Origin of the sequence: Ornithinimicrobium murale (genome assembly GCF_003352835.1) — a bacterium.
Taxonomy (GTDB): Bacteria; Actinomycetota; Actinomycetes; order Actinomycetales; family Dermatophilaceae; genus Ornithinicoccus; species Ornithinicoccus muralis.
Window position 1 is genome coordinate 57672 of sequence record NZ_QLVD01000015.1, and the last position, 55785, is coordinate 113456.

Consider the following 55785-nt stretch of genomic DNA (forward strand, 5'->3'; position numbering starts at 1 on the left):
TCGGTTGGTACGACAACGAGTGGGGCTACTCCAGCCGCCTGGTGGACCTGACCGCGCTGGTCGGCAGCAAGCTCTGAGCCGCGCTATGAAGACGATCGCCGACCTCGGCGACCTCTCCGGTCGCCGGGTCCTGGTCCGCAGCGACCTCAACGTCCCGCTCGACGACGACGGCACCATCACCGATGACGGCCGGGTCCGGGCCTCCGTGCCGACCATTCAGGACCTGGCCGCCCAGGGGGCCCGCGTGATCGTGTGTGCGCACCTGGGCCGCCCCAAGGGCGAGCCGGACGAGAAGTTCTCCCTGCGCCCCGTCGCGAGGCGGCTCGAGGACCTGCTGGGACGGCCGGTCGCCTTCGCCACTGACACGGTGGGGGAGTCGGCGCGAGCCGGCGTGGAGGCCCTTGCCAACGGTCAGGTGCTGCTGCTGGAGAACCTGCGCTTCAACCCGGGGGAGACCGGCAAGACCGCTGCGGACCGTCGTGAGTTCGCCGAGCAACTGGCCACCCTGGCGGACGTCTTCGTCAGCGACGGGTTCGGGGTCGTCCACCGGGAGCAGGCGAGTGTCTACGACATCGCCAAACTCCTGCCGTCCGCGGCCGGTGGACTGGTGCAGGCCGAGGTCGAGGTCCTCAGTCGCCTGACCGAGGACCCGGAGCGGCCGTATGCCGTGGTGCTGGGTGGCGCGAAGGTCTCCGACAAGTTGGGGGTCATCGACAACCTGCTCGGCAAGGCAGACCGGTTGCTGATCGGTGGCGGGATGGTCTTCACCTTCCTCAAGGCCCAGGGCCATGAGGTCGGCTCGAGCCTGCTGGAGGAGGACCAGGTCGAGGTCGTCCGCGGCTACCTGAGGACCGCGGAGGAGACCGGGGTGGAGATCGTGCTGCCGACCGACATCGTCGCGGCCACCGAGTTCTCCGCGGACGCTGAGCACGACGTCGTCCCGTCCGACGAGATTCCCGCCGACCGGATGGGCCTGGACATCGGGCCGGATGCCGCGCGCCTGTTCGCGACCAAGCTGGCCGACGCCAGAACGGTCTTCTGGAACGGCCCGATGGGCGCCTTTGAGATGGAGCCCTACGCCGCAGGCACCCAGGCGGTGGCCCGGGCGCTGGTCGACAGCACCGCCAACCACGACGCCCTGACGGTGGTCGGCGGGGGAGACAGTGCGGCGGCGGTGCGCCAGTTCGGGCACTCCGACGACGAGTTCGGGCACATTTCCACCGGGGGCGGTGCGTCTCTGGAGTTCCTCGAGGGTGCCACGCTGCCCGGACTGCAGGTCCTGCAGGACTAGGAGGAGGACGGATGGCCACGCGCACCCCCCTGATGGCGGGCAACTGGAAGATGAACCTGGATCACCTCCAGGCCACCCACTTGGTGCAGAAGCTCGACTGGAGCCTGCGGGATGCCAAGCACGACTTCGCTGCGGTCGAGGTGGTCGTCCTGCCGCCGTTCACCGACCTGCGCTCGGTGCAGACCCTCGTGCAGGGTGACCGGCTCGAGCTGGGTTACGGCGCCCAGGACCTCTCGCCGCACGACTCCGGCGCCTACACCGGTGACATCTCGGGGGCCTTCCTGGCAAAGCTGGGCTGCAGCTATGTCGCCGTTGGGCACAGCGAGCGGCGCCAGCTGCACGGTGAGACCGACGAGGTCGTGGCCGCCAAGACGCGGGCGGCGATCAAGCACGAGCTCGTCCCGATCGTCTGCGTCGGCGAGCCGCTCGACGTCCGCCAGGCCGGTGAGCACGTCCCATACGTGCTGGCCCAGGTGGACGCCGCCCTCGACGGGCTCGAGGCGGCCACGGTGAAGGACCTGGTCATCGCCTACGAGCCGGTGTGGGCCATCGGCACCGGTGAGGTGGCGACCCCTGCCGACGCCCAGGAGGTGTGTGCCGCGATCCGCACCCGGCTGGCAGAGCTCACCACGGGCGACACGGCCGACGCGGTGCGCATCCTCTACGGCGGCTCGGTCAAGCCCGGCAACGTGGCCTCGATCATGGCGCAGGAGGACGTCGACGGCGCGCTCGTCGGCGGAGCCTCGATCAGCGTCGAGGACTTTGCCAGCATCTGCCGCTACCAGCAGCACGTCGGGGGCTGACCCGCGCCCCTGGTGGGTTACCCTGTTACCTGCTCTAGAACCCGGGCCCCGTGGCCCGACCCGACGTGAGGTGTTCGCCAGTGGACTTGGTCCGGATCTTCCTTGATGTGCTGCTCGTCCTGAGCAGTGCGTTCCTGGTGCTGCTGATCCTGATGCACAAGGGCCGCGGTGGCGGTCTCTCCGACATGTTCGGTGGAGGCATGTCCAGCAGCCTGGGAGGGTCCACCGTCGCCGAGCGCAACCTCACCCGCATCACCATCGCGGTCTCAGTCATCTGGGCGGCGGCCATCGTGGGCATCGGGCTGCTCATCCGCTTCGGCTGACCAGCCCACGCCGGAGGCCGCTGCCAGGGTCAGCCGCCCGCCCGTGGCACTACGGGGTGGCGGCGGACCGGTCGGCACGTCGGGCCCGACGCGGCCCACCCCCTGATGACCTGCAGCGTCACCACGGGTTACATTGCTTCCTCAGGTTCCGTGCAGAGCAGCAGGAGGTCCACAGTGGTCGGTGCGAGTTCGATCAGGGGCAGCCGGGTCGGTTCCGGTCCAATGGGCGAGGCAGAGCGGGGTGAGGCCGCGCCGCGCATCGAGCTGTCCTACTGGTGCAGCCGGGGACACGAGACCCGCCCGTCCTTCGCTGCCGAGGGTGTCGAGGAGGCGCCGGAGTTCTGGGACTGCCCACGGTGCGGTCTCCCGGCCGGCCAGGACAAGGACAATCCGCCCGAGGCGCCCAAGAACGAGCCCTACAAGACGCATCTGGCCTACGTGAAGGAGCGTCGGTCCGACAAGGCGGGCGCCGAGCTCCTCGACGAGGCACTCACCTCGCTGCGTGAGCGTCGCGGCACCACCGACCGGTAGGTCGTCAGCACACGCCCGCGCAGTCGATCAACTGCCGGCCGCAGCGTCATCGAGCCACCACACCGTCTCGCGGGTGCCCCGCACCCACGAGGCGGGAAGGTGCGGGTCGTCGGTCGCGGCGCGAGCCGCCGTGACGGCTTCCGCCTTGTCCGCACCGGCGACGACGAGCCACACCCGGTCCGCACCGTTGATCACCGGCACCGTCAGGGACAGCCGCAGTGGCGGCGGCTTGGGGGAGTCGGTGACCGGCACGGTGCTCCGGTCCGTCACCGTGAGCTCGTCACGGTCGGGGAAGAGCGAGGCCACGTGGGCGTCAGGTCCCACCCCGAGCAGCACGATGTCGAAGCGGGGTGCGATCTCGCCCTCGACCGCGTGCGTGGCCAGGTCACTCGCCCAGGTTGCGGCAGCCTCAGGCAACTGCTTCCCGGTGCTGCCTGCCGGTGCGGAGTGGATGTTCTCCGCCGGGACCGGGAGTGACTCCAGACCGGCCTCACGCGCCTGTTGGTCATTGCGGTCCTCGTGCCCGGTCGGGACGAAACGCTCGTCGCCCCACCAGAGGTGGACCTTCGCCCAGGTGGTCTTGGGCAGGCGACGTCGGGACAGTGCCTTGACGGTGCGCGCGCCCATGGACCCACCGGTGAGCACGAGATGGGCGACTCCCCGGAGAGCCACGGCGTCCTTGATGACGGTGGCGATGTCCGCAGCGACGTCGGCGGCGAGTGCCTCCGGGTCAGCGGCGCGACGCACCTCGCCGGTGGCGACCTCGGCGAGCTCCTCCTGGACACGCTCCTGGAGCTGCTCCTGAGGTGGAGCAGACTCCTGGGGCGCCCGGTCGCGCAGCGCACGGGAGGACATGGCCGGCGCAGAGCTAGGCCTGACCTCTGCCGGGCCGTCCGGCACGTGTCCCGCCCGGGCGGCACGCGCCGCACCCTTGCCTCGGCGGGTGACACGCGGCAGCCCTTCGGTCAGGGCGGCGGCGTAGATCTCGTCCGGATCCAGTCGTCGCAGCTCGGCCGCCAGACACTCAGCGGCTGACGGAATGCTGAGCGGAACCTCCCGCACCGGGCGGCCGGGCTGACTCAGCGTCGACAGGCCCTCTCGGGCACGCACCAGGTCAATGGGGCCGTCCTCCCGGTCCATCCGGATGCTGACGATGCCGCTGCCGGCGGAGCTGTTGACGCGTTGCACGGGGACCTCGAGGGCGTGGGCCAGCCAGCCTGCGATGAGGTCGGCGCTGGGCTCGCCGGGCTCTGCGACGACGGAAGCGGACTGCACCGGGACGTGCGGAGCCTCATCCAGTGCCGCCGCCAGCAGCCCGCGCCAGCGGGTGATGCGGGTCCAGGACAGGTCCGTGTCCCCGGCCGCATAGGTCCGTGCCCGCCGCTTGAGCTGGGTCGACGGTTTGCTGCACGCGCCAGCGTCGGTGATGCGCCGTCGGGCGATCCCACCGAGGGGACTGGTGGCCACGTCGGTCGGCGGCTCCCCGGGCCACCACGCGACGATGGGTGAGTCGGGCAGGAGGAGCGGTGTCACCACGGAGGCGCCGTGGTCGGCCATCTCCCCGTAGAGGCGCAGCACCACGATCTCACTCGCGCCAGCATCACCACCGACGCGGATCTGCGCGTCCAGCCGACTGGCGCCACGACGGTTGGCGCGCACGATCGCCAGGATGCGCGCTGGATGCTGGCGGGTGGCGTCATTGGCCACCTCGAGCGCCGCGTCGGCTCCCTCCTCGTCGGTGATCAGCAGCAGCGTGAGCACCCGCCCCATGGCCATCGCCCCCACCGCGTGCCGCAGCGCGACCAGACGCTTGCTGATCTCGGTCGTGGTCGTGCTGGGCAGGTCGTCGATCACGGCAGTCTCCACTCGCGCCCGTCACGGCGCATCAGGTCGTCGGCGGACTGGGGGCCCCACGTGCCGGCGGGGTAGGTGCCCGGCACCACCTGGTGCTCATCCCAGTAGTCGATGACCGGGTCGAGGATCTTCCAGGACAGCTCGACCTCCTCGTGCCGGGGGAACAGCGGGGGGTCGCCGAGCAGCACGTCCAGGATCAGGCGCTCGTAGGCCTCCGGGCTGGACTCGGTGAAGGACGCGCCGTAGCCGAAGTCCATCGTCACGTCCCGCACCTCCATCTGGCTGCCGGGCACCTTGGAGCCGAAGCGCATCGTGATGCCCTCATCCGGCTGGATCCGGATGACGATGGCGTTCTGCCCCAGCTCCTCGGTCGCGGTGGTGCTGAACGGCAGGTGTGGCGCGCGCTTGAACATCACCGCGATCTCGGTGACCCGCTTGCCGAGCCGCTTGCCCGCCCGCAGGTAGAAGGGCACACCGGCCCAGCGTCGGGTGTCCACCTCCAGCTTGAGCGCGGCATAGGTCTCGGTGCGGGAGTCAGCGGCGACCCCGTCCTCCTGGAGATAACCCTGGGTGAGCTCGCTGCCCTGCCAGCCCTCGGCATACTGCCCCCGAGAGGTGGAGGTGCTCAGGTCCTGGGGGAGACGGGCCGAGGCCAGCACCTTGAGCTTCTCGGTGCGCACGGCGCGGGCCGTGAAGTCGATCGGCTCCTCCATGGCCGTGAGGGCCAGCAGCTGCAGCAGGTGGTTCTGGATGACGTCCTTGGCTGCCCCGACCGTGTCGTAGTAGCCGGCCCGTCCCCCGATGCCGATGTCCTCGGCCATCGTGATCTGGACGTGGTCGACGTAGTTGCTGTTCCAGATCGGTTCGAACATCTGGTTGGCGAAGCGCAGCGCCAGCAGGTTCTGCACGGTCTCCTTGCCCAGATAGTGGTCGATCCGGAAGACCGAGTCGGGAGGGAAGACGTCCTCCACGATCTTGTTGAGCTCCTGCGCGCTGGCCAGATCGTGCCCGAACGGCTTCTCGATGACCACCCGCCGCCAGCTGCCCGGGATCGGGTCGCTCAGCCCGGAGGCCCGAAGGTGCTCACAGACCGTGGCGAAGTAGGTCGGGGGGATCGACAGATAGAAGGCGTGGTTGCCTCCGGTCCCGCGCTCCTCGTCCAGCTCACGCACCGTGTTGGCCAGCACGTCGTAGGCGTCCGCGTCGTCAAAGTTGCCGGGAACGAACCGGAACCCCTCGGCCAGGCTGCGCCACACGTCCTCCCGGAAGGGGGTGCGGGCATGCGCCCGGACCGCGTCGTGGACCACCTTGCCGAAGTCCTGGTGGGCCCAGTCGCGACGGGCGAAACCGACCAGGGAGAAGCCGGCGGGAAGCAGGCCCCGGTTGGCCAGGTCATAGATGGCCGGCATCAGCTTCTTGCGGGCCAGGTCCCCTGTGACGCCGAACATGACCATGCTGCACGGCCCCGCGATGCGCGGGAGCCGTTTGTCGTCCGGGTGGCGCAGCGGGTTGCGGCCAGCCGAGATCTCGACCGGGCTCACCGCTGACCCAGCACCTCTCGCAACTGGGTCAGGCCGTCGGTCTGGTCGGTCAGGTGCAGCCGCAGCACCGGCCGGCCGGCGTCGGCGAGCACCTGGGCGTCACCGGCCGCCTGGGCCTTGATGAAGGTGCCCAGCGTGAAGTCCTTGCCGGGGACCGGCACGTCCTCGAAGGGCTCCCCGGTGACCTGGAGGTAGACCCCGACGGCCGGACCGCCCTTGTGGAACTGCCCGGTGGAGTGCAGGAAGCGCGGTCCCCAGCCGAAGGTGACCGGGCGTCCCGTGTGCTGCTCCAGTGCTCCCCGGACCGACTCCAGGTCCACGTGGGCCAGTCGGTCGAGGTAGACCATGACGGCGAGGTAGCCGCGCTCGGGGTCGAGCTCGGCGAGGAGTGCCTCGACCGCCGCCGGCAGGGAGTCCTCGGCACCGGCCAGGTCCAGGGCCGTCCCAGCGGTGCGGAGCTCCACCGCCCCGTCCGTGCCCAGTGCGGGCTCGGCGGTGTCCGAGGGGGTCTCCATCAGGGAACGGGCAGCGTCCTTGGCGCTCTCCACATCGGGTTGGTCGAACGGGTTGATGCCGAGCAGCCGCCCGGCGACCGCTGTGGCGACCTCCCACAGCAGCAGCTGGGCACCCAGCGTCCCGGACACGTTGATCTGGGCGGGGACCGTGTCGGTCGGGTCGGCCTCGTCATCGTCCTCAGCGGTGAGCGCCACCACCGTGGCGTCCGCAGCCGTGGCGACCGCCTCGGCGGCGCCGTCGGTCCCGACCACCACCGGCAGCAGGCCCGTGCCCTCCTTGCCGGTGCTCTCCGCGATGAGCTGCTCGGCCCAGTCGGCGAACCCCACGATCTGGGTGCCCCGGTCGGTCAGGATGAGCTTGTCTCGCAACGGGTCGGTGCCCCCGAGCGCCGCCCCGAGCCGCAGGCCCGGGTTGGCGGCGTCGTCCTCGGCCAGCAGGTCGGCGACCTCCTCGGCCTCGTCCAGCAGAGCGCCGACATCGACCCCGGCCAGACCCGAGGGAACCAGGCCGAAAGCGGTCAGCGCCGAGTAGCGCCCACCGACATCGGGATCGGCGTTGATCACGCGATAACCATCGGCCCGAGCCTGTGTGTCCATCGCGCTGCCCGGGTCGGTGACGATGACCACCCGCTCGGTCGGGTCGATCCCGGCGTCCTGGAAGGCCTGGATGAAGATGCGCCGCTGGGAGTCGGTCTCGACCGTCGACCCGGACTTGGAGGAGACCACCACGGCGGTCCCTGCGAGGTCCTCCTCCACGCACGCACGGACCATGTCGGGGTCGGAGGAGTCGACCACCACGAGCTCCACGCCTGCGGTGGCGCAGATCACCTCCGGCGCGAGGGAGGAGCCTCCCATCCCGCACAGCGCAATGCGGTGCACACCCCGCTCGGTGAGCTGCTCGCGCAGGGCGGCGATCTCACCGATGAGGGGCCGGGAGGTGCGGTGCAGGCCGGTCCAGGCCAGGCGGATCGCCGACTCGGCCTCGGCAGCCGGGCCCCACAGGGTCGGGTCCTGCGCGAACAGGCGCGAGGCCACCCGGTCCTCGACCAGGGTGGGCAGGTGGGTCTCGACGGCGTCGGCCGCGGCTCCGAGGGCCTCGACGGACAGCGAGCTCACTTGCCCTCTCCACCCAGACGGTCGAGCTCGCCCTGGACGGAGGCCAGCAGGTCGTTCCACGACTTCACGAACTTGTCGACGCCCTCGGTCTCCAGCGTCTCGACCACCTGCGCATAGCTGACCCCCACGGTCTCGAGACGGTCCAGGACCTCCTGCGCCTCGGCATACGTCCCGGTGATCGTGTCCCCCGTGACGTTGCCGTGGTCTGCCGCGGCCTCCATGGTGGCGTGCGGCATGGTGTTGACGGTGTTGGCCGCCACCAGGCCATCGACATACATGGTGTCGGAGTAGTCCGGGTTCTTGACGCCGGTCGAGGCCCACAACGGCCGCTGGGCGTTGGCACCGTCGTCCGCGAGGTTCTGCCAGCGTGGGGTGCTGAAGACCTCCTCATAGGCCTGGTAGGCGAGTCGGGCGTTGGCCAGACCGGCCTGTCCGCGCAGGGCATGAGCCTCCTCGGTGCCGATGGCGTCCAGCTGCTGGTCAACCTCGCTGTCCACGCGGGAGACGAAGAAGGAGGCGACCGAATGGATCTGGGACAGGTCGTGCCCCGCCTCACGCGCCTGCTCCAGACCGGTGAGGAAGGCGTTCATCACCCCGCGGTAGCGGTCCAGGGAGAAGATCAGGGTCACGTTGACACTGATGCCCTGCGCAAGGACCTGGCTGATGGCCGGCAGACCCTCCAGGGTGGCCGGGATCTTGATCAGCAGGTTGGGCCGGTCAACCGCCTTCCAGAGTTTCTGGGCCATCTCGACGGTGCCATCGGTGTTGTCCTCCAGACGCGGGTCGACCTCGATGGAGACGCGCCCGTCGACCCCGTCGGTGGCCTCGTAGACCGGCCGCAGGACGTCACAGGCGCTGCGGACGTCCTCGGTGGTCAGCTCGAAGACCGCGGCATCGACGTCGGCGCCGGCTGCCACCAGCTCCTTGACCTGGTCGGTGTAGGCCTCTCCGTCGGAGAGGGCGTTGGCGAAGATGGTCGGGTTGGTGGTCACGCCGACCACGTGCCGGGTGTCGATGAGCTCCTGGAGCTCACCCTCGGTGATCATCGCGCGGTTGAGGTCGTCCAGCCAGATCGAGACACCGGCGTCGGACAGGGCTGCGAGAGGGGTGGCGTCAGACATGTGATCACTTCTCCTGGGTCGATGAGGGGACATCGCCGATGGTGCGCTGGCCCTCGGCGGGCTCGGACGGGGTGTTGTGGGTCGGCGGCTCGTTGCCCGCGGCCGCAGCGATGGACTCCTGGGCCGCTGCGGCCACGGCCTCCGCCGTGATGCCGAACTCCCGGTAGAGGGTCTCGTAGTCGGCGGAGGCACCGAAGTGTTCCAGGCTGACGCTGCGGCCGGCGTCGCCGACCAGCTCGCGCCATCCCTGGGCGACGCCGGCCTCCACGCTGACACGGGCCCGCACCGTGGGCGGCAGCACCTCGTCGCGGTAGGCCTGGTCCTGGCCGTCGAACCACTCCCGGCACGGCATGGACACCACCCGGGCACGCACGCCCTGCTCGGCCAGCTGGTCGCGGGCCTGCACCGCCAGCTGCACCTCGGAGCCGGTGCCGATCAGGATCACGTCGGGCTCGCCGCCGTCGGCGTCGGCCATCACATAGCCGCCCTTGGCCGTCAGGTCCGCCGAGGCGAACTCTGTGCGGTCGAAGGTCGGGACGTTCTGTCGGGTCAGTGCCAGCGCCATCGGGTGGTCGGTGACCTGCAGTGCGGTCCGCCAGGCGACCGCCGTCTCGTTGGCGTCGGCCGGGCGGATCACGTCCAGACCGGGGATGGCCCGCAGGGCGGCAAGGTGCTCGACCGGCTGGTGCGTGGGACCGTCCTCGCCCAGACCGATGGAGTCGTGCGTCCAGACATAGACCACCGGCAGCTGCTGGATCGAGGCCAGGCGCACCGCGGGGCGCATGTAGTCGGAGAAGACCAGGAAGGTGCCGCCATAGGGCCGGGTCAGTCCCTCCAGCGCGATGCCGGACAGGATCATGCCCATGCCGTTCTCGCGGATGCCGAAGTGCAGGGTGCGACCGTAGTCGTTGCCCGCGAACATGTCGGTGGACTTGGCCGCCGGCACGAAGCTCGGCTCGCCCTTCATCGTGGTGTTGTTGGAGCCGGCCAGATCCGCGGAGCCACCCCACAGCTCCGGCATGAGCGGGGCGAGGGCGTTGAGCACCTCACCGGAGGCTGCGCGGGTCGCCTTGCCCTTGGGGTCGGCCTCAAAGACGGGGAAGGCGTCGGCGAAGCCCTCGGGAGTGTCCTGGGCGACCAGACGGTCCAGGAGCGCGGCCCGGTCGGTGTTGGCCTCCCGCCAGGCGTTGTATGCCGTGTCCCACTCCGCGTGCGCGTCCCGTCCGCGGTCGATCACCTTGCGGGTGTGTCCCAGGACCTCCTGGTCATCGGGGAAGGTCACCTCCGGGTCGAAGCCCAGCAGCTTCTTGGTCGCCGCCACCTCGTCGTCGCCCAGCGCCGAGCCGTGGGAGGCGCCGGTGTCCCGTTTGGTCGGAGCCGGCCAGGCGATGATCGTGCGCAGCAGCACCAGGGTCGGCTTGTCGGAGGTCTTGCTGCGCTCCAGCGCGGCGTAGAGCGCGTCGACGTCCTCGACGTACTCCTCGCCCGCGCGCCAGTCGATGGTCTCGGTGTTCCAGCCGTAGGCCTCATAGCGCTTGGCGACGTCCTCCGAGAACGAGATGTCGGTGTCGTCCTCGATGGAGATGTAGTTCTGGTCGTAGATCAGCGTGAGGTTGCCGAGCTCCTGATGACCGGCGAAGGAGGAGGCCTCGGACGCCACGCCCTCCATGATGTCGCCGTCGGAGGCAACCACCCAGATGTGGTGGTCGAAGGGGGAGGTGCCGGGGGCGGCGTCCGGGTCGAGCAGTCCCCGCTGCCGGCGCTGGGCCGCGGCCATCCCCACGGCCGTGGCCAGGCCCGACCCGAGCGGGCCGGTGGTCAGCTCGACACCGGTGGTGTGGTGCACCTCGGGGTGGCCGGGGGTGAGGCTGCCCCAGGTGCGCAACGCCTCGATGTCGCTCAGCTCGAGGCCGTAGCCGTTCAGGTAGAGCTGGATGTACTGCGTCAGGCTGGAGTGGCCGCACGACAGGACGAACCGGTCCCGACCGAGCCAGTCCGGGTCGCTCGGGTCGTGCTTCATGACGTTCTGATAGAGCAGGTAGGCCAGGGGCGCCAGGCTCATCGCCGTGCCGGGATGACCATTCCCTCTCCGCTGCACGGCATCGGCTGCCAGCACCCGTGCCGTGTCGACAGCCCGCACATCGAGAGCGGTCCAGCCGACCTCGCTGGCCACGGGAGCCTTCAGGCTCGTGTCCCGGGTGGGGGTGTCCTGGGTGGTGTCGGTCACGGGGGCACTCCTGAGGTCTCGTCGGGCGGTGCGGGAGAGCACCATCACGAGTCGACCTTAGTCGCGTCCTTGCCAACACGCACGGCCCACCCCGGGTGTCCACGAGCCCGGGTGTGAGAGGCACCACCACCCGGCGATCCAGTGCCCGCCCGGGCAGCCTCGACCGCTACGATGAGGGCTGGAACGGACCTCACCCACTGGTGTGTCCGCATACGCTCGCGACAGTGACAAGGACGACGTGACCACTCTCGACCGCTCGACAGGGACAACGCCTGCTGTGGACCGCGGGTGGCGCCAAGTGGTCCTGGACTACATCGCGCTGACCAAGCCGCGCATCATCGAGCTGCTGCTGGTGACCACCTTCCCGGTGATGTTCCTCGCCGAGCGCGGCATACCCGCGCTGTGGCTGGTGCTCGCCACGCTGATCGGCGGCACCCTGGCCGCGGCATCGGCCAACACGCTGAACTGCTACCTGGACCGGGACATCGACGCACAGATGCACCGGACCGAGAAGCGTCCCCTGGTGACCGGGGTGATCACGCCTCGGGCCGCGCTGATCTTCGGTGTGGTGCTCGGCATCATCGCCACGCTCTGGCTGGGGCTCTTCGTCAACTGGCTGTCGGCGTGGCTGGGGCTGGGGGCGATCGCCCTCTACATCGGCTTCTACACGATCCTGCTCAAGCGCCGCACCAGCCAGAACATCGTCTGGGGAGGCGTGGCCGGGTGCATGCCTGTGCTGATCGGCTGGTCGGCCGTCACCAACAGCCTCGCCTGGCCCGCCCTCGTGCTGTTCATGGTGATCTTCTTCTGGACGCCGCCGCACTACTGGCCGCTGTCGATGCGGTTCAAGGAGGACTACGCGGCGGCCGGCGTGCCGATGCTGCCCGTGGTCGCCCAGGACCTGGCGGTCGCGCGCAAGGTCGTCATCTACTCGTGGGCCACGGTCCTGACCTCGCTGGCGCTGATCCCGGTGGCGCCGATGGGTTGGATCTACACCGGCGTCGCACTGCTGTCCGGAGCCATCTTCCTCGTCGAGGCACACCGCCTGCAGACCAGGGCGCGTGCGGGGGAGACCGGCAACAAGCTGGGTGCCATGCGGCTGTTCCACTTCTCGATCAGCTATCTGACGCTGCTGTTCATCGGGGTGGCGGTCGACCCTCTCGTGTTCCTCGCCCTCCCCGCATTCTGAGACCGGTCCCGCACGCGCCTCGATCACCTCGAGACGACGGCCGTGCGGGCGGCGCCCTGTCGGGTGCTAGCTGCGCAGGGCCGCGTCGTCCTCGCCCAGGGGCTCCGCTGTCGCGCTGACCAGCGGACGTTCCCAGAGGGTGAGCAACCCACCCGTGACACCGATCGTGAGCGCGGCCGCTCCGAGCATGTGCACCAGCACCAGCGCCTCCGGCAGTCCCGTGAGGTACTGCGTGTAGCCGACGACCCCCTGCGCCAGGGAGATGAGCATGACCGCGCCCCACCACCCACGGGACCGGGCCGCTCCCGACAGCAGGCTCGTCGCGACGACCATGGCGACCACGAGCCCGACGAAGAGCATCACGGCGTCGGCGTGCAGCCACGAGATCGTTCGTGGGTCGAACCCGAACCGGGCCGGTTCATCCGCGTCACCAGAGTGAGGGCCGGAGCCGGTCACGACGGTCCCGAGCACCAGCACCACAACCAGGACGACACCGGTGGCCAGTCCCAGCTGACGCACGATGCGCGGGACAAGGGCGACGGCGGGGGTGTCAGGTTCCCGTTCTCGCAGGAGCAGGGCCGTGCTGAGAGCGATCAGGGTCATCGACACCAGGAAGTGCGCCATCACTGTGGTCGGGTGCAGTCCGGTGAGGACGGTGACCCCGCCCAGGACGCCCTGACCGATCGTGATGCCGAGGATGCCGAGGGCCAGGCCCAGCATCGGCCTCCGGTCACGAGCCCAGCGCCATACGGCCCAGACGGCGAGCAGGGCGACGGCACCAACCACCATGCTGAGCAGCCGGTTGCCGAACTCGATGAACGGATGGAAGGTCAACGCATCATGGACCACCGGGGTGAAAGACCCCTCCTCGCACCGCGGCCAGGTCGGGCAGCCCAGGCCGCTGCCGGTCAGGCGCACGAGCCCGCCGGTGACGACGATGAGCACCTGCAGGACCAGGTTGGTGAGCAGGATGCGGCGAAGCCAGGGGGAGGTCACGGGCACTGCCTCATCGTATGCCGCTCCCGTCACCGCTCCTGAGCCGCCCGCCCGGGGCAGGTGGCTGGCTGGCTCAGTCCGACCAGCGCAGGTAGCGGGCGGCCAGGGCCGAGGCGAGGATGCCCCACACCAGCAGGACCATGATCTCCAGGGCCGGGAAGCCGCCTGAGACGAGCGCGATCCGCATGCCGTCGCCCAGGGCCGCCGACGGCAACAGCCCGACGATCGTGTCCCACGGCGCCGGGTAGCGGTCGGCCGAGATGAGCACCCCACCCAGCGCGGCAAGCAGCACCCACAGCAGGTTGGCCAGGGCCAGCACCCCCTCGGCACGCAGCGTGCCACCGATCAGCACGGCGAGGGAGGCGAAGGCCAGGACGCCGGCGCCGGCCACCAGCAGCGCAGCGGGGATCCCGGCCGGAGCAGGGCTCCACCCGAGGAACGCGGCGATGATCCCGAGCACGAGCACCTGCACGGCGAGGACCGCACACACCGACAGGGCCTTGGCCAGCAGCAGACCGCCACGCCCCAGGGGCGTGGTGCCGAGCAGCCGCAGCACCCCGTAGCGGCGCTCGAAACCAAGCAGGATCGCCTGCCCCGTGAAGGCCGTGGAGATGACCGCCAGTGCGAGCACGCCCGCCGTTGCGACATCAATCCGCTCACCCTCGCCCAGGGACGGCGCGTCCGTCACGGCCAGCCCGATGAGTGCCATCAGCGGCAGCACGATGCTGACGATCAGCTGCTCGCCGTGACTCAGCAGCCCACGCGCCTCGAAGCCGGCCTGCGCCAGGACCCGGCGCACTGCGGGGGCAGATCGGGAGGTCTGTGTCGATCCGTCGCTCTGGACAGGTCTGGTCATGCGCTCTCCCTCCCGTCGGTGAGAGCGAAGTATGCCGACTCCAGGCTCTCCCCGCCCGCCACCTCTGCGGGCGTCCCCTCGGCGACGGTGCGGCCCCGGGCCATGATCACCAGGTGGTCCGCCAGTCGCTCGGCCTCCTCGAAGGAGTGGGTGGTGACCACGACGGTGGCGCCCTCCCTGGCGGTGCGGGCGATGAGCCCCCAGACCGTGCGGCGCACGTGAGGGTCGAGGCCGGCGGTGGGCTCATCCAGGAAGAGCACGTCGGGGCGTCCGACAAGGGCGGCGGCGAGGGCGACGCGCTGTCGCTGTCCACCGGAGAGGCGACGCACCGTGGTGCCCGCGAAGTCGTCAATCTCCAGTTCGCGCACCAGGGTGCTCACGTCAGCCGGTGCAGCGTAGAAGCGGGCGAGGTGTCGCAGCAGCGTCACCGGTCGGACGGACTGGGGGAGCCCGCCGTCCTGCAGCATCACGCCCACCCGCGCGCGGTGGTCAGGGCCGGCGCGCCACGGGTCGGCCCCCAGCACCTCCACCGTGCCGCTGTCGGCGTGCTGCAGACCCTCGGCGATCTCCACGGTGGTCGTCTTGCCCGCTCCGTTCGGCCCGAGCAGGCAGGTGACCTGACCAGGTCGGGCGGTCCACTCAACACCGTCGAGGGCACGGACCCGCCCGAAGGCGCGAGTCAACTGGTGGACGCGGATCACGACGGGAGAGCCTATGCGACGTGGCTGGGGCCGATGACCGGCGGTCCGAACCTCCCCAAGAATGGGTGGAGGGTGGTCCGAACCTCCCCAAGAATGGGTGGGGAATGAGGTTAGGGGGTCCTTCGTTGGACTTGGTGTGGATATAGGTCACACTGGCATGGTGTTTATGGCTGACGGCACCGCGGAGTCCCGGACCCGGGACCGTGTCCGTCGTGCCATCGGCGAGCGCGGCCCCATCTCGGCCCGTGACCTCGCCGGCATCCTGGGCCTGACGCCCGCGGCCGTGCGCCGTCACCTGGATGCCCTCGAGGAAGCCGACCTGATCGCGGAGCACGAGGCCGCACCGGGTCGCCGCGGCCGCGGCCGGCCAGCGCGCAGCTTCGTGCTGACCGAGCACGGCCAGGCGCAGATGTCCAACACCTACGACGATGTGGCCACCGCCGCCCTGAAGTTCCTGGCCGAGCACTCTGGTGACTCGGCCGTCGAGGAGTTCGCCGAGGAGCAGATCCACGAGTTGGAGCGGCGCCTGCGGACTGCCGTGGATGCCGCCGGGGACGACCTGGTCGCCCGCATCGAGGCACTCTCGGACGCCCTGTCCGCTGAGGGTTTTGCCGCCACGACACGCCCGGTCGGGCAGGGCACCGGAGTGGCCGGGATCCAGTTATGCCAAGGTCATTGCCCGGTGCGCAACGTGGCCACTGAGTTCCGTCAGTTCTGTGACGCCGAGACCGAGGCCTTCTCGCGGCTCCTCGGCGTCCACGTGCAGCGCCTGGCCACCCTGGCCGGCGGCGAGCACGTCTGCACCACCTATATCCCCACCGCGGCCCTGACCGAGGGTCCGGTTGTCGTCGAGTCCCCTGAAGGAAGGTCTACGCGATGAGCACCAACATCGAAGAGCTCAACCCAGGTCTGAAAGACCTAGGCACCTACGAGTACGGCTGGGCGGACAGTGATGCGGCTGGCTCGTCCGCCAAGCGTGGACTGAACGAGGACGTCGTCCGCGACATCTCCGAGCGCAAGAGCGAGCCGGCCTGGATGCTCGAGCAGCGGGTCAAGGCCCTGAAGCTGTTCGACAAGAAGCCCATGCCGACGTGGGGCAGCGACCTCACCGACATCGACTTCCAGAACATCAAGTACTTCGTCCGCTCCACCGAGAAGCAGGCGACCACCTGGGACGAGCTGCCGGACGACATCAAGAACACCTACGACCGCCTGGGGATCCCGGAGGCCGAGAAGCAGCGGCTCATCGCTGGTGTCGCCGCCCAGTACGAGTCCGAGGTGGTCTACCACCAGATCCGTGAGGACCTGGAGGAGAAGGGCGTCCTGTTCCTGGACACCGACACCGCGCTGCGCGAGCACGAGGACCTGTTCCGCGAGTACTTCGGTTCGGTCATCCCCTCCGGTGACAACAAGTTCGCCGCGCTCAACACCTCGGTCTGGTCCGGCGGCTCCTTCGTCTACGTCCCCCCGGGCGTGCACGTCGACATCCCGCTGCAGGCCTACTTCCGGATCAACACCGAGAACATGGGCCAGTTCGAGCGGACCCTGATCATCGCCGACGAGGGCTCCTCGGTGCACTACGTCGAGGGCTGCACCGCTCCGATCTACCAGACCGACAGCCTGCACAGCGCCGTCGTGGAGATCATCGTGAAGAAGAACGCCCGCGTGCGTTACACGACGATCCAGAACTGGTCGAACAACGTCTACAACCTGGTCACCAAGCGCGCCACCTGCGCCGAGGGTGCCACCATGGAGTGGATCGACGGCAACATCGGCTCCAAGGTCACCATGAAGTACCCGGCCGTCTTCCTGCTCGGTGAGCACTCCAAGGGCGAGACCCTGTCGGTGGCCTTCGCCGGCGAGGGGCAGCACCAGGATGCCGGCTCCAAGATGGTGCACGCTGCGCCGAACACCTCCTCGACCATCGTCTCCAAGTCGGTGGCCCGCGGTGGTGGCCGCACGTCCTACCGCGGCCTGGTCCAGGTGCTCGAGGGCGCCAAGAACAGCCGGTCCAGCGTCGTCTGCGACGCCCTGCTGGTCGACCAGATCTCCCGCTCGGACACCTACCCCTACAACGACATCCGCGAGGACGACGTGCAGATGGCCCACGAGGCCACGGTCTCGAAGGTCTCGGAGGACCAGCTGTTCTACCTGATGTCCCGGGGTATGAGCGAGACCGAGGCCATGGCGATGATCGTCCGCGGCTTCGTCGAGCCCATCGCGCGCGAGCTCCCGATGGAGTACGCCCTCGAACTCAACCGCCTTATCGAGCTTCAGATGGAAGGAGCCGTCGGCTGATGACCCTGCTCACCGACAAGCCCAGAGACCACGTCGACCCGCAGAGCACCGTCGGGGCGGCACCGGAGGAGTCCCGGGCCGCGCGACTCACCTCCTTCGAGGTCAGCGACTTCCCGGTGCCCAACGGGCGCGAGGAGGAGTGGCGCTTCACCCCGGTCGACCGGTTGGGCGGGGTCTTCGCCGACGAGGGTGACGACGACCGTGAGGGCGACTACGCCGCCGACTACGACGTCTCCGGCGTGATGGACGTCATCGCGCAGACGGCACTGGCCCCCGGCCAGGCTCCCCGCGGCACCGTCCTGGTGCCCGGCGACCGCGGCGCGGTCGTGGCCTCCAAGCACACCACCGAGGCCCTCCACCTCAAGCTCGAGGCGGAGAAGGAATATGCCGAGCCGCTCCGGGTCAACGTCCACGGCAACGGAGCGGGACGCCTGTCCAGCGCCCACTACGTGGTGGAGGCCGGGCACCACAGCAAGGCCTTGCTGATCCTGGACCACACCGGCTCGGCGGACCACCGGGGCAACCTGGAGGTCATCGTCGGCGACGGCGCCGAACTGACCGTCGTGTCGCTGCAGCGCTGGGACGACGACGCGGTCCACCTGGGCCAGCATGATGCCCAGGTCGGTCGCGACGCGACCTACAAGCACATCGCGGTCAGCCTCGGCGGCTCGATCGTGCGGGTCAACGCCAATGTGAACTACCAGGGCCCGGGTGGCGACGCCACCCTGCTCGGGGTCTACTTCGCCGACGCCGGTCAGCACCTGGAGCACCGCTCCTTCGTGGACCACAACGAGCCCCACACCAACTCCCTGGTCACCTACAAGGGTGCGCTGCAGGGCGATGGTGCGCACACGGTCTGGGTCGGCGACGTGCTGATCCGCAAGGAGGCCGAGGGCATCGACACCTACGAGCTCAACCGCAACCTGGTGCTGACCGACGGCGCACGCGCGGACTCGGTCCCCAACCTGGAGATCGAGACCGGAGAGATCGCCGGGGCCGGCCACGCCAGCTCCACCGGTCGGTTCGATGACGAGCAGCTCTTCTACCTGATGTCCCGCGGGATCGACGAGACCAACGCCCGCCGACTGGTGGTGCGCGGCTTCTTCGCCGACATCATCGCCAAGATCGGCGTGCCCGAGGTCGTCGACACCCTGATGGCGGCCATCGAGGAGGAGCTCGCGGCCGACATGGGAGCGAGTGCATGACCGACCCCGTCCAGACCCAGCACGCGGGACAGCAGTCCTTCGTGAAGGTCTGCACGCTGGCCGACCTGCCCGAGGTGGGCGCGGTCCAGGCCAACTTTGACGGACGCCTGGTCGCGATCGCCCGAGACTCCGGCGGCGAGGTGCACGCCTTCGACGACACGTGCACCCACGCCAACGTCTCCCTCTCCGAGGGAGACCTGGATGACGGCACCATCGAGTGCTGGCTGCACGGCTCGCGCTTCGACATGACCACCGGGGAGCCCACCGGTCTCCCGGCAACCCAGCCCATCGCCATACACACCGTGAAGATCGAGGGCGAGGACGTCCTCGTCGCCCTCACGTCCTGAAGACTTCGCAAGGAGAAGTTATGACCACTCTTGAGATCCGCGACCTGCACGTCAGCGTCGAGACCGACACCGGCGCCAAGGAGATCCTCCGTGGCGTCGACCTGACCATCAACTCGGGCGAGACCCACGCCATCATGGGGCCCAACGGCTCCGGCAAGTCGACCCTGGCCTACGCGATCGCCGGCCACCCGAAGTACACCGTCACCGGCGGCACCATCACCCTGGACGGCGAGGACGTCCTGGAGATGGCGGTCGACGAGCGCGCCAAGGCCGGCCTGTTCCTGGCCATGCAGTACCCCGTCGAGGTCCCCGGCGTCACCGTGTCCAACTTCCTGCGCACGGCCAAGACCTCCATCGACGGCGAGGCCCCCAAGCTGCGCACCTGGGTCAAGGACATGAAGGGCGCCATGGAGGCGCTGCGCATGGACAGCCACTTCGCCGAGCGCAACGTCAACGAGGGCTTCTCCGGCGGTGAGAAGAAGCGGCACGAGATCCTGCAGATGGAGCTGCTCCAGCCGCAGATCGCGGTGCTCGACGAGACCGACTCCGGCCTGGACGTCGACGCGCTCAAGGTGGTCGCCGAGGGCGTCAACCGGGTCAAGGAGAACACCGGTCTGGGCGTCATGCTGATCACGCACTACACGCGGATCCTGCGCTACATCCAGCCCGACCACGTGCACGTCTTCGTCGCCGGCAAGGTCGCCGAGTCCGGTGGCCCCGAGCTGGCCAACCGCCTCGAGGACGAGGGCTACGACCGTTACGTGCAGGCTGCCGCAGTCTGATGACCGCTTTCACGGAGGATGAGCTGGCCCGGATCCGGGCGGACTTCCCCGTGCTCTCCCGCACGGTGCGCGACGGGCGTCCCCTGGTCTATCTGGACAGCGGCGCGACCGCGCAGAAGCCCTGGTGCGTCCTGGAGGCCGAGCAGGAGTACTACTCGACACGCAACGCCGCGGTGCACCGTGGCGCGCACCAGCTCGCCGAGGAGGCCACCGAGGCCTTCGAGGGAGCGCGCGCCACGGTGGCCCGGTTCATCGGCGCCGGGCCCGACGAGGTGGTGTTCACCAAGAACGGCACCGAGGCGATCAACCTGGTCGCCTACGCGATGAGCAACGCCGGCGCACCGGGCGCCATCGACGGTGCCGACCCAGCGGTGGCCGAGCGGCTGCAGCTCGGCCCGGGCGACGAGATCGTGGTCACCGAGATGGAGCACCACGCCAACCTTGTGCCCTGGCAGGAGCTGGCTCGGCGCACGGGGGCGACCCTGCGCTGGATCGGGGTCACCGACGACGGGCGGCTCGAGGACCCGGCGACCGTGGTGGGGGAGCGGACCAAGGTCCTCGCCTTCACGCAGGTCTCCAACGTGCTCGGCACGCTCAACGACGTCGCCCCGCTCGTGGCCGCGGCCCGTGCCGTGGGCGCGCTGACCCTGGTGGACGCCTGCCAGTCCGTGCCGCACCTGCCGGTCGACGTGACCGCGCTCGGGGTGGACTTCCTGGCGTTCACCGGTCACAAGGTCATCGGGCCCTCGGGCATCGGCGTGTTGTGGGGCCGTCCGGAGCTGCTGGCCGCGATGCCGCCGTTCATCACCGGCGGCTCGATGATCGAGCTGGTCCACATGGAGCGCTCGACCTACGCACCACCGCCCCAGCGCTTCGAGGCGGGTGTGCCGATGGCCGCGCAGGCCGTCGGCCTGCAGAGTGCCATCGACTACCTCACCGAGCTCGGGATGGACCGGGTCCACCAGCACGACACCCAGCTGTCGGCATACTGCCTGGAGCAGTTGGCCGAGCGACCCTGGGTGCGGGTGATCGGCCCGACCGACCCGGCCCACAGGGTCGGTGCCGTCTCCTTCACGGTCGAGGGGATCCACCCGCACGACGTCGGTCAGGTCCTGGACGACCGGGGCATCGCGGTGCGGACGGGTCACCACTGCGCGTGGCCGCTGCACCGGCGGTTGGGCCTTCCGGCCACCACCCGGGCGAGTTTCTCGGTCTACACCACCCGAGCCGACATCGATGCCTTTGTCACGGCGCTGGACACCGTGCCCGGCGTCTTCGGACTGAGTGCCTGAGGAGGGACGATGGACCTGTATGGCGAGCTGATCCTGGATCACTCCAAGCATCCCCAGCACGTCGGGCTGCGCGAGCCGTTCGGCGCCGAGGTGCACCACATCAACCCGACCTGCGGCGACGAGGTGACCCTGCGCGTGCAGGTCACCGATGGCGTGGTCACCGACGTCTCCTACGACGCGCAGGGCTGCTCGATCTCCATCGCGAGCACCTCGGTGCTGGCGGAGGAGACGATCGGACACCCGGTGGACGAGGCGCTGGAGACCTTCCTGGCGATGCGTGGGATGCTGACCAGCAAGGGCGAGGACGCCGGAGATCCCGAGAAGATCGGCGACGGCGTGGCCTTCGCCGGGGTGTCCCGCTACCCGGCCCGGGTGAAGTGCGCGCTGCTGGGCTGGACCGCGTTCACCGACGCACTGGCGCGCAGCGGTGAGGACATCTCCGTGGTGTCCTCGACCGCTGCCAGCCGCACGTGAGACCCTGAGACCACCAACGAGGAGGACCCGATGAGCACGACCACCACACCACCCAACGTCGCGGACGTCGAGGAGGCCCTGCACGACGTCGTCGACCCTGAGCTGGGCATCAACGTCGTCGACCTGGGCCTGGTCTACGGCCTCACCGTGGACGCCCAGTCCCATGTGGTCATCGACATGACCCTGACCAGCGCCGCCTGCCCGCTCACCGACGTGATCGAGGAGCAGATCAGCAGCGTCCTGGAGGGCCTGGTCGCCAGCCACCGCATCAACTGGGTCTGGATGCCGCCGTGGGGCCCGGACAAGATCACCCCCGAGGGCCGCGAGCAGTTGCGCGCCCTCGGCTTCAACGTCTGAGCCGGTGAGCGCCGGCCCGGGGCGGGTGGTCGAGGTCGACCCCGCACGCCTGGACCGGTGGATCGAGGGCTTCACGCAGCGGCACGGTGTGCCGGAGCGTTCCGTGGGGGACGACCCGGAGACCGTGCCGTTCGTGCTCACTGCGCCCGACGGTGCAGTGGCCCAGGTGCTGAGCTGGGCACCCGGGGCGGTCGACCTGCCGGCCCGGCTCGGTCTGGTCCTGCTGCGCAGGGGTGGGTATGCCGTGGGGCTGGCCGACGGGGACCGGCTCACCGACCACTACTGCGGGACCCGCTATGTGCAGTCCCGGACGGCCGCCGGTGGCTGGTCCCAGCAACGATACGCCCGCCGCCGCGGCAACCAGGCCGACGCGCTCGTGGAGCGGGTGGTCGAGCAGGCCGCCGACCGGCTGCTGACACCCCAAGGTCCGCTGGTGGACGCCCTCGTGGTGGGCGGCGACAAGGCCCTGGTGCGCCAGGTGCTCGAGGCGCCGCTGCTGGCACCACTCACCGACCTGCCCCGCCGCGAGTTCTACAACGTGCCCGACCCGCGGCTGAAGGTCCTGCACGACACCCTGCTCCGGGGTCGGGCCACCCGCATCCGGATCGCGGAGCCACTCTGAACCGTGGCCGGTACGACAACGGGCTGCCCACCCTCCGTGGGGTGGACAGCCCGTTGGGCACCAGCTCAGCTGGTCAGGCGGTGGCGAGGGTCGTCTCCGCCTCCTCCCGCCAGGCCTGTCCCGCCCGGGGCGCGTTGTAGGCATCCTTGTCGAGGATGCCCTCGCGGGCCGCGACGATCGTGGGCACCAGAGCCTGTCCGGCGACGTTGGTGGCAGTGCGCCCCATGTCCAGGATCGGGTCGATCGCCAGCAGCAGGCCGACACCCTCCAGCGGCAGACCGATGGTGGACAGCGTGAGGGTGAGCATGACCATCGCCCCGGTCACGCCAGCGGTGGCCGCGGAGCCGATGACCGAGACGAACGCGATGAGCAGGTAGTCGGTGATCCCCAGGTTCACTCCGAAGAACTGGGCGACGAAGATCGCGGAAATCGCCGGATAGACCGCGGCGCAGCCGTCCATCTTGGTGGTGGCGCCCAGCGGCACGGCGAAGGAACTGTAGGCCCGCGGCACCCCGAGGTTCTTCTCCGTGACCGCCTGCGTGACCGGCAGCGTGCCGATCGAGGAGCGGGAGACGAAAGCGAGCTGGATCGCCGGCCAGGCGCCGGTGAAGAACTGCTTGACCGACAGGTTGTGCGCCCGCAGGATCACGGGGTAGAGCACGGTCAGCACAAGGGCGAGACCCACGTAGATGGCCACGGCATACCAGCCCAGGGACCCCAGGGCGTCCCAGCCGTAGGTGGCCACGGCCTTGCCGAGCAGTCCGACGGTGGCCAGGGGCGCGAGCAGGATGACCCACCACAGCACCTTCTGGACCACTGCCAGCGCCGATCGGGTGATGTCCAGGAAGGGTTCGGCCGCCTGGCCGACCTTGAGGGCGGCGATGCCGAAGGCGATCGCTACGATCAGGATCTGGAGCACGTTGAAGGACAGGCCGACGCTGCCGTCGTCCCCGGCCGAGCCCTGCAGGCCGAGCATGTTGGCGGGGATCAGTCCGGTCAGGAAGTCTAGCCAGGAGCCGCTCGAGCCCGGCGCCATGGCGTCCGCGCCGGTCACCGAGGTGCCCCGAGCCGGGTTGATGACCAGGCCGACGGCCATGCCGATGGCGACCGAGGCCAGGGCTGTCACGGCAAACCAGAACAGGGTCTGCCAGGCAAGCCGGGCAGCGCCCGTCACCTCGCGCAGGTTGGCGATCGAGCTGACGATGGCCAGGAAGACCAAGGGCGGCACGATGGCACGCAGCAGGGTGACGAAGGCCGAGCCGATGATGGTGAGCGTCTCGGTGAGCCAGTTGGGGTCATCGGCGCCGCCGCCCAGCTGTCGGGCGAGCAGTCCGAGGACGACGCCGAGGACGAGGCCAATCAGGACTTGGGTGCCGAAGGTGATGCGGCGCAGGCGAGTGAGCATGGGGCAGTGAGCCTTTCGGGCAGGGTGCACCCCGGTGGGGTGCATGGAGGAAAGACCCTCGGGAGTCGTGCTCGACCGAGAGTCAGGGGCCGCGTGGTGCGGCGGGAGGTGCAACCTCGTGGAAAGGTCGTCCTCAGGAGCGAGAGAGACGACAACGGCACGTGGTGTGGCGCAACAGATCGACGTCAAGGCGTCGAGTCAGTCCCCACACGTTGTGTCGCACGATCATCGAACCTCCGTGGCGGCCACCCCTATTCCCGACTGCCCCATCCATTCTGTGATGTGGCTCATAATGACGGCCGCTGCGGCACGAAGCCGAAACGGCCTGTCATCAGCCCAGGTCCCCGCTGAAGGTGTTGCACTGGTTGGGGTCACCGGACTCATAGCCGGTCATGAACCACTTCTGGCGCTGCTCGGAGGAGCCATGGGTCCAGTTCTCCGGGGTGACCCGCCCTTGCATCTGCTCCTGGATGCGGTCGTCCCCGACCGCCTCCGCCGCAGAGAGGGCCGAGTCGATCTGACCCTGGGTGACCGGCTCCAGGATCGCCTGGTCCTCCTGTCCCAGGCGCGTGCCGTCCGCGTGGGCCACCCAGACACCCGCGTAGCAGTCGGCCTGCAGCTCCACGCGGACGGCTCCTGACTCCGGGCCCTGCGGGTCCTGCTGGGCCCGGCCGAGGACGCCGTTGAGGTTCTGGACGTGGTGACCGTACTCGTGCCCGACGACATACATCTGGGAGAGGGAGCCGCCGTCGCCGCCCAGCTGCTCCAACTGGTCGAAGAAGCTGACGTCGATATAGACCTGCTGGTCCAGCGGGCAGTAGAACGGCCCGACCTGGCTGTTGGCGGTTCCGCACCCGGTCTCGACCACGCCGGAGAAGATCACGGTCTGGGCCGGCTGGTAGTCCGACCAGGCGCTGGTCCAGAAGGCCTGGACGCTGTTCACGGTGCCGATCACCAGGCAGTCCCGGTGCTCGTTGGCGTCCGCGCCGGTCTGGCAGTGGGAGAAGTCGTCGGAGACACCCTCACCTCCGGCGGTCACCTCGTTGCCGCTGAAGTTCCAGCTCTGACCGCCTGCGGCGCCGCCGCCAGCGCCGCCCAGACCACCGCCGAAGATCAGGTAGAGCACGAGCAGGATGATGCCGCCGACCCCTCCGCCGGCCACCATGCCGCCGCCGCCCCGGCGACCGCCTCCGCCACCGCCGCTACGGACCTGGCTGGTGTCGAGCCGGGCGTTCTCCTTGAAGGTCATGCTCTCTCCGCTCTATCTCATTCGCGGGACGGTGCGCCGCGATCGTAGACTAGCCACCGCACGCCCACTTAGCACCTCTTGCGCAAGCATGCCGTCCCCAAGGAGTCCTGTTCGTGATCACTGTCTCGGGCGTCGAGTTGCGTGCGGGCTCCCGGCTCCTGATGGACGAGGTCGCCTTCCAGGTCGCTCCCGGGGACCGGGTCGGTCTGGTCGGGCGCAACGGCGCTGGCAAGACCACCCTGACCAAGGTGCTGGCCGGCGAGGCCGAGCCCGCTGCCGGAGCCGTGACCCGCCGCGGCGATGTGGGGTACCTTCCCCAGGACCCCCGCACCGGGGACCTGCACGTGCTGGGGCGCGACCGCATCCTGGCCGCTCGCGGCCTGGACACCGTGATCCGGGACCTGCGGACGGCCGAGGAGGGCATGGCCAGCGACGACGCCGCGGTGCAGGAGCGGGCCATGGGCCGCTATACCCGCCTCGACGCCGAGTTCACCGCGCGCGGCGGCTACGCCGCCGAGTCCGAGGCCGCGTCCATTGCCACCAGCCTGGGACTACCGACACGGGTGCTCGACCAGCCGCTGGCCACGCTCTCCGGCGGTCAGCGCCGCCGCATCGAACTGGCCCGGATCCTGTTCAGCGGGGCATCGACCCTGCTGCTGGACGAACCGACCAACCACCTCGACGCCGACTCGATCGTGTGGCTGCGGGACTACCTGAAGAACTACCCAGGTGGACTCCTGGTGATCTCCCACGACGTCGAACTCATCGAGCAGGTCGTCAACCGGGTCTTCCACCTGGACGCCAACCGCGGTGAGATCGACGAGTACAACATGGGCTGGAAGACCTATCTGCAGCAGCGGGAGACCGACGAGCGTCGCCGCAAGCGGGAGCGGGCCAACGCCGAGAAGAAGGCCGCGGTCCTGATGGCCCAGGCAGACAAGATGCGGGCCAAGGCCACCAAGGCGGTCGCGGCACAGAACATGGCACGCCGCGCACAGAAGCTGCTGGCCGGGCTCGACGCGGAGCGGGCCACCGACAAGGTCGCCAAGCTGCGCTTCCCCAGCCCGGCACCGTGCGGCAAGACACCGTTGTCGGCCACCGGTCTGTCCCGATCCTACGGGTCCCTGGAGATCTTCACCGACGTGGACCTCAACATCGACCGCGGGTCCCGGGTGGTCGTGCTCGGTCTCAACGGCGCGGGCAAGACGACCCTGCTGCGGCTGCTCGCCGGGCTCGACGAGCCGGACACCGGCCAGGTGGAGCCGGGCCACGGCCTGAAGCTCGGCTACTACGCCCAGGAGCACGAGACGCTCGATGTGTCCCGGTCGGTCCTGGAGAACATGCGCACCTCCGCCCCCGACCTGGACGACACCGAGACGCGCAAGGTGCTGGGGTCCTTCCTGTTCAGCGGTGACGACGTGGACAAACCGGCCGGCGTGCTCTCCGGTGGTGAGAAGACCCGGCTGGCCCTGGCCATGCTCGTGGTCTCCGCCGCCAACGTGCTGCTCCTGGACGAGCCCACCAACAACCTGGACCCCGCCTCCCGTGAGGAGGTCCTCGCGGCGCTGCGCACCTATGAGGGCGCGGTCGTCCTGGTCAGCCACGACGAGGGCGCGGTGGCGGCCCTGGAGCCGGAGCGGGTGCTGCTGCTGCCCGACGGGGTGGAGGACCTGTGGAACCAGGACTACCAGGACCTCATCTCCCTGGCATGAGCGTGACCTGAGATGAGCATGGGCATGGGGAACGGCCCCGGCGCCACGATGCGCGGCTTCACCCGGGACCGCTCGGTCCGCGACCGACGACTGCAGGAAGGCACGGGACGGCGCGTCCTGGGCTACGGTCGCCCGTTCCGTTCCGATATCACCCTGTTCCTGATCCTGACCATCATCGTCGCGGCCCTCGGGGTGGCCACGCCGCTCCTGCTCGGCCGGATCATCGATCACGGCGTCATTCCCCAGGACCGCGGCGTGGTGATCACCCTCGGGTTGGTTGTCGCGGGTCTGGCCGTCGTCGAGGCGGGGCTCACCGTCGTCACCCGGTTCTATGGTTCGCGCATCGGTGAAGGCCTGATTCTCAACCTGCGCACGCAGGTCTTCTCCCACGTGCTGCGACAGCCGATCGCCTTCTTCACCCGGGCCCAGACCGGTGCCCTGGTCAACCGACTCAACACCGACGTCATCGGCGCCCAGACGGCGTTCACCAGCATCCTGTCGGGACTGGTCAGCAACGTGGTCTCGTTGGCCCTGATTCTCGGTGCCCTGGTCACGATGTCCTGGGTGATCACACTCCTGGCGCTCCTGCTGCTGCCGATCTTCCTCATCCCGGCGCACCGGATGGGCCAACGCCTCTCACAGCTGACCCGTCGGCAGATGACTCTCAACGCCGACCTGGCCACCCGGATGACCGAGCGGTTCAACGTCGGGGGAGCGCTCTTGGTGCGGCTGTTCGGTCGGCCGGCCCAGGAGGACGCCGAGTATGCCGATCGCGCCCGGGGGGTGCGCGACGCCGGGGTCCAGATCTCGGTCAACCGGGTGATCTTCATGGCCGGTCTCGGCCTGGTGGCCGCGCTGGCCACCGCCCTGGTCTATGGGCTGGGCGGGCTGATGGCCGTGGCCGGCGACCTGTCGGTCGGCACCCTGGTCGCCATGGCCGCCCTGCTCGGCAGGATGTACGGGCCGTTGACCGCCCTGTCCAACGTCCGCGTCGACATCATGACGGCCCTGGTCTCCTTCGAGCGGATCTTCGAGGTCCTGGACCTCGAGCCTCTCGTGCAGGAGGACGAGGCGGCGATCGCCCTGCCGGACGGTCCCGTGGACGTCGAGCTCGACGGGGTCAGCTTCGCCTATCCCGGGGCAGCCGAGGTCTCGATCGCCTCCCTGGAGAGCCGCACGGGTTCGGCGGCCCCGAGACCGGACCCTTCGAGGAGCGAGGCCGGGAAGCAGGACACTCCTGACCCGGACACTGCGGTCGGCGACGGCGCCCGGGTGCTGCAGGACATCACGACCCACATCAGAGCCGGGGAGCTGGTGGCGCTGGTGGGTCCCAGCGGGGCGGGCAAGTCGACGTTCACGACCCTGGTGTCGCGGCTCTACGACCCGACCGAGGGCAGCGTCCGCATCGGGGGAGTGGATCTGCGCGAGACCACCTTCGCGAGCCTGTCGCGCACCATCGGGGTGGTGACGCAGGAGGCCCACATGTTCAACGACACCATCCGGGCCAACCTGCTCTATGCCGCGCCCGGTGCCACGACCGACCAACTGGAGGCGGCCCTGCGCTCAGCGCAGGTGTGGGACCTGGTCGAGCGGCTGCCCGAGGGAGTCGACACTGTGGTGGGCGACCGGGGGCACCGCCTCTCCGGTGGCGAGAAGCAGCGCCTGGCCATCGCCCGCCTCCTGCTGAAGTCACCGGCGGTCGTGCTGCTGGACGAGGCGACCGCTCACCTCGACAGTGAGTCCGAGGTGGCCGTGCAGCGGGCCCTGGACGAGGCCCTGACCGGGCGCACCTCGATCGTGATCGCGCACCGGCTGAGCACGATCCGTGGGGCCGACCAGATCCTGGTGATGGACCAGGGCCGGATCATCCAACGCGGCACGCACGAGGAGCTGCTGGCCCGGGGTGGGCTCTACCGGACCCTGCACGACACGCAGTTCCGCACGGACCGCCACCCGGCTGCTCCCGGCGCCGCGGGCGCGGACTGAGGGTGTCGCCGGGCCGACGGTCCTCAGGTCAGCCGACGTCCCTGCTGAGCTCGGCGCCCGAGCACCGTGTCCAGGAAGGTGTCAACGGTGCGCTCCCACTGCGCTGGTTGCTCCAGGTTGGGGTAGTGCCCCGCTCCCGGGATCGTGACCACGCCACGTCCGTCCACGACTGAGCTGACCGCGCGCTCTGTCATCCGGTGGTGGTCGACATAGTCCAGCTCGCCCACGATCCCGAGGACCGGCACCGTGATCTCGGTGAGCCGCGCCCAGGACCCGGTGACGTGCTCCGGGGGCACCAGGTCCGGCCTGATGTGGGTGCTGACGAAGTGCTCGTGCATGCGGTTCACCAGCTCCAGCACGGTCGGGTCAACCTCCTCGAGACTGCGCTGCGGTCCCGCGACCCACTCCAGGGTTGCCGCCAACCAGGCATGGGCGTCCATCGCCGCGGCCGCTTCCTGCACCCGTCGGTTCTGCTCGATGGCCACCGGATCAGCGAACGTCGGCTCGTTGGTGCCCGCGCCGCTGAGCACCAGCGCCAGCACCAGGTCGGGGTGCTCCAGTGCGGTGTCGACGGCGGTCCCGGCCCCCATGCTGGTGCCGATCAGCACGGCGGGCCCGAGGTCCAGGTGCCGGATCAGGGCCGCCAGGTCGTCGCACTGGCGGAACGGCGCGGTGCCCGAGGAGGACCAGCCGTGCGTGCGGGCGTCGGGGACCACCGTGGTGGTCCGTTGCGCCAGGTGGGCGAGCTCACGGGCATACATCCGGTGGTCGACGTAGCCTGCGTGAAGGAGGACGACCGGTGGCGTGCCGCTGCCTTTCCGGGCATAACTGAGGTGACCCGATGGCAGGTCGAGCCGCTGGAGGTTCTGGGTGGTGGTCATGCGTGGTTCCTTTCGGTCGCGGTGAGGCGGGTCAGACCGCCGATCACGTGGTCCAGGACCCGGACGCACGCGGCGATGTCCTCGCTGTTCAGGCCCTCGGCCAGGGGACCGAGGCGATCGAGCTCGGCGGCGTGCAGAGCCGTGAACTCCCGCTCACCGGCGGTGGTCAGCGCCACCAGGTGCGAACGGCGGTGCTCCGGGTTCGGCCGGGTCTGCGCCAGGCCCAGCTCCTTGGCCCGGTCCACCAGCGCCTGGACTCCCTGTCGAGTGACATACAGGCTCCGGGCGATGGACGGGACCGTCTGGGGTCCCTCGACGTGCAGACGCTCAAGCACCGCGCGCAGGGGGACGGTCAGGCTGCTGCCCTCCAGCCCCGCGCCGACGGCACGAGCAGACAGCTCGTGGACCGGGCGGATCCGTTGGAGGACGGCATAGAGCTCACGATCGGCTGACATGACAAAGATCCTGTCATAATGACAAGCGTCTTGTCAATCAACTGTTGCTCGCGCGGCCACGACGAAAGGGCGCGACAGGGCCTCAGGACCCTTCACGACGAGCACCGGGATCGGGCTGTCCAGCAGGATCCGCTGGGTCGTGCCGCCCAGGAAGAACTTGCCGACCTCGGAGCGCCGGCGGGACCCGATCACCAGGACCTCGGCGTCGTGTTCGGCACACAGCCGCAGCAGGGCAGACGGCACCTCGCTCGCGGACGTGGTGGACACCACCTTCCACTGCGGGGCAGTCGGGCCGCCACGCTCGCCGATCACGTCCTCGACATCCTTGGCCACAGCCGTCACCTCGGCTGCGTCGGCCGGTGTGCCGCTGGCCCCGTCGCGTCCCGTGTCCTGCACATGCAGGACCAGCAGGGTCGTGTCGTGGACCTGCGCCCAGTCCAGGGCAGCGGCCACGGCCGCGCGACCCTCGGCATCAGCATTGTGGGCAACAGCGACGGGCATGCCGGCTCCTCTGATCGACAGTGGTGGGCGGTCCGCGCCCGGTCAGACCTTATCCGTCACCACGTCACAGGGCCTGGGTCTGCCCGCCATCGACGGTCGTGAGGGAGCCGGTCATGAAAGAGGCGATCGGCGAGGTCACAAAAGCCGCCACCGCCCCGAACTCCTCGGGCTGTCCGAGCCGCCCGAGCGGGACCGTCCTGGCGTGCGCCGCCCGGTGTCCGGCGGGGTCGTCAGTGGCCTTCTCCAGCTCCCGCACGCGGTCGGTGTCGAACCGTCCGGGCAGGACACAGTTGATGCGGTGGCCACTGGCGCCGTACTCCTGCGCCATCGTCTTGGCGGCCATGGCCAGCCCCGGACGGAGCCCGTTGGAGATGGCCAGGTCGGGCAGCGGTGTGCGCACCGAGGTCGAGAGCACGAAGGTGATCGCCAACGGCCGGGTGGCCGACTCCAGGAGGGTCCTGGCCAGGCGCAACGGGCCGAGGTGGACCTGCTCGAAGGCAGCGCGCCACTCCTGGTCGGTCGTCTCCCGGAGCGGACCCGCGGGCGGCCCGCCGACGCTCAGAACGGCGCCGTCGATGCTGTCCAGGTGTCTCTGGGCCGCCTCGAGGATGGCTGCTGCGGCACCGGCGTCGGCCAGGTCAGCCGAGAGGCCGTAGGCCATGCCCTCGCGGCGTTCGGTCAGCTCACCGCCGGCCAGCGCACCGTCGCTCAACTCCTGGGCCGTGCGCTCGGCCTGCGCCGCGTCTCGCCCGACGACCAGCACCTGGGCACCGTCCGCGACCAGGTGCTCAGCGGTGGCCCGACCCAGGCCCCGGGAGCCGCCGGTGACGATATAGCCGCGTCCAGCCAGTCCGAGATCCATGCGCTCATCGTGGCACGGAGCGATGGGTAGCCAGTTACCAGTCCTCGTCGTCCCAGCCAGTTACCAGTCGTCCTCGTCCCAGCCAGTTACCAGTCCTCCTCGTCCCAGATGCGCACCTTCTTGGGCTTGACGGGTGTGGCCGGCTTCCCCTGTCGTGCCGCCTGCTCCGCCCTCCTGACGCCACCCTCGCCCTCGAGCCACTCCCGGCGGGCCATCACCAGAACCAGGATCAGGAGCACCGGAGAGGTCAGCCACCACTGCAGGGAGTAGGCGAAGTGTGACCCGAGGTCGGTTCGCGGCTCAGCCAGCGGCGTCGGGCGAGGGATCTGCTCGGCCGACCCGTCGGCATACTGCTCCTCCTCCAGGACCAGGTAGGCGCCCAGCACACGACGCTCCCACCGCTGCTCGGCGGCCGCGAGGTTGATCGAGGCCAGTTGCTCCGGCGGCATGTCCCGCTCGAGGTCCACCTCACCGGGGCGCAACCATCCCAGCACCTCAACCTCACCCTCAGGTGCAGGTGGCACCTCAGGGAGGGTGGCAGCGTTCTCCGCGTTGGGCGCCCAGCCCCGGTCCACTGCCAAGGTGCCGGTCGGCGTGTCCAACGGGACCACGATCTCGTAGCCATAGGTCTTGTGCAGGGGGCGGTTCCGGACATAGAGCTGCTGGTCCACGGCATACTCACCGCTGACCCGGACCCGCGTCCACTCCGCGCGCTCCGGGAGAGGGGTGCCGTCCTCGGCGAGGACGTCCTCGAGGGGGACCGGCTCGGCGTCGTAGTGGGCCTCGACCCGGTCGCTGGCGGCCACCTTTTCCTCGTGCCGGGAGAACTGCCAGTTGCCGAGCAGCACGGTGACGACCGCGAAGACCACGCCCAGAGCGAGGTATCCCAGCCACCGGGGGGCGAGAAGGCTGCGCAGCAATGTCAGCCGTCCCGCTCGCCGAGCTGGTCGACGGGCAGGACCTCGATGAGGAACCCACGCACCGAGAGGAAGGCGCTCAGGGACTCCCGGTGATCGAGGCAGGCCAGCCACACCTTGCGGCGCTCCGGCTGGTGGACCTTGGGGTTGTTCCAGACCACTCCGTGGGTCGCCGTGGCGCGGCAGCCCTTGGCGCTACAGGTCAGCATCACGGCCGGACTCTTGGTCCGGGCGGTCGGCGGGCGGGAGCGACAGGGTCGGGGAGGTCAGGCTGCCTGCCGGAGCCGTCCGGTGATCGACCGCATTGGCGATCATGACCGCCACCTGGGGGAGGAAGGTGGCTGCGAGCGCGAGCAGCACGCCGACCACGATCCACCCGCTGAGCAGTGCCCAGACCGCCAGCGGGAAGGAGAGCGTGCGGATCGCCATGGCGATCAGGTAGCTGCGCATGCGCTGGTCCCGGTCCTCCTTGGGTGACCGGCCGACCGTCGTCACCCCCTGGGTGACCTTCTTCCTACGCACCCCTCCACGATACGTCGCTCGGCTGAGTGTGTCGGGCCGGTGGCGCACTCGTGCACGAACACCCCACGGGCTACCGTTGCCCCGTGACCCAGACCCAGCAGCCCGACACTCCCTCACCCCGCAGCGTCCTGGTGACCGGCGGCAACCGCGGCATCGGCCTGGCCATCGCGCGGGCCTTCGCCGCAGCCGGCGACGACGTGCTCATCACACATCGCAGTGGCACGCCACCCGAGGGGCTACGCGGCGTGATCTGCGACGTCACCGACTCCGACAGCGTGGACCGCGCCTTCACCGAGGCGGAGGAGCTCCTGGGGCGTCCCATCGACGTGCTGGTCGCCAACGCCGGCATCACCAAGGACACCCTGCTGATGCGGATGAGCGATGAGGACTTCACCTCGGTGGTCGAGACCAACCTGACGGGTGCCTTCCGGTGCGCCCGGCGTGCATCCAAAGGCATGATGCGGCTGCGGCACGGCCGCATCATCCTGGTCTCCTCGGTGGTCGGGCTCTACGGATCGCCGGGACAGACCAACTACGCCGCGTCCAAGTCAGCCCTGGTGGGCCTGGCGCGGTCCATCACCCGCGAGCTGGGCGGGCGGGGGATCACCGCCAACGTCGTCGCGCCCGGCTTCATCGAGACCGAGATGACCGCCGAGCTGCCCGAGGAGCGGCAGAAGCAGTACCTCGCCGGCATCCCCGCTGGCCGCTTCGCTTCCCCGGACGAGGTCGCCGGAGTCGTTCGCTTTCTCGCCGGTCCGGACGCCGGCTATATCAGCGGTGCCGTGATCCCGGTCGATGGCGGACTGGGTATGGGCCACTGACGGGCTGCATCAGCCGGCTCCAGGCGTCGCGGTCACGACACCGGTCGTCGGGCTCGTCGGCGTGACGCCTGCGGGACGCTAGTCTGCTCACCATGCTGCTCGAAGGAAAGAAGCTCCTCGTCACCGGAGTCCTCATGGACTCATCCATCGCCTTCCACGTCGCTCGACTGGCACAGGAGCAGGGGGCCGAGGTGATCCTCACGTCCTTCGGGCGCACCTTCCGGATCACCCAGTCGATCGCCAAGCGGCTGCCTACGACCCCTGAGGTCATCGAGCTGGACGTGTCCGACCAGGAGCACCTGGACACCCTGGCCGAGCGGTTGAGGGAGCACACCGACCACCTGGACGGGGTGGTGCACTCCATCGGGTTCGCTCCGGCGGGCGCGTTCAACTTCCTGGAGGCAGACTGGGAGGACGTGGCCACAGCAGTGCAGGTGTCGGCCTACTCGCTGAAGTCCCTGACGGTGGCCTCGTTGCCGCTGATGGGCGAGGGGGGCAGCGTGGTCGGGCTGACCCTCGATGCGACCAAGGCGTGGCCGGTCTATGACTGGATGGGGGTGGCGAAGGCGGCATTCGAGTCGACCAACCGCTATCTGGCCCGTGATCTAGGGCCCAAGGGGATCCGGTCCAACCTGGTCTCGGCCGGTCCGATCGCCACCACCGCTGCGCGATCTATCCCGATGTTCGAGCAGTTCGAGAAGTGGGGTGAGCGCTCACCGCTGGGGTGGGACCTGCGCGACGCCGAGCCGGCGGCCAAGGCGTGCGTGGCGCTGCTGTCCGACTGGTTCCCGGCGACCACCGGCGAGATCGTGCACGTGGACGGCGGCTTCCACGCGATGGGCTTCTGACCACGATGACGCCCTCCCGACCGGCCAGCCACGACGATGACTGAGGCCCCCACGGTCCAGGTGACCGAGGTGCGCCTGCTCGAGGGGCCGAACCTGTACTTCGCCCGTCCGGCGGTCAAGGTGAGCCTCTCGCTGGAGGGCTATCAGGCCCTGGACGCAGAGAGTGCGACCGCGATAGCAGCGGTGGTGGGCCTGCGCCGCGCGGTGCCCGGCAAACCCGGCACGGAGCAGCGCCAGCGCTTCCTCAGCCGACTGGCCGGCACGGTGCTGCGGCGGATCTCGGACGCGGTGCCCAGCCGGGTGGGCGTGCGTGGCCGCGTCGGCACTGACCTCAACTCGGTCGTCGTTGCCTTCCCCTGGCGACACCGGGGCCGTGCCATCGCGCTGGGCGAGGCCCTGGGCCCCGTCCTGCAGGGACTCCTGGCGGGTGGCTCGGCCGAGGAGCTCCTGGCCGACGCTGCGGCCGGGGTGCGCTCGGCCGAGGACTCCTCCCGCCCGAACCAGATCCGGCCCCGGATCCCGGTCGCCTCCATCACCGGCACCAACGGCAAGACCTCGACGACGAGACTGCTCGCGCACATGGGCATGACGGCCGGCCTGCGCTGTGGCTGGAGCTCGACAGAGGGCGTCTTCATCCAGGGCGAGATCAAGGTCGCCGGGGACTACTCCGGCCCCTCAGGTGGCCGAAATGTCCTGGAGGACAGGTCGGTCCAGCTCGGTCTGCTCGAAACCGCCCGTGGCGGGCTGCTGCTCAAGGGGATGGGGGTCTCCCACAACGACGTGAGCATTGTCACCAATGTCACCGCGGACCACCTGGGGGTGCAGGGGATCGACACCGTCGACCAGCTCGCGGAGGTCAAGTCGATCATCACCCGGGTCACCCGCAAGGAGGGGTGGGTGGTCCTCAACGGTGACGACCCCCGCGTGCGGGCGATGGCGACAGAGGCCAGCGGGCGGATCTGGATGTTCAGCCTCGACCCGGACTCGCCGGCACTCCGGGAGACCGTGGAGCGCGGGGGCCGTGGCATGACCGTGCTTCAGGGCGACATCGTCATCCTGCGTCGGGGCGCCGACCCCGACCGACTCATCCGCATCCTGGACGTCCCGATGACCCTGTCGGGCCTGTCCGAGCACAACCTCGCCAACGCCCTGGCGGCGACGGCGGGAGGCCTGGGGCTTGGGCTGCCGCGCGAGGCGGTCATCGAGGGCCTGCGCACCTTTGCGCCCGACCTGGAGCACAACCCGGGCCGGATGAACGTCTGGACTCTGCCACTGCCCGCGGGTGGCACCGCGACGATGATCATCGACCTGGCGCACAACGAGGCCGGCCTCGAGGCTCTGCTCAACGTCGCCGAGGGGCTGCGGCCACCTGGGGACCGGGTCCATCTCGGGCTCGGTGGGGTCGGGGACCGGACCGATGAGATCCTCATCGGGCTGGGGGAGCTCGCCGGGCGCCGCGCAGACCGGGTGCACATCGTGCACAAGGGGCACTACCTGCGAGGCCGCACCACCGAGGATCTGGAGGCGCAGTTCGTCCAGGGCCTGGCCAACGTCGGCGCGGTGTCCTCCGGCTCCTCCGAGGACGAGGTCGCCGGTCTGGCTGCTCTGTCGGAACACCTCGCCGACGGTGATGTCGCGGCCCTCATGGTGCACCGCGACCGTCCGGGGGTCGTCCAGTGGCTCACCGAGCACGGAGCACACCAGGACACGGCGCGCCAGATCCGCCGGAAGGTGGTCGCTGCACGCGGCGAGCACGAGCTCGAGGCGGTGCTGGCTGCCATCCAGGACCAGCCGGCCACAGAGCGCCTGGAGGCGGCGCGCACCCTGCTCGAGCAGGCGCCTGAGGACCCCCGGCTGGTCTTTGAGCTAGCGGCAGCCCTTGAGGAGGCCGGACAACAGACCCAGGCCATCAGCCGCTACCGGGAGGCCCTGAACGCCCGGCTGCGTGAGCCGCACCGGTTCCGCGCGCAGCTGGCCATGGCGTCGGCGCTGCGCCAGTTGGCGCGGCCCGAGGAGGCGGCGGCCGTGCTCGGCCAGGTGGCGGTGCAGCGCAGTGACAGCGCCGCGCTCGTGGCTCTGCAGTCGATCCTGGATGTGGACTCCGGCCGCGCAGGGGACGGCGTTGCCCGACTCATCGACTACGTGATGACACACGCGACCGGCACCGACGATGCGCCCCAGCGGGAGAACCTGCTCGCGCTGGCGCAAGACCTGCGAAGCACCGCCCAGCCGTAACCGGGTCAACGTCCCGGGCCGAGGACCTGTCAAGCGCCACCCAGCCGTCACCGGGTCAACGTCCGGGTGGAGGACCTGCCAAGCACGACCCAGTCGTCACCGGGTCAACGTCCGGGTGGAGGACCTGCCAAGCACCACCCAGCCGTGACCGGGCCTCCAGCGGGGCCGGAGAGCCTCCGGACCTCGCTGCTCAGGCTCGCTCGCTGGTCTCCGCGTCGGCGACGTCCAGCTCGGTGTAGTCGCTGCGGGCCTCCTCGCCGGAGGCCTCGGCCGCCTCATGCAGCTCGGCCGGGTCCAGATCGGGGTCGCCCACCCGCTCCTCGTCAGTGCGCGATCCTGCGTAGGCAGAGTTGCTCAGGTCCTCCAGCTCGGCCAGGACGCGGGCGTGCTTGTCCACACAGGCCACGAGGAGGTCGCCAGGGTTGCTGAGCACCATGGCATGACGCACCGCCTCGACCTCGGGCAGCACCGTGTCGACCTTGCGGACCCTCGCCTCGCCCGCCTCGATGCTCTCGTTGATGCCGCGCACCACGTGCTGGGCGCTCTCACCCGGGGCCCGTCCACGGGGGTTGTCGTCCTCGCGGACCACCAGCACGTCGAAGTGCCGGGCGGCGACTGCCCCCAGCTCGGCCAGGTCGTCGTCGCGCCGGTCGCCGGTGCCACCGATGACACCGATCCGGCTGATCCGGGCGTTGTCGAGCGCGGCCTCCTTCTGCTCGGACAGGTTGTCCACAAACTCGCCGAGGGCCCGCATGCCGGCGGGGTTGTGGCAGTAGTCGACGACGACGCTGACGCCCTTGACGTCGAGCATGTTGAGGCGCCCCGGCGACAGGTAGTAGCTGGTGGTGAACGTGCGCAGGCCCTGCCGGATGTCGTGGAGGGGCACGTCGCAGGCGAAGGCGGCACCGGCGGCAGCCATCGCGTTGGCGACGTTGAAGCGAGCGGCGCCACCGAAGGTGCTGGGCAACAGGTGGGTCCAGGCGAGCTGCATGGAACGACGACCGTGCCGAATGACGATCATCTCCCCGCGGTCGGTGGGTTCCAGGACCACGGCGCGACCGCCGCGACGCAGGCGGGTCTCGATGAACTCACGCTCGGGACTGCCTGGCGGCTGCATCGAGAAGTAGACGATGCTGCCGCTGCAGCTGCGCCGCATCTCCCGGACGTTGGGGTCGTCTGCATTGAGCACGGCGAACCCGTTGCGGGGCACGGCCTCGACGACGACCCGCTTGACGGCGGCCAGTTGCTCGACCGTGTCGATGCCCCGCAGGCCGAGGTGGTCCGCCGAGACGTTGGTGACCACCGCGACGTCGTTGCGGTCATAGCCCAGGCCCTCGCGCAGGATGCCGCCTCGTGCGACCTCCATGACGGCGAAGTCCACCCTGGGGTTCTGCAGCACCATCCGTGCCGACTTGGGTCCCGAGGCGTCGGCGCGCTTGACGAGTCGCTCGTCGATCACGATGCCGTCCGTCGAGGTCATGCCGACCTGCTTGCCCAACCCCTTCATGATGTGGGCGATCATCCGGGACGTGGTCGTCTTGCCGTTGGTGCCGGTCACCGCCACGATCGGCACACGGGCCGCGGTGCCCGGAGGAAAGAGCAGGTCGACCACAGGCTTGGCGATGTACTGCGGCTCGCCGACCGTCGGGTGGGTGTGCATCCGGAAGCCGGGTGCCGCATTGACCTCGCAGATGGCTCCGCCCGTCTCCCGCACGGGGGCGGAGATGTCCGGGCAGATGAAGTCGATGCCCGCCACGTCCAGGCCGATCAGCCGGGCGGCCTCCTCGGCGATCTCCACGTTCTCGGGATGAGCATCGAAGGTGCGGTCCACCGCGATGCCACCGGTCGACATGTTGCCGGTCAGAGCAAGCTTGACCATCGTGCCCTCCGGAGGCACGCCGTCCATCTCAAAACCCTGGTTGCGGACCAGCGCCTCCGCGCCCTCGGTGATCGTGATCCTGGTCAGGACCTTCTCGTGACCGACACCGCGCCGGGGGTCGGCATTGGTGATCTCGACCAGCTCGTTGATGGTGTGGGTGCCGTCGCCGACCACGTGGGCCGGCACCCGTTCGGCGATGGCCTGCATCTTGCCGCCGACGATCAGGCAGCGGTAGTCGTTGCCGGTGATGAAGGACTCGACCACCATGACCCCCCGCCGGGATTGCTCCGCGGCGAGCGGGAAGTGGGCCCGCACCTCCGCCTCGCTGCGCAGGTTGATGCCGACCCCGCGGCCGTGGTTGCCGTCCAGGGGCTTGACGACAACGGGGTAGCCGATGCGCTGGGCCACCTGCACTGCTCCGTCCTCGGTGCGGACCGTGTCACTGAGCGGGACCGGCAGCCCGGCCGAGGACAGCAGCGTGTTGGTCAACGACTTGTCGCCGGCGATGTCCACCGCGAGGGCGGAGGTCTTGGATGTCATCGTCGCCCGGATCCGTTGCTGGTGCACTCCCTGGCCGAGCTGCACCAGAGAGGCGGTGTTGAGCCGGATGAACGGGATGTCGCGCGCGACGGCCTCTTCCAGGATCGCGTTGGTCGACGGCCCGAAGGCGGTGCGCTGGGCCAGACGCAGGAAGTCATCGAGCTCACTGGTGAAGTCGAACTCGGGATCGCGGGCCACCGCGGCGTTGACCATGCGGACCGCGAGCTCGCCGGCCGCCAGGCCGACCCGCTCGTCGATATAGGAGTAGATGACGTTGTAGTGGCCGGGTTGGCCCTTCACCGCACGAGTCTTGCCGCGTCGCAGGTCGTGACCGGCCTCGCCCTGCAGCTGGAGGGCGAGGTGCTCGCTGATGTGTCCCACCCAGGTGCCCTCGTGCAGACGCTCCACGAAGCCGCCGGCCTTGCCGCGCGAGCACACGTGGTTGTGCAGGCCCGGTAGCCACTCCAGAAGCTGCTCGGTGAAGCCCGGGATCAGGTTCGAGGGGTACTGCTCCAGCACGCCGAGGTCCACCACCAGGTGGATGGCCTGCTCGTAGTTCCAGATGTTCGGGCCGCGGTAGACCCGCTGCTCCACGATCCGCAGGTCGGGTGCGACCGGAGCGGTGGGGGACTGGGACTGGGTCATGAGGGCCTCCTGGGTCCGGTCAGCGGCGCAGCGCGGCTGCTGCGTTGGCGGTGTCGTGGACGTCGGCGGGCGAGGTGACCACGGCCACCTCCGAGTGCATCTCGACGAAGTCGGTGAGTTGAGCGGCCTGCAGATCGAAGGTCGCGCCGAAGGGCAGGGAGTGGACCACGGCCCCGGAGACCATCAGGGGCGCGTCGCGGCGTGCCTCGTGGGCGTCGCTGACCGCGGCCCGGGCGTCCACCACGTAGACGGCGCCCGACCCCACCACCGACATCGCCCGCTCGTTGATGATCTCTGCCGCGGTGTCCTCGTCGATGCCGACACCGAGCAGGCTGGGGGAGGCGGCGATCAGGGACAGCAGCCGGGCATAGCGCGTCCGTTGGCCGAAGTGTTGATCCAGGATGACTCCTGGGAGCAATCCCATGCCCGCGCTCACCTGCGAGACCCGCTGCCGGGGGACCACGCCCTCCTCACCCATCGAGATCATGAACTGGCTCAGGACCGAAGCGCCCGCCGACGTGCCGGAGATGACGGCCCCGCGGTGGTAGGCACGGGTGATCGCCTCGTGCACCGGCGTGCCCACGATCAGCTGGCCCAGTTTGAGCTGGTTGCCGCCGGTCACGAAAACACCGGTCGCATTGTCGATGGCCTCGATGAGGTCGGGATCAGAGGCCTCCTGCCTGCTCTGCGGATTGACCAGCGAGATATCGCTGACGTGCTGCCGACCGAAGACCGACTGGTAGACCTCGAAGGCCTCCTCCGCCATCGAGGACGCGGTCGGGATGACGACGACCCGCGCGTCCTTGCCGCCGGCGAGACGCACGAAGCGCTTGAGCACCACCACGCGCCGACGCTTGTCCTCGGCGCCCCCGATCACCAGGAGGGTGCGCTGCACCTCCTCACCGGAGGGGACGGCCGAGTCTGTCACGGGAGTCATGTCCGACGGCATGGGTGCACCCTAATCGCACTCACCGCCTGGTCGGCTCACCCGTCGATGACCGTGCCCTTGCCCACGACCACGAGACCGCTCTCGGTCACCGTGAACCCACGAGCACGGTCCTGGTCGTGGTCCACCCCGACGCTGACACCCGGCGGCACGATGACCGCCTTGTCGATGATGGCGCGGTGGATCTGGGCGCTGCGTCCGATCTCCGCGCCGTCCAGGACCACCGACTGCGAGACGTTGCTGAAGCTGTGCATGTGCACATTCGGTGAGATCACCGAGTCGGTGACTGTGGCGCCGGAGATGACGACGCCCGCCGACACCATCGACCCCATCGCGTGCCCCACCCGATCCTGCGAGCCGTGCACGAACTTCGCCGGCGGGTGGTTGCCCGGATTGGTGTAGATGGGCCACCGGTCGTTGTAGAGGTTGAAGACGGGGTGCACAGAGACGAGGTCCATGTGCGCGTCGTAGTAGGAGTCCAGGTTCCCCACATCACGCCAGTAGGCCGTATCCCGCTCGGTCGCGCCGGGGATGTCGTTGTCCTTGAAGTCGTAGACGTAGCCCTCGCCACGGTTGACGAAGGCAGGCACGATGTCGCCGCCCATGTCGTGCTTGGAGTCCTCGAGTTCCGCGTCGTCGCGCACGGCCTGCTCCAGGACATCGGCATCGAAGACATAGTTGCCCATGGAGGCGAGCACCTCGTCGGGCGAGTCGGGCAGCGGTTTGGGGTTCTGCGGCTTCTCCAGGAAGTCACCGATCCGCCGCGGGTCAGCATCGTCGACCTCGATCACTCCGAACTGGTCGGCCAGACCGAGCGGCTGGCGGATCGCGGCCACCGTGACCCCGGCACCGGTCTCGACGTGCTGGTCGATCATCTGGGAGAAGTCCATGCGGTACACGTGGTCGGCACCCACCACCACGATGATGTCCGGCTTTTCGTCGTGCACCAGGTTCAGGCTCTGGTAGATGGCGTCGGCACTGCCGGAGAACCAGTGCTTGCCCATCCGCTGCTGCGCCGGGACGGGAGCCACGTAGTTGCCGAGGAGGGTGGACATGCGCCAGGTCCGGGTGACGTGGGCATCCAGGCTGTGCGACTTGTACTGGGTGAGGACGACGATCTTCAGACACCCGGAGTTCACCAGGTTGGACAGGGCGAAGTCGATCAGCCGGTAGCTGCCGCCGAACGGCACGGCCGGCTTGGCACGGTCGGCAGTCAACGGCATGAGCCGCTTGCCCTCACCTCCCGCGAGCACGATCGCGAGGACCTTCAGCCTTCCCATTCGTGCAACCATGTGGCCAACCTATTGCCCCGAGCGCGTTTGGTCGACAGGGGATAGCGTGCGGGTGTGCGCATCGACATCCTGACCCGTGAGTACCCCCCGAATATCTACGGTGGCGCCGGCGTCCACGTTGCCGAACTGAGCCGTGCCCTGCGGGGATTCTCCGATCTGACCGTGTCGGTGCGGGCCTTCGACCAGCCCGTGGACGAGCCGGACACCACGGGGTACCCGACCCCGGCGAACCTGCTCTCCGCCAACGCCGCCCTGCGCACCCTGGGGGTCGATGTGGCGATGGCCTCCGACGTGGTCTCCAGCGGCGCGGACGTGGTCCACTCCCACACCTGGTACGCCAACATGGGCGGCCACCTGGCCAGTCTGCTCGGCGGCATGCCGCACGTGATCTCGGCCCACAGCCTGGAGCCGATGCGCCCGTGGAAGGCCGAGCAGCTCGGCGGCGGCTACCGGGTGTCCTCCTGGGCCGAGAAGACCGCCTACGAGGCTGCTGCGGGGGTCATCGCCGTCTCGGCCGGCATGCGCACGGACATCCTGGCCAGCTATCCGGACATCGACCCCCACCGGGTCCATGTGGTGCACAACGGCATCGACTCCCAACTGTGGCAGCGGAACACGTCCGAGGAGGCCAGGGCCGCCGTGCGTGCGCTGGGCATGGACCCGGACCGTCCCGCGGTGGTGTTCGTCGGGCGGATCACCCGCCAGAAGGGGCTGCCCTACCTGCTGCGGGCCCTGGCTGAGCTGCCCGAGGACGTGCAGGTCGTGCTGCTCGCCGGCGCTCCGGACACCGAGGAGATCAAGGCCGAGGTGATCGGGCTGGTCGATGTCCTGCGCCAGGGCCGGTCCGAGGGCGACAGCGTGATCTGGATCGGGGACATGCTGCCCCGCGACCAGGTCATCGCGGTGCTGTCTCACGCCACGGTCTTCCTGTGCCCGTCGGTCTACGAGCCACTGGGCATCGTCAACCTCGAGGCGATGGCGTGTGGTGCGGCGGTCGTGGCCACCGCGACCGGCGGCATCCCGGAGGTCGTGGTGGACGGAGAGACCGGCTGGCTGGTCCCGATCGAACAGGTCACCGACGGCACGGGCACCCCGACCGATCCTGACGCCTTCGTCGCCGACCTGGCCAGGACCATCAACGACGCGGTCTCCGACCCTGACCGGGCTCGTCGGATGGGCGAGGCCGGACGGAGCCGGGCGGTGGAGCACTTCAGCTGGGCCACGATCGCCGAGCGCACCGTCGAGGTCTACCGTGCGGTGCAGGCCGTCTGAGCGGCATCAGCCGGTGAGATGCCTGCGTCCAGGGGCTCGGGCGGTCAGCGCCACCCGGCCAGGTGCAGCACACCGACGTTGGTGGCCGCCACCAGGGACCGTGCCGCGACATCGTGCAGCTGTCGCAGGATGTGCTCTCGCTGCAGGGTCGAGCTGGAGTCCACGCTGTGCAACCGATGGTCGAGCCCCGCGGCAGCGAGGCCGGTGATCGCCCCGGCCAGCTCGATGACCCGGATGGCGCGGGGCGGGAGGCCTTCAGGCAACCCCCAGGCCTCGTCCACGCTGTCCCGCACGACCGACTCCAGGCCGTGGCCACTGAGTGGCTGGCCTGAGGCACCGGCGAGCTGCTCGGTCAGGGTGGCGATTTCGCGACGCAGCTCCAGCTCGACGTCCGGCAGGGACAGCTGCTGCACCACGTGCTGGGGCACCGGGTCGGAGTCGAAGGTGACCCACCGGGCCTCCCAGCCCTGGTCGCCCTCGGGACCGAACGCCTCGATCCGTGGGACCAGGGCACCACCGAGCCCGGTGACGTAGACCAACTCCTCCGCCTCGGTGGCCGCAGCGACCAGGTCGGCCGGGCCCCTCGGCATACTGCGCAGGTCACCGGCCCGGGGGAGGGCCACCAGCACCACGCGCTCACCCAGGTCGCGCCACAGGCCCAGCTGGGGGACCAGGCCGTCCACGTGATCGAGGTCAGGCATGGCGCGCCGGGGCACCTCGCTCAGGTCGAGGTGGCCACCCAGCGCCGCCGTGGACCACAGCGCGACGCGCACACTTGCCGGCAGGTCTGCCATGCGGTGATGGTAAGCATCGGCGGGCGAACTAACCTTACTCGACATGAGCGACGTCCTGGAATTTGCCGGTGTCGGCGTGCGCCGTGGCGGCAACACGCTGCTGGACGACATCGACTGGTCGGTCGAGGAGGGTGAGCGCTGGGTCGTCATCGGCCCCAACGGCGCGGGCAAGACCACCCTCCTGCAGATCGCAGCGGCCCGCATCCACCCGACCACGGGAGTCGCCGGGATCCTCGGTGAGGTGCTGGGGACCGTCGACGTCTTTGACCTGCGCCCACGCATCGGGCTGGCCAGCGCTGCTCTCGCAGACCGGATCCCGGCCGAGGAGATGGTGCGCGACGTCGTGGTGACCGCCTCCTGGGGCGTGACTGGTCGCTGGCGCGAGGAGTATGACGCGATGGACACCGGCCGGGCCGATGAGCTCCTGGTGGCCCTCGGCGTCGACCACCTGGCCACGCGTCGCTTCTCCACGCTGAGCGAGGGGGAGCGCAAGCGGGTGCAGATCGCCCGAGCGCTGATGACCGACCCCGAGCTGATGCTGCTCGACGAGCCGGCCGCGGGCCTGGACCTGCGCGGCCGGGAGGACCTTGTCGGCCGCCTGCAGGTGCTGGCCGAGGACCTCGAGTCGCCGGCGATGGTGCTGGTCACCCACCACGTGGAGGAGATCCCGCCGGGGTTCACCGACATCCTGATGCTGCGGGACGGCCGGGTCGAGGCCGCGGGGCCCCTGGAGACCACGCTGACCGACGAGAACCTCTCGCGGACGTTCGGACTGCCGCTGGTGGTGGAGAAGCACGGCGCGCGCTGGGCCGCCCGCGCCGCATGAGCGCCTTCGAGGTCTCGGCGATCATCCTCGCCGGCATGTGGGCCGGTGCCATCAACACCGTCGTGGGCTCCGGCACCCTGGTCACCTTCCCGACGTTGCTCTTCTTCGGCTACCCGCCGGTCTCGGCCAACATCTCCAACAGCCTCGGGCTGGTGGCGGGGGGCGTGACCGGAGCCTGGGGCTATCGTCGCGAGATCGCGCCGCTGCGTCAGGTGCTGGTCAAGCTCGCGCCCGCGTCGTTCCTGGGGGCCATCATCGGCGCGCTCTTGCTGCTGGTCCTGCCGGAGGCGGCCTTCGAGGCCATCGTCCCCGCGCTGATCGCCCTGGCGCTGGTGCTGGTGGTGCTCGGGCCGCGGATCAACGCCTGGGCGGCCCGGCACCACGCGGACCAGCTCACCGGTGGGCGCCTGGTCGTGCTCCTCGTCGGCGTCCTGGTCGCCGGCATGTATGGCGGATACTTCGGCGCGGCGCAGGGTGTCCTGCTGATCGGCATGATGAGCGTGCTGCTGCCCAACGGGCTCCAGGAGCTCAACGGGGCCAAGAACGTGCTCGGGCTGATCGTGAACTTCACCGCCGCCCTGGTCTTCCTGGTCGTCGACCCGACCCAGGTGAACTGGGTCATCGTCGGCTTGGTCGCCCTCGGTGCCTTCTTCGGCGGGCTGATCGGCGCGCGGGTGGGGCGCCTCATGCCGCCCTGGCTGTTGCGGGCCACCATCGTGATCATCGGTGTCGTCGCGATCGTGGTGCTGCTCGTATGACGAGTGCCGGGTTGCCCGACGGAGTCACCTGGATCGATGACCCGGCTGATGAGCGGGTCAGGGACTATGTCGGCCTGACCGACGTGGCCCTGCGCCGGGTCCTGGAGCCCGAGCAGGGGCTGTACCTCGCCGAGTCGGCCAAGGTCATCCACCGGGCCCTGGGTGCGGGCCACCGGTTCCGGTCGCTCCTACTCACGCCGCGCTGGCTCAGCGACCTCTCCGATCTGGTGCAGCGTGCGGTGTCCGAGGGGGCACCGGTCTTTGTCATGGACCCGACCGTGGCGGAGGCGATGACCGGCTTCCACCTGCACCGGGGCGCGCTCGCCGCGATGCACCGCCCCGTCCTGCCTCCCGTGGCCGAGATCCTCGACGGCGCACGCCGGGTGGCCGTGCTGGAGGACATCGTCGACCACACCAACGTCGGAGCCGTCTTCCGGTCTGCGGCCGCTCTCGGTGTCGACGCGGTGCTGGTCACGCCACGCTGTGCCGACCCCCTCTACCGCCGGTCGGTGCGGGTCTCGATGGGCACGGTCTTCCAGGTCCCGTGGACGCGCGTCGACCCGTGGCCGGGTGCGATCACCACCCTGCGCGAGATGGGCTTCACGGTGGCCGCCTTCGCCCTGCGCGATGACGGCCTGGACCTCGGTGAGCTGGCGGCCGACCCGCCGGAACGGCTGGCCCTCGTCCTGGGCACCGAGGGTGACGGTCTTGGTGCGCGGACGATCGCCGACGCCGACGTGGCTGTCCGCATCCCGATGTCGGGCGGGGTCGACTCGCTCAACGTCGCGGCCGCGAGCGCGGTGGCCTTCTGGGCCCTGCAGCCGCCCACCGCCTGAGCCCAGCACGCTCCGGCCGGGGCAACCTCAGCGGGGATCCACCGTCATCCCACGGGCAGCCGACCAGTGCGGCGAGACCCTCACCCCAGCAGCAGCCGGACGGCCAGCACCACCATCACGAGCGCGACGAGCAGGTCGACGACCCGCCAGGTCGTGGGCGAGGACAGCGGACGGGACAGGGCATGTGCTCCGAGTCCGAGGGCGCTGAACCACACCAGGCTGCCGACGCACGCTCCCAGGGCGAACCACCACCGGGCCTCGCCGTGAGAGGCGGCGAGCGTCCCGAGGAGCAGGACCGTGTCGAGATAGACGTGCGGGTTCAGGAAGGTCAGGGCCAGGGCGGTGGTGAGCACGGAGCCTCGAGAGGCGGGACGACTGGCCACCAGTCCGGCCGGACGGGCGGCCGAGCGCAGGGAACCCCAGGCGAACCACAGCAGGTAACCAGCGCCCAGCCAGCGAATCACGGTCAGCACGGTCGGCTGGGAGCTGACGAGGGCGCCGACCCCGGCGGTGCCGACGGAGATGAGCAGGATGTCCGCCACGGCACAGATGAGGATGACCGAGCCGATGTGCTCGCGGCGGATGCCCTGGCGCAGCACGAAGGCGTTCTGGGCGCCGATGGCGATGATCAGGCCCAGGCCGGACACCAGGCCCGCAAGGATGACGGGGAGCATGCGTCTCAACCTAGGAAGAGCCACTGCTGAAGCAAAACGCATCAGCCTTCAGGTGCCTTAGCATTGCTTCATGCAGTTGGAACAGCTCCGCGCCCTGGTGGCGGTGGTGGACGAGGGCACCTTCGAGGCCGCCGCGAGCAGGCTCCGCATCAGCCCGTCCGCCGTCAGCCAGCGGATCCGCGCCCTGGAGTCGAGCACCGGACGGGTCCTGGTGCGACGGGGCTCTCCCTGCGCCGCGACCGAGGCCGGGGCTCTGGTGCTCCGCTCAGCACGTCAGGTGGAGCTGGTCATGGGGGAGGCGGCCGAGGCCCTCGGGACGGGTGCCACGGCCGGCACCGCGGAGGAGCACGAGGTCCAGGACACGCTGGCCCGGACCGAGCTGCGGGTTGCGGTCAACGCCGACTCCCTGGCCACCTGGTTCCCCGCGGTGCTCCGGGAGGCGGCCGCGTGGTCCGACGCCGTGCTGCGGCTGCGCGTCGACGACCAGGAGCACACCCAGGCCATGCTGTCCGCGGGGGAGGTGCTGGGGGCGGTCACGACGGCGGGTCGTGCCGTCGTCGGGTGCACGGTGCGTCAGCTGGGGGTGATGCGCTATCTCCCGGTCGTGGCGCCGGGCCTGCTGGCGGCCCACCAGGACGGCGGGCACGTGGACCTGGCCCGGATGCCGGTCGTGCAGTTCAATGCCAAGGACATGCTCCAGGACGCCGTGCGCTCGCCCGAGCAGATCAGCGCAGCCCCCTGGCACGAGGTGCCCTCCTCGGAGGCCTTCGCCCGGGCGGTGCGCGCCGGGCTCGGCTGGGGCATGCTGCCCGAGCACCAGATCGGGGCGTCCCTGGACGCCGGTCGGCTGGTGCGGGTGCCGGGGCTGCAGCATCAGAACGTGCCGTTGCACTGGCAGGTGTGGCACCTGGAGTCCCGTCACCTGAGCCGCCTGACCGCCACGGTCGTCGAGGCGGCGCGGGCCCTGCGTCCGGGTCAGCCGCCCGCTTCGGCCGGGGTCACCGGCGGCTGATCGGACCAGGGGAAGACGATCCACTCAGCGGTGTGCCGCCAGACGAAGTCGGGCTGCACGATGGTGCTCGGCTTCGCATAGAGCACGGCGCTGCGGGTGTCGGCACCGTGTGAGCTCAACAGGTCCAGCACGAGCGCCAGGGTGCGCCCGGAGTCGGCGACGTCGTCCACCACGAGCAGGCGCCGGTCCCGGATCGACTCGGTGTCCAGCAGCGGCGCCAGCAGCACGGGGTCCGGGAGCGTCTCGTGCACATCGGTGTAGAACTCGACGTTGATCGCGTCGGACAGCTTGATCCCGAGGGCATAGGAAAGGGCTCCGCCGGGCAGCAGCCCGCCGCGGGCGACCGCGATGATGATCTCGGGGTCGAAGCCGGAGTCGGCCACGACCTGGGCCAGCTCGCGACTTGCCCTCCCGAACAGGTCCCAGGTGAGGACCTCCTTGTCGGGCAGGTCGGAGGAGTCTGCGTGGTATGCCGTCACCCGGCCGAGGTTACTCCCCGCCGCCGGACAGGGGGCATGGTTGGGAGGCAAGCTCAGCGGGCCAGGCCCTCGACGACCTCGACGCCCGGCAGGTCCGCGACGAGCGCACCGGGCAGCCGCAGCTTGGAGCGGCGCAGTCCGGACCCGATCACCACCCGCGGGGAGTCGATCACCCGGGAGTCGACCAGCACGGGCCACTGGTCCGGCAACCCGACGGGGGTGATCCCGCCATACTCCATCCCCGTGTCGGCCACCGCTCGATCCATCGGCATGAAGCTGGCCTTGCGCACGTCCAGGCGCTTGCGCACGGTGCTGTTGACGTCGGCGCGGGTCGTGGCCAGCACCAGCCCGGCGGCGACCCGCTCGTCCTCACCGCGCCGGCCCAGGACCACGATGCAGTTGGCGCTCTCCTCGAGGAGCACGTCGGTGGAGTCGACCAGCGCCTGCGTGTCCGCCAGGTCGGGGTCGATCTCGGTGACCTCGACCGAGGCCGCCAGCGGCGTGCCCTCCAGGGCTTCCCGCACGGGGGCGGCCACCAGGTCGGGACGGTCGGTGAACGGGTGCCAGGTCAGTGCGCGCGTCATGACACCAGGATGCGCACCAGGTGCTGGAGCGTGCCAGCCGGGTCCTGCGTCGTGCCGCCGTGGATCGGCCCGGGCTGCACGATGGTGCTGCGCGGTGCACTCAGCCAGCCGAAGCGTGGCCCGAGCCGGTCCAGCCGCGGTGTAGTGGGCGAGTGCTCACCGGCGGCCACCCGGCATACGGCCTCCAGTGCAGCTCGCACAGCCTCCAGGTCCAGGTCGGGTGCCAGGGCACGGGCGCGGTCCTCGTGCAGCTCGTGGGCACCCTGGAGGAACTCGGCCTCCTGGCTGTAGAGCACCACACCCACGTTGATGAACTCCTCGCGCTCCACCCGGGGCACCAGCCGCAGCGTGACGTACTGGTAGTCGTAGCTCATGCCGCACCACCCGGCAGCCAGACCTGTGGGCTCGCCAGCCGGGCCAACAGATGATCGCGGTATGCCGAGTGCACCGCCTGTGCGTCCGGCAGGTGAGTGGTGGTCTCCAGCCACTCCTCGGGCACCTGGTCGAGCACGTCACCGATCAGGTCGGCGGTGACTTGATCGGACAGCTCCTGATGGGTCCCCGGCAGATCGGTGGCCAGCGCGCCGAGCACGTGCTCCTCGGCGCGGAACGGCTGGGCGGCAAACCGCTGCGGGTTGGGCTCCTTGCTGGGCCAGGAGTGATGGAAGTAGAGCGCGGCCCCGTGGTCGATCAGCCAGGTGCGCCGGTGCCAGGTCAGCAGGTTGGGGTTGGACCAGGTGCGGTCGATGTTGGCGGTGAACGCGTCCAGCCACAGGATCCGGGACGCCAGCTCGGCGTCCGGGGGCCGGGAGCCGTCGTAGCCGAGTGACCCGGGCAGCAGATCCACACCCAGATTGGTGCCGGGGGAGGCGTTGAGCAGGTCCTGCACCTCCTCGTCAGCCTCATAGCGGGCGATCGCCGGTGGCAGAGTGATGGTCACCATCCGCGGCACGGGCAGCCCCAGCCGGCGGGCGAGCTCCCCGACGATGATCTCGGTGACCAGGACCTTCACCCCCTGCCCTGCGCCGTGGAACTTCACGACATAGGTCCCCAGGTCGTCGGCCTCGACGATGCCAGGCATCGAGCCACCCTCGCGGAGCGGGGTGACATAGCGAACTGCGGTGACGTGGTCGAGCACGTGCCGACCCTACCCAGGTCCTGTGTCACAGTGGGCGCCATGCCCGCCGTCCGCCGCGAGTCCAGCATCCTGCACCTGGATCTGGACGCATTCTTCGCCGCCGTCGAGCAGCGGGACAAGCCCTCGTTGCGGGGCAAGCCGGTGGTCGTCGGTGGGATCGGCCCGCGTGGGGTGGTGTCCACGGCGTCCTACGAGGCCCGCAAGTTCGGGGCCCGTTCGGCCATGCCGACCTCCGAGGCGCGGCGCCGCTGCCCCTCGGGCACGGCCTTTCTGGGCGGACGCTTTGACGCCTACCGGCTGACCTCGGGTGTGGTGATGGGTCTCCTGCGGGAGGTCTCCCCGGTGGTCGAGCAGGTCTCGGTCGACGAGGCCTATGTCGACCTCGCGGCCGGGGAGGGGCGGGACCTCTCACCTGACGCCCTGCGCGTCCTGGGGCACGATCTGCTGGCGCGGATCCGGGAGGGCACCGGTGGCCTGACCGCCTCGGTCGGGATCGCGCCGTCGAAGATGATGGCCAAGATCGGCAGCGAGCTGAACAAGCCCGCCGGACTGACCCTCGTCGAGGCCGGCACCGAGCAGGAGGTCCTCGGCCCGATGTCGGTGCGGGCCATCGCCGGTGTGGGGCCGGCGACCGCGGCCCGCCTGCACGCCTTCGGCGTCGAGACCGTCCACGATCTGGCGAGGGTGAGCGAGGGCGACCTGGTCGCGATCTTCGGCCAGGCGCACGGCGGCAGTCTGGTGCGGCTGGCACGCGGCGAGGACGACCGGCCCGTGGAGACGCAGCGAGAGACCAAGAGCGTCTCGGTCGAGGAGACCTTCGAGACCGACATCGCCGATCCCGCGGTGCTGGAGCGCGAGCTCGACCTGATGGTGGCCCGTCTGGCCGGCCGGTTGGGGAAGTCGGCCTTCTTCGGCCGCACCACCACGGTGAAGGTGCGCCAGCACGACTTCAGCCAGCTGACCCGATCGGGCACCCTGCCGTACGCGACAGGGGACCCGGCGGTCATCGGCCGCCAGGCCAAGCGCCTGTTGGCCGGAATCGATGTCACCTCTGGCATCCGGCTGCTGGGGGTGGGCGTGTCGGGCCTGACCACCCACGCCCAAGAGGAGCTCGAGCTGGGCGAGGGACTCTTCGCCAGCCCCGCGCCCGGCCAGCTCGAGGTGCCCGACAGCCTGGGTGAGGTGCAGGAGGAGGTGAGCACTCGGCATACCCCAGAAGTCCCCCACGGCCCGCAGTGGCGACCGGGCGCCGATGTCCGCCACGAGGAGCACGGGCCGGGCTGGGTGTGGGGGAGCGGGCTCGGCCGGGTGACCATCCGGTTCGAAGGCCCGCTGACCTCCCCGGGCCCGGTGAAGACCTTCGCCGCGGACGACCCGGCCCTGGCTCCGGCCGACCCGCCCGACTGGCGCCCGGCCTCCTGAGCTGTCCGAGGACTGGCGAAGCGGGCGGCCGTGCCCGGCGCCTTGCCCGAGGCAGGAATCGGGGTCGATGCGTGCTAATCTTTTGCGTCGTTGCCCACCGTGCAGAACGGTGCGGTGCACCCTCGTCCGGGTGGCGGAATGGCAGACGCGCTAGCTTGAGGTGCTAGTGCCCTTAACGGGCGTGGGGGTTCAAGTCCCCCTCCGGACACCAAGTGCCCCTCGGGTGTGTGAGAACCACAGACCCGAGGGGCTTTGTCATTGCGCCGCGCGGTCCCGGTCCGGGGCGTGGCCGTTGTCCGCTCAGCGCTTGCTGGAGACGACCAGCTGCCCCTCGGCGAGCGACTCGGCCGGGACGTCATCCTCGACACTGGTGGACAGGGCCTTCTCCTTGACGAAGATCAGGACGATCGCGGCGCAGATCGCCAGCGGGGTCATGTAGAGGAAGATCGGGATCAGGGCCTCGTTGTAGGACCGGATGATGAGCTCGCGCAGGGCATCGGGCATCTGGTTGACCAACTCCGGGGTCAGCGAGTGCGCCCCGTCCTGCGGTCCCGTGCCGGTGGGCACCTTGTCGGCGACCAGCGAGACGAGCCGGCTCGTGAAGATGCTGCCGACGAGCGCCGTGCCCAGGGTGGCGCCCACCTGACGGAAGTAGTTGGTCGATGCGGTCGCGGTGCCCACCTGACGCACGGGGAAGGAGTTCTGCACGATCAGGGTGAGGATCTGCATACTCATCCCCAGGCCGATGCCCATGATCGCCATGTAGACGCAGACCAGCCACGTGGGGGAGTCCCACTCCAGGGTCGAGAGCAGGAGCAGGGCGAGCGCCAACAGGCTGGATCCCATGATCGGGTAGCGCTTGTAGCGGCCCGTGCGGGTGACCAACTGGCCCGAGACCGTTGAGCTGACCAGCATCGACCCCATCATCGGCACCATCAACAGACCCACCACGGTGGCGGACAGCCCCGTGGACATCTGCAGGTAGGTCGGCAGGTAGCTGATCGCGCCGAACATCGCCACACCCGTGAACAGCGCCGCGATCGTCGTCAGGTTGAAGTTGCGGTCCCGGAACAGGTGCAGGGGGATGATCGGGGCCTCGGCCCGGGACTCGGCCAGGACGAACAGGCTTCCGGTGACCAGCGCTGTGGCGCCCAGGCCGAGGATCATCGGAGAGTCCCAGGAGTACTCGCTGCCGCCCCAGGTGCCGACGAGGACCAGGGAGGCGGTGGCCACGGCCATCAGGGCCATCCCGAGGTAGTCCATGCGAGGGCGCTTCTCGCCGGTCGCGCGACGGGCGGGCAGGAACGCGATCGTGGCCGCGGCGGCGAGGACACCGAGCGGGACGGCGATCCAGAAGACCCAGCGCCAGCCGGGGCCCTCGGTGAACCAACCACCCAGGAGTGGGCCGGCGACAGAGGAGAAGGCGAAGACGCCGCCCATGATGCCCATGTACTTGCCACGCTCCCGCGCGGGGATGACATCGGCGATCGCGGCCTGGGACAGGATCATCAGGCCACCGCCTCCGACACCCTGGACGACACGGGCCACGATCAGGGCGGTCATGTCACCTGCCAACGCACCCAGGACGGAGCCGGCCACGAAGACGGTGATGGCGAAGAGCAGCAACGGCTTGCGACCGAAGATGTCGCTCACCTTGCCGTAGATCGGCATCATGATCGTCGAGGCGAGGATGAAGCCGGTGATGACCCAGAGCATCTGGTCGACTCCGTGCAGCTCGCCCACGATGGTGGGCAGCGCGGTGGAGAGCACCGTCTGGTTGAGCGAGGCCAGCAGCATGGTCACCATGAGGCCCGCGAACAGCAGCTGGATGTCGCGCTTCTCGTGGCCGGGGTTCACCGTGGTGGGGGATTCAGTGTTCGTCATAGTGCGTTACGTAGGACCTCTCGGAAGGTTTCGATGCCGTGGTGCAGCGTCGCCTGGTCGTCTGCGGTGACCGACCCCGGCTGGGACTGGTAGCTGAAGCGGATGACGGCCCCGGCCAGCGCGATGAGCACCCGGGCGGCCTCGTCGGTGTTCGGGAGGGACTCGGGCTGGTCCTCGATGACCTGCAGCGCGAGTCGCTCGGCGTCGGCGATGCGCAGCATGAAGCGCTTGCGCAGCTCGGGATACTCAGCGGTGAGCTCCTTGCGCCGCACCGGGTCGTCCCCAGGGACCAGCGCCGTGCGGATGACTGCTGCCAGCAGCTCGACCGCGCTGCTGAGCAGGTCGCTGCCCACGTGGGCGCGGAAGGACTGCAACATCTCGTCGGTGAGCTCCGGCGCGCGGAGGCCGACGACGGCGTCTTCCTTGGTGGGGAAGTAGTTGAAGAAGGTGCGCTGGGACACACCGGCACGCTCGACGATCTCGTCCACGGTGACGTTCATCAGACCTCGGTCCAGCACCAGCTCTGCGGCGGCCTCGTGGATCGAGCGGAAGGTGTCGGTGCGCTTGCGCTCTCGTAGGGAGAGTGAAGTTTGCACTCCTGCACTTTATGCAGTTCTGCAATCTTTTGCAAGTCGGCGGTGCCGGACCAGGGGGACTGGCACCTCGGCATACGGGGGGATGGTGGGCCCACGACGGGCCCGGCCGGCCTGACGAGCGCCCGCTCCGCGCGATAGCGTCAGTGCATGACCACCTCAGACGCGAGCACTGTCCCGTCGGCCCAGGACGAGGTCGTCCAGCTGTGCAAGGACCTGATCCGGATCGACACCAGCAACTACGGCGACGGGAGCGGCCCCGGAGAGCGAGTGGCCGCTGAATACATCATGGAGAAGCTGACGGAGGTCGGCCTCGACCCTCAGCTCACCGAGTCCGACCCGGGGCGGGCCAGCGTGGTGGTGCGCACCCCCGGGCGCGACTCCAGCCGCCCCGGGCTGGTCCTGCACGGGCACACCGATGTGGTGCCGGCCGCGGCCGAGGACTGGCAGGTGGACCCGTTCGCCGCGGAGGAGAAGGACGGCTGCATCTGGGGGCGCGGTGCGGTCGACATGAAGGACATGGACGCGATGCTGCTCGCGAACATTCGACACATGGCGCGCACCGGTCAGCAGCCGCCACGTGACATCGTGTGGGCCTTCTTCGCTGACGAGGAGGCTGGTGGGGTCAAGGGTGCCGGTCACGTCGTCGAGCAGCACCCGGAGTGGTACGAGGGGTGCACCGAGGCGATCTCCGAGGTCGGGGGCTTCTCTATCACCCTGGACGGCAAGGCGACTGGGGCTCCCGAGCGCGCCTATATGTTGCAGACGGCAGAGAAGGGCATCGCCTGGCTGCGCCTCCACGCGCACGGTCGCGCCGGGCACGGGTCGGTGCCGAACCAGGAGAACGCTCTGGTGCGCCTCGCCGGCGCCATCAACCGGATCAGTGCGCACCCGTGGCCCCGGACCTATATCGCCTCCGTCCGGGAGCTCTTCGACGGGATCGCGGGCATCACCGGTGCCACCTGGGACGAGGAGGACGCAGAGTCGATCCTGGCCCGCCTCGGTGGCGCGCGAGGCTTCGTCGAGGGGACGCTGCGAGACACCTCGAACTTCACCATGCTCGACTCGGGCTACAAGCACAACGTGATCCCCCAGACGGCCTCCGCCTCGCTGGACTGCCGCTTCCTGCCAGGGCACGAGGACGAGTTGATGGACACGATCCGTGAGTTGGCGGGAGAGTTTGTCGAGGTGGAGATCCTGCACAAGGATGTCGCACTCGAGGCATCCACCAGCGGAGAGCTGGTCGAGTCGATGAAGCGCGCACTGCTTAAGGAGGATCCTGGTGCGCACGTCCTGCCCTACTGCCTGTCCGGCGGCACGGACAACAAGCACCTCTCCCGGTTGGGGATCGAGGGCTATGGCTTCGCGCCGCTCAT

55 protein-coding genes and 1 tRNA gene (2 of these 56 running past the window's edge) are annotated in these 55785 nt (G+C 69.7%); 28 read left to right on the forward strand and 28 right to left on the reverse strand.

What is annotated here, in order from left to right:
• The 5 genes from gap to DPQ65_RS05275 form a co-directional block, all read left to right on the forward strand.
• A protein-coding gene (gene gap, locus DPQ65_RS05255) for a type I glyceraldehyde-3-phosphate dehydrogenase (RefSeq protein ID WP_114906332.1) crosses the window boundary here: on the forward strand, nt 1-77 show its end. Its footprint begins 928 nt before the window's first position; only the last 77 of its 1005 coding nucleotides appear in the window; its start codon lies beyond the left edge, outside the window; the stop codon is at nt 75-77.
• A gap of 8 nt (nt 78-85) precedes the next feature.
• The gene (locus DPQ65_RS05260) at nt 86-1291 is read left to right on the forward strand and encodes a phosphoglycerate kinase (RefSeq protein WP_114906333.1); all 1206 of its coding nucleotides are present in this window, start codon (nt 86-88) and stop codon (nt 1289-1291) included.
• An 11-nt stretch (nt 1292-1302) separates the two neighbouring features.
• Nucleotides 1303-2094 carry a triose-phosphate isomerase gene (tpiA, locus tag DPQ65_RS05265; protein WP_114906334.1) on the forward strand — a complete coding sequence of 264 codons (792 nt, stop codon included), beginning with the start codon at nt 1303-1305 and terminating at the stop codon, nt 2092-2094.
• Nucleotides 2095-2174: 80 nt separating this feature from the next.
• Nucleotides 2175-2417 carry a preprotein translocase subunit SecG gene (gene secG, locus DPQ65_RS05270; RefSeq protein WP_114906335.1) on the forward strand — a complete coding sequence of 81 codons (243 nt, stop codon included), beginning with the start codon at nt 2175-2177 and terminating at the stop codon, nt 2415-2417.
• Nucleotides 2418-2591: 174 nt separating this feature from the next.
• Nucleotides 2592-2948 (forward strand): RNA polymerase-binding protein RbpA, encoded by a 357-nt coding sequence (locus DPQ65_RS05275; RefSeq protein ID WP_114906336.1) that lies wholly within the window; start codon nt 2592-2594, stop codon nt 2946-2948.
• A gap of 27 nt (nt 2949-2975) precedes the next feature.
• Here the strand turns inward: DPQ65_RS05275 and pgl are convergent, their stop codons facing one another.
• The 5 genes from pgl to tkt are packed head-to-tail and all read right to left on the reverse strand — an operon-like array spanning nt 2976 to nt 11322.
• A complete protein-coding gene (gene pgl / locus DPQ65_RS05280) occupies nt 2976-4802 on the reverse strand; it encodes a 6-phosphogluconolactonase (protein ID WP_114906337.1) in 1827 nt (608 codons plus the stop codon).
• Nucleotides 4799-6343 (reverse strand): glucose-6-phosphate dehydrogenase, encoded by a 1545-nt coding sequence (gene zwf / locus DPQ65_RS05285; RefSeq protein WP_114906338.1) that lies wholly within the window; start codon nt 6341-6343, stop codon nt 4799-4801. Before zwf ends, pgl begins: the two co-directional genes overlap by 4 nt.
• Complete coding sequence (locus tag DPQ65_RS05290; RefSeq protein WP_114906339.1) at nt 6340-7974, reverse strand: glucose-6-phosphate isomerase; 1635 nt, start codon at nt 7972-7974, stop codon at nt 6340-6342. Before DPQ65_RS05290 ends, zwf begins: the two co-directional genes overlap by 4 nt.
• Nucleotides 7971-9095, reverse strand: a complete 1125-nt coding sequence (gene tal, locus DPQ65_RS05295; RefSeq protein ID WP_114906340.1) for a transaldolase — start codon at nt 9093-9095, stop codon at nt 7971-7973. Before tal ends, DPQ65_RS05290 begins: the two co-directional genes overlap by 4 nt.
• A 4-nt stretch (nt 9096-9099) precedes the next feature.
• Complete coding sequence (gene tkt / locus DPQ65_RS05300) at nt 9100-11322, reverse strand: transketolase (RefSeq protein ID WP_238146697.1); 2223 nt, start codon at nt 11320-11322, stop codon at nt 9100-9102.
• A 238-nt stretch (nt 11323-11560) separates the two neighbouring features.
• Between tkt and DPQ65_RS05305 the strand changes: the two genes are divergently transcribed.
• Nucleotides 11561-12511, forward strand: coding sequence for a heme o synthase (locus DPQ65_RS05305; protein ID WP_114906462.1), 951 nt, complete (start codon nt 11561-11563; stop codon nt 12509-12511).
• A gap of 66 nt (nt 12512-12577) precedes the next feature.
• Here DPQ65_RS05305 and DPQ65_RS05310 read toward each other — a convergent pair whose 3' ends face one another.
• The 3 genes from DPQ65_RS05310 to DPQ65_RS05320 all read right to left on the reverse strand — a co-directional run bounded on the left by DPQ65_RS05310 (nt 12578) and on the right by DPQ65_RS05320 (nt 15064).
• Nucleotides 12578-13513, reverse strand: a complete 936-nt coding sequence (locus tag DPQ65_RS05310; RefSeq protein ID WP_114906463.1) for a COX15/CtaA family protein — start codon at nt 13511-13513, stop codon at nt 12578-12580.
• A gap of 67 nt (nt 13514-13580) precedes the next feature.
• Nucleotides 13581-14363, reverse strand: coding sequence for an ABC transporter permease (locus tag DPQ65_RS05315; protein ID WP_114906342.1), 783 nt, complete (start codon nt 14361-14363; stop codon nt 13581-13583).
• Entirely contained in the window at nt 14360-15064 is a 705-nt protein-coding gene (locus DPQ65_RS05320; protein WP_420330071.1) for an ABC transporter ATP-binding protein, read from the reverse strand. The genes DPQ65_RS05315 and DPQ65_RS05320 overlap by 4 nt, the downstream gene beginning before the upstream one ends.
• 166 nt (nt 15065-15230) lie before the next feature.
• Here DPQ65_RS05320 and DPQ65_RS05325 point away from each other — a divergent pair, with 166 nt between their 5' ends.
• The 9 genes from DPQ65_RS05325 to DPQ65_RS15525 are packed head-to-tail and all read left to right on the forward strand — an operon-like array spanning nt 15231 to nt 22441.
• Complete coding sequence (locus tag DPQ65_RS05325; RefSeq protein WP_337589677.1) at nt 15231-15944, forward strand: helix-turn-helix transcriptional regulator; 714 nt, start codon at nt 15231-15233, stop codon at nt 15942-15944.
• A complete protein-coding gene (gene sufB, locus DPQ65_RS05330; protein WP_114906344.1) occupies nt 15941-17362 on the forward strand; it encodes a Fe-S cluster assembly protein SufB in 1422 nt (473 codons plus the stop codon). Before DPQ65_RS05325 ends, sufB begins: the two co-directional genes overlap by 4 nt.
• Complete coding sequence (gene sufD, locus DPQ65_RS05335) at nt 17362-18567, forward strand: Fe-S cluster assembly protein SufD (RefSeq protein WP_114906345.1); 1206 nt, start codon at nt 17362-17364, stop codon at nt 18565-18567. The genes sufB and sufD overlap by 1 nt, the downstream gene beginning before the upstream one ends.
• Nucleotides 18564-18914, forward strand: a complete 351-nt coding sequence (locus DPQ65_RS05340; RefSeq protein WP_114906346.1) for a non-heme iron oxygenase ferredoxin subunit — start codon at nt 18564-18566, stop codon at nt 18912-18914. Before sufD ends, DPQ65_RS05340 begins: the two co-directional genes overlap by 4 nt.
• Before the next feature lie 20 nt (nt 18915-18934).
• On the forward strand, nt 18935-19696 hold the full coding sequence (sufC, locus tag DPQ65_RS05345; RefSeq protein WP_114906347.1) for a Fe-S cluster assembly ATPase SufC: 762 nt from the start codon (nt 18935-18937) through the stop codon (nt 19694-19696).
• Nucleotides 19696-20988 (forward strand): aminotransferase class V-fold PLP-dependent enzyme, encoded by a 1293-nt coding sequence (locus DPQ65_RS05350; RefSeq protein ID WP_114906348.1) that lies wholly within the window; start codon nt 19696-19698, stop codon nt 20986-20988. Before sufC ends, DPQ65_RS05350 begins: the two co-directional genes overlap by 1 nt.
• 9 nt (nt 20989-20997) lie before the next feature.
• Complete coding sequence (gene sufU, locus DPQ65_RS05355; protein ID WP_114906349.1) at nt 20998-21462, forward strand: Fe-S cluster assembly sulfur transfer protein SufU; 465 nt, start codon at nt 20998-21000, stop codon at nt 21460-21462.
• A 30-nt stretch (nt 21463-21492) separates the two neighbouring features.
• Nucleotides 21493-21819 carry a metal-sulfur cluster assembly factor gene (locus DPQ65_RS05360; protein ID WP_114906350.1) on the forward strand — a complete coding sequence of 109 codons (327 nt, stop codon included), beginning with the start codon at nt 21493-21495 and terminating at the stop codon, nt 21817-21819.
• A gap of 4 nt (nt 21820-21823) precedes the next feature.
• Nucleotides 21824-22441 carry an acVLRF1 family peptidyl-tRNA hydrolase gene (locus tag DPQ65_RS15525; protein WP_162802024.1) on the forward strand — a complete coding sequence of 206 codons (618 nt, stop codon included), beginning with the start codon at nt 21824-21826 and terminating at the stop codon, nt 22439-22441.
• Nucleotides 22442-22514: 73 nt separating this feature from the next.
• Here DPQ65_RS15525 and DPQ65_RS05375 read toward each other — a convergent pair whose 3' ends face one another.
• A complete protein-coding gene (locus DPQ65_RS05375) occupies nt 22515-23846 on the reverse strand; it encodes a dicarboxylate/amino acid:cation symporter (RefSeq protein WP_114906353.1) in 1332 nt (443 codons plus the stop codon).
• Nucleotides 23847-24177: 331 nt separating this feature from the next.
• Nucleotides 24178-25095, reverse strand: a complete 918-nt coding sequence (gene ypfJ / locus DPQ65_RS05380; protein WP_114906354.1) for a KPN_02809 family neutral zinc metallopeptidase — start codon at nt 25093-25095, stop codon at nt 24178-24180.
• 113 nt (nt 25096-25208) lie between these two features.
• Between ypfJ and DPQ65_RS05385 the strand changes: the two genes are divergently transcribed.
• Complete coding sequence (locus tag DPQ65_RS05385) at nt 25209-26807, forward strand: ABC-F family ATP-binding cassette domain-containing protein (protein WP_114906355.1); 1599 nt, start codon at nt 25209-25211, stop codon at nt 26805-26807.
• A gap of 12 nt (nt 26808-26819) precedes the next feature.
• Complete coding sequence (locus DPQ65_RS05390; protein ID WP_114906356.1) at nt 26820-28793, forward strand: ABC transporter ATP-binding protein; 1974 nt, start codon at nt 26820-26822, stop codon at nt 28791-28793.
• A 23-nt stretch (nt 28794-28816) separates the two neighbouring features.
• Here the strand turns inward: DPQ65_RS05390 and DPQ65_RS05395 are convergent, their stop codons facing one another.
• The 7 genes from DPQ65_RS05395 to DPQ65_RS05425 form a co-directional block, all read right to left on the reverse strand.
• On the reverse strand, nt 28817-29674 hold the full coding sequence (locus DPQ65_RS05395) for an alpha/beta fold hydrolase (protein ID WP_114906357.1): 858 nt from the start codon (nt 29672-29674) through the stop codon (nt 28817-28819).
• Entirely contained in the window at nt 29671-30129 is a 459-nt protein-coding gene (locus tag DPQ65_RS05400; protein WP_114906358.1) for a MarR family winged helix-turn-helix transcriptional regulator, read from the reverse strand. Before DPQ65_RS05400 ends, DPQ65_RS05395 begins: the two co-directional genes overlap by 4 nt.
• Nucleotides 30130-30162: 33 nt before the next feature.
• Entirely contained in the window at nt 30163-30630 is a 468-nt protein-coding gene (locus DPQ65_RS05405) for a universal stress protein (protein WP_114906359.1), read from the reverse strand.
• Nucleotides 30631-30694: 64 nt separating this feature from the next.
• Complete coding sequence (locus tag DPQ65_RS05410) at nt 30695-31492, reverse strand: SDR family oxidoreductase (protein ID WP_114906360.1); 798 nt, start codon at nt 31490-31492, stop codon at nt 30695-30697.
• 86 nt (nt 31493-31578) lie between these two features.
• Nucleotides 31579-32412, reverse strand: coding sequence for an SURF1 family cytochrome oxidase biogenesis protein (locus DPQ65_RS05415; RefSeq protein ID WP_114906361.1), 834 nt, complete (start codon nt 32410-32412; stop codon nt 31579-31581).
• Between the two features lie 2 nt (nt 32413-32414).
• Nucleotides 32415-32618, reverse strand: a complete 204-nt coding sequence (locus DPQ65_RS05420; protein WP_114906362.1) for an acetone carboxylase — start codon at nt 32616-32618, stop codon at nt 32415-32417.
• Nucleotides 32605-32931 carry a DUF3099 domain-containing protein gene (locus tag DPQ65_RS05425; protein WP_162802025.1) on the reverse strand — a complete coding sequence of 109 codons (327 nt, stop codon included), beginning with the start codon at nt 32929-32931 and terminating at the stop codon, nt 32605-32607. Before DPQ65_RS05425 ends, DPQ65_RS05420 begins: the two co-directional genes overlap by 14 nt.
• Nucleotides 32932-33014: 83 nt before the next feature.
• Between DPQ65_RS05425 and fabG the strand changes: the two genes are divergently transcribed.
• The 3 genes from fabG (at nt 33015) to DPQ65_RS05440 (ending at nt 36835) form a co-directional block, all read left to right on the forward strand.
• On the forward strand, nt 33015-33752 hold the full coding sequence (gene fabG / locus DPQ65_RS05430; RefSeq protein WP_114906364.1) for a 3-oxoacyl-ACP reductase FabG: 738 nt from the start codon (nt 33015-33017) through the stop codon (nt 33750-33752).
• Between the two features lie 92 nt (nt 33753-33844).
• Nucleotides 33845-34600, forward strand: coding sequence for an enoyl-ACP reductase FabI (gene fabI, locus DPQ65_RS05435; RefSeq protein WP_114906365.1), 756 nt, complete (start codon nt 33845-33847; stop codon nt 34598-34600).
• Between the two features lie 36 nt (nt 34601-34636).
• Nucleotides 34637-36835 (forward strand): tetratricopeptide repeat protein, encoded by a 2199-nt coding sequence (locus DPQ65_RS05440; RefSeq protein ID WP_162802026.1) that lies wholly within the window; start codon nt 34637-34639, stop codon nt 36833-36835.
• Between the two features lie 190 nt (nt 36836-37025).
• On the opposite strand, the gene cphA is transcribed toward DPQ65_RS05440, so the two are convergent.
• The 3 genes from cphA to glgC are packed head-to-tail and all read right to left on the reverse strand — an operon-like array spanning nt 37026 to nt 42137.
• Complete coding sequence (gene cphA / locus DPQ65_RS05445) at nt 37026-39899, reverse strand: cyanophycin synthetase (RefSeq protein ID WP_114906366.1); 2874 nt, start codon at nt 39897-39899, stop codon at nt 37026-37028.
• A 19-nt stretch (nt 39900-39918) separates the two neighbouring features.
• Entirely contained in the window at nt 39919-40836 is a 918-nt protein-coding gene (locus DPQ65_RS05450) for a cyanophycinase (RefSeq protein WP_114906465.1), read from the reverse strand.
• Nucleotides 40837-40883: 47 nt separating this feature from the next.
• A complete protein-coding gene (gene glgC / locus DPQ65_RS05455; protein ID WP_238146698.1) occupies nt 40884-42137 on the reverse strand; it encodes a glucose-1-phosphate adenylyltransferase in 1254 nt (417 codons plus the stop codon).
• Nucleotides 42138-42191: 54 nt separating this feature from the next.
• On the opposite strand from glgC, the gene glgA reads away from it, so the two are divergent.
• Nucleotides 42192-43409 carry a glycogen synthase gene (gene glgA / locus DPQ65_RS05460; protein WP_114906368.1) on the forward strand — a complete coding sequence of 406 codons (1218 nt, stop codon included), beginning with the start codon at nt 42192-42194 and terminating at the stop codon, nt 43407-43409.
• A gap of 44 nt (nt 43410-43453) precedes the next feature.
• On the opposite strand, the gene DPQ65_RS05465 is transcribed toward glgA, so the two are convergent.
• Nucleotides 43454-44203: a hypothetical protein gene (locus tag DPQ65_RS05465; RefSeq protein ID WP_114906369.1), complete on the reverse strand. Its 750-nt coding sequence runs from the start codon at nt 44201-44203 to the stop codon at nt 43454-43456.
• Between the two features lie 43 nt (nt 44204-44246).
• On the opposite strand from DPQ65_RS05465, the gene DPQ65_RS05470 reads away from it, so the two are divergent.
• From DPQ65_RS05470 to DPQ65_RS05480, 3 genes are read left to right on the forward strand one after another with little or no spacing between them, the layout of a single operon-like run.
• Nucleotides 44247-45029: an ABC transporter ATP-binding protein gene (locus tag DPQ65_RS05470; RefSeq protein WP_114906370.1), complete on the forward strand. Its 783-nt coding sequence runs from the start codon at nt 44247-44249 to the stop codon at nt 45027-45029.
• The gene (locus DPQ65_RS05475) at nt 45026-45787 is read left to right on the forward strand and encodes a sulfite exporter TauE/SafE family protein (RefSeq protein ID WP_114906371.1); all 762 of its coding nucleotides are present in this window, start codon (nt 45026-45028) and stop codon (nt 45785-45787) included. The genes DPQ65_RS05470 and DPQ65_RS05475 overlap by 4 nt, the downstream gene beginning before the upstream one ends.
• Nucleotides 45784-46623: a TrmH family RNA methyltransferase gene (locus DPQ65_RS05480; RefSeq protein ID WP_114906372.1), complete on the forward strand. Its 840-nt coding sequence runs from the start codon at nt 45784-45786 to the stop codon at nt 46621-46623. The genes DPQ65_RS05475 and DPQ65_RS05480 overlap by 4 nt, the downstream gene beginning before the upstream one ends.
• Nucleotides 46624-46703: 80 nt before the next feature.
• On the opposite strand, the gene DPQ65_RS05485 is transcribed toward DPQ65_RS05480, so the two are convergent.
• Complete coding sequence (locus tag DPQ65_RS05485) at nt 46704-47297, reverse strand: LysE/ArgO family amino acid transporter (protein ID WP_114906373.1); 594 nt, start codon at nt 47295-47297, stop codon at nt 46704-46706.
• Between the two features lie 70 nt (nt 47298-47367).
• On the opposite strand from DPQ65_RS05485, the gene DPQ65_RS05490 reads away from it, so the two are divergent.
• Nucleotides 47368-48309, forward strand: a complete 942-nt coding sequence (locus DPQ65_RS05490) for an ArgP/LysG family DNA-binding transcriptional regulator (RefSeq protein ID WP_114906374.1) — start codon at nt 47368-47370, stop codon at nt 48307-48309.
• Here the strand turns inward: DPQ65_RS05490 and DPQ65_RS05495 are convergent.
• From DPQ65_RS05495 to DPQ65_RS05510, 4 genes are read right to left on the reverse strand one after another with little or no spacing between them, the layout of a single operon-like run.
• Entirely contained in the window at nt 48273-48788 is a 516-nt protein-coding gene (locus tag DPQ65_RS05495; RefSeq protein WP_114906375.1) for a phosphoribosyltransferase, read from the reverse strand. The genes DPQ65_RS05490 and DPQ65_RS05495 overlap by 37 nt on opposite strands.
• Nucleotides 48789-48841: 53 nt before the next feature.
• A complete protein-coding gene (locus DPQ65_RS05500) occupies nt 48842-49372 on the reverse strand; it encodes a YbaK/EbsC family protein (protein ID WP_114906376.1) in 531 nt (176 codons plus the stop codon).
• Nucleotides 49369-49746: a DUF3037 domain-containing protein gene (locus DPQ65_RS05505; protein WP_114906377.1), complete on the reverse strand. Its 378-nt coding sequence runs from the start codon at nt 49744-49746 to the stop codon at nt 49369-49371. Before DPQ65_RS05505 ends, DPQ65_RS05500 begins: the two co-directional genes overlap by 4 nt.
• Entirely contained in the window at nt 49743-50510 is a 768-nt protein-coding gene (locus DPQ65_RS05510) for a HipA family kinase (RefSeq protein ID WP_114906378.1), read from the reverse strand. The genes DPQ65_RS05505 and DPQ65_RS05510 overlap by 4 nt, the downstream gene beginning before the upstream one ends.
• Nucleotides 50511-50549: 39 nt before the next feature.
• Between DPQ65_RS05510 and DPQ65_RS05515 the strand changes: the two genes are divergently transcribed.
• Both DPQ65_RS05515 and DPQ65_RS05520 read left to right on the forward strand, forming a co-directional pair.
• On the forward strand, nt 50550-51932 hold the full coding sequence (locus DPQ65_RS05515; protein WP_114906379.1) for a DNA polymerase IV: 1383 nt from the start codon (nt 50550-50552) through the stop codon (nt 51930-51932).
• A gap of 124 nt (nt 51933-52056) precedes the next feature.
• Nucleotides 52057-52143: transfer RNA gene (locus DPQ65_RS05520), tRNA-Leu, on the forward strand.
• A gap of 89 nt (nt 52144-52232) precedes the next feature.
• Here DPQ65_RS05520 and DPQ65_RS05525 read toward each other — a convergent pair.
• Nucleotides 52233-53816 (reverse strand): MDR family MFS transporter, encoded by a 1584-nt coding sequence (locus DPQ65_RS05525; RefSeq protein ID WP_114906380.1) that lies wholly within the window; start codon nt 53814-53816, stop codon nt 52233-52235.
• Nucleotides 53813-54412: a TetR/AcrR family transcriptional regulator gene (locus DPQ65_RS05530; RefSeq protein WP_114906381.1), complete on the reverse strand. Its 600-nt coding sequence runs from the start codon at nt 54410-54412 to the stop codon at nt 53813-53815. The genes DPQ65_RS05525 and DPQ65_RS05530 overlap by 4 nt, the downstream gene beginning before the upstream one ends.
• A gap of 147 nt (nt 54413-54559) precedes the next feature.
• Here DPQ65_RS05530 and DPQ65_RS05535 point away from each other — a divergent pair, with 147 nt between their 5' ends.
• Nucleotides 54560-55785, forward strand: partial view of a M20/M25/M40 family metallo-hydrolase gene (locus tag DPQ65_RS05535; protein WP_114906382.1) — the 5' portion only. 115 nt of this gene lie beyond the right edge of the window; 1226 of the gene's 1341 nt are visible here — the first part of the coding sequence; its start codon is at nt 54560-54562; the stop codon falls past the right edge of the window.

What these genes read in the sequence shown, in the direction of transcription:
- DPQ65_RS05260 (WP_114906333.1), top strand. Translation starts at nt 86, where the DNA reads ATGAAGACGATCGCCGACCTCGGCGACCTCTCCGGTCGCCGGGTCCTG.
- tpiA (WP_114906334.1), top strand. Translation starts at nt 1,303, where the DNA reads ATGGCCACGCGCACCCCCCTGATGGCGGGCAACTGGAAGATGAACCTG.
- tal (WP_114906340.1), bottom strand. Translation starts at nt 9,095, where the DNA reads ATGTCTGACGCCACCCCTCTCGCAGCCCTGTCCGACGCCGGTGTCTCG.
- DPQ65_RS05315 (WP_114906342.1), bottom strand. Translation starts at nt 14,363, where the DNA reads ATGACCAGACCTGTCCAGAGCGACGGATCGACACAGACCTCCCGATCT.
- DPQ65_RS05325 (WP_337589677.1), top strand. Translation starts at nt 15,231, where the DNA reads ATGGCTGACGGCACCGCGGAGTCCCGGACCCGGGACCGTGTCCGTCGT.
- sufB (WP_114906344.1), top strand. Translation starts at nt 15,941, where the DNA reads ATGAGCACCAACATCGAAGAGCTCAACCCAGGTCTGAAAGACCTAGGC.
- sufD (WP_114906345.1), top strand. Translation starts at nt 17,362, where the DNA reads ATGACCCTGCTCACCGACAAGCCCAGAGACCACGTCGACCCGCAGAGC.
- DPQ65_RS05340 (WP_114906346.1), top strand. Translation starts at nt 18,564, where the DNA reads ATGACCGACCCCGTCCAGACCCAGCACGCGGGACAGCAGTCCTTCGTG.
- sufC (WP_114906347.1), top strand. Translation starts at nt 18,935, where the DNA reads ATGACCACTCTTGAGATCCGCGACCTGCACGTCAGCGTCGAGACCGAC.
- DPQ65_RS05350 (WP_114906348.1), top strand. Translation starts at nt 19,696, where the DNA reads ATGACCGCTTTCACGGAGGATGAGCTGGCCCGGATCCGGGCGGACTTC.
- sufU (WP_114906349.1), top strand. Translation starts at nt 20,998, where the DNA reads ATGGACCTGTATGGCGAGCTGATCCTGGATCACTCCAAGCATCCCCAG.
- DPQ65_RS05360 (WP_114906350.1), top strand. Translation starts at nt 21,493, where the DNA reads ATGAGCACGACCACCACACCACCCAACGTCGCGGACGTCGAGGAGGCC.
- DPQ65_RS05375 (WP_114906353.1), bottom strand. Translation starts at nt 23,846, where the DNA reads ATGCTCACTCGCCTGCGCCGCATCACCTTCGGCACCCAAGTCCTGATT.
- ypfJ (WP_114906354.1), bottom strand. Translation starts at nt 25,095, where the DNA reads ATGACCTTCAAGGAGAACGCCCGGCTCGACACCAGCCAGGTCCGTAGC.
- DPQ65_RS05390 (WP_114906356.1), top strand. Translation starts at nt 26,820, where the DNA reads ATGAGCATGGGCATGGGGAACGGCCCCGGCGCCACGATGCGCGGCTTC.
- DPQ65_RS05395 (WP_114906357.1), bottom strand. Translation starts at nt 29,674, where the DNA reads ATGACCACCACCCAGAACCTCCAGCGGCTCGACCTGCCATCGGGTCAC.
- DPQ65_RS05400 (WP_114906358.1), bottom strand. Translation starts at nt 30,129, where the DNA reads ATGTCAGCCGATCGTGAGCTCTATGCCGTCCTCCAACGGATCCGCCCG.
- DPQ65_RS05405 (WP_114906359.1), bottom strand. Translation starts at nt 30,630, where the DNA reads ATGCCCGTCGCTGTTGCCCACAATGCTGATGCCGAGGGTCGCGCGGCC.
- DPQ65_RS05410 (WP_114906360.1), bottom strand. Translation starts at nt 31,492, where the DNA reads ATGGATCTCGGACTGGCTGGACGCGGCTATATCGTCACCGGCGGCTCC.
- DPQ65_RS05420 (WP_114906362.1), bottom strand. Translation starts at nt 32,618, where the DNA reads ATGCTGACCTGTAGCGCCAAGGGCTGCCGCGCCACGGCGACCCACGGA.
- fabI (WP_114906365.1), top strand. Translation starts at nt 33,845, where the DNA reads ATGCTGCTCGAAGGAAAGAAGCTCCTCGTCACCGGAGTCCTCATGGAC.
- DPQ65_RS05440 (WP_162802026.1), top strand. Translation starts at nt 34,637, where the DNA reads ATGACTGAGGCCCCCACGGTCCAGGTGACCGAGGTGCGCCTGCTCGAG.
- cphA (WP_114906366.1), bottom strand. Translation starts at nt 39,899, where the DNA reads ATGACCCAGTCCCAGTCCCCCACCGCTCCGGTCGCACCCGACCTGCGG.
- DPQ65_RS05450 (WP_114906465.1), bottom strand. Translation starts at nt 40,836, where the DNA reads ATGACTCCCGTGACAGACTCGGCCGTCCCCTCCGGTGAGGAGGTGCAG.
- glgC (WP_238146698.1), bottom strand. Translation starts at nt 42,137, where the DNA reads ATGGTTGCACGAATGGGAAGGCTGAAGGTCCTCGCGATCGTGCTCGCG.
- DPQ65_RS05465 (WP_114906369.1), bottom strand. Translation starts at nt 44,203, where the DNA reads ATGGCAGACCTGCCGGCAAGTGTGCGCGTCGCGCTGTGGTCCACGGCG.
- DPQ65_RS05470 (WP_114906370.1), top strand. Translation starts at nt 44,247, where the DNA reads ATGAGCGACGTCCTGGAATTTGCCGGTGTCGGCGTGCGCCGTGGCGGC.
- DPQ65_RS05475 (WP_114906371.1), top strand. Translation starts at nt 45,026, where the DNA reads ATGAGCGCCTTCGAGGTCTCGGCGATCATCCTCGCCGGCATGTGGGCC.
- DPQ65_RS05480 (WP_114906372.1), top strand. Translation starts at nt 45,784, where the DNA reads ATGACGAGTGCCGGGTTGCCCGACGGAGTCACCTGGATCGATGACCCG.
- DPQ65_RS05485 (WP_114906373.1), bottom strand. Translation starts at nt 47,297, where the DNA reads ATGCTCCCCGTCATCCTTGCGGGCCTGGTGTCCGGCCTGGGCCTGATC.
- DPQ65_RS05490 (WP_114906374.1), top strand. Translation starts at nt 47,368, where the DNA reads ATGCAGTTGGAACAGCTCCGCGCCCTGGTGGCGGTGGTGGACGAGGGC.
- DPQ65_RS05500 (WP_114906376.1), bottom strand. Translation starts at nt 49,372, where the DNA reads ATGACGCGCGCACTGACCTGGCACCCGTTCACCGACCGTCCCGACCTG.
- DPQ65_RS05505 (WP_114906377.1), bottom strand. Translation starts at nt 49,746, where the DNA reads ATGAGCTACGACTACCAGTACGTCACGCTGCGGCTGGTGCCCCGGGTG.
- DPQ65_RS05515 (WP_114906379.1), top strand. Translation starts at nt 50,550, where the DNA reads ATGCCCGCCGTCCGCCGCGAGTCCAGCATCCTGCACCTGGATCTGGAC.
- DPQ65_RS05525 (WP_114906380.1), bottom strand. Translation starts at nt 53,816, where the DNA reads ATGACGAACACTGAATCCCCCACCACGGTGAACCCCGGCCACGAGAAG.